At 47.4% G+C, this 57,671-nt stretch carries 42 protein-coding genes and 1 pseudogene (2 of these 43 running past the window's edge); 27 read left to right on the plus strand and 16 right to left on the minus strand.

What is annotated here, in order from left to right; all coding sequences use genetic code 11:
• Positions 1 to 205, plus strand: partial view of a potassium transporter TrkG gene (locus Q1B04_RS14480; protein ID WP_299759980.1) — the end only. It extends 1,535 nt beyond the left edge of the window; the window shows 205 of its 1,740 coding nt (coding positions 1,536-1,740); the start codon falls outside the window, past its left edge; it ends in the stop codon at positions 203 to 205.
• 104 nt (positions 206 to 309) lie between these two features.
• Here the strand turns inward: Q1B04_RS14480 and hemE are convergent, their stop codons facing one another.
• The 3 genes from hemE to Q1B04_RS14495 all read right to left on the minus strand — a co-directional run bounded on the left by hemE (position 310) and on the right by Q1B04_RS14495 (position 2,974).
• On the minus strand, positions 310 to 1,350 hold the full coding sequence (hemE, locus tag Q1B04_RS14485; RefSeq protein WP_299759982.1) for a uroporphyrinogen decarboxylase: 1,041 nt from the start codon (positions 1,348 to 1,350) through the stop codon (positions 310 to 312).
• Positions 1,351 to 1,407: 57 nt separating this feature from the next.
• A complete protein-coding gene (locus tag Q1B04_RS14490) occupies positions 1,408 to 2,028 on the minus strand; it encodes a MarC family NAAT transporter (protein WP_299759984.1) in 621 nt (206 codons plus the stop codon).
• A 142-nt stretch (positions 2,029 to 2,170) separates the two neighbouring features.
• Complete coding sequence (locus tag Q1B04_RS14495; RefSeq protein ID WP_299759986.1) at positions 2,171 to 2,974, minus strand: NYN domain-containing protein; 804 nt, start codon at positions 2,972 to 2,974, stop codon at positions 2,171 to 2,173.
• 290 nt (positions 2,975 to 3,264) lie between these two features.
• Here Q1B04_RS14495 and Q1B04_RS14500 point away from each other — a divergent pair, with 290 nt between their 5' ends.
• Positions 3,265 to 4,263, plus strand: coding sequence for a DUF1028 domain-containing protein (locus Q1B04_RS14500; RefSeq protein ID WP_299759988.1), 999 nt, complete (start codon positions 3,265 to 3,267; stop codon positions 4,261 to 4,263).
• Positions 4,264 to 5,023: 760 nt separating this feature from the next.
• The gene (locus Q1B04_RS14505) at positions 5,024 to 6,394 is read left to right on the plus strand and encodes a M20/M25/M40 family metallo-hydrolase (protein ID WP_299760101.1); all 1,371 of its coding nucleotides are present in this window, start codon (positions 5,024 to 5,026) and stop codon (positions 6,392 to 6,394) included.
• A gap of 148 nt (positions 6,395 to 6,542) precedes the next feature.
• On the opposite strand, the gene Q1B04_RS14510 is transcribed toward Q1B04_RS14505, so the two are convergent.
• From Q1B04_RS14510 to Q1B04_RS14520, 3 genes are read right to left on the minus strand one after another with little or no spacing between them, the layout of a single operon-like run.
• Positions 6,543 to 7,754 carry an S-adenosylmethionine:tRNA ribosyltransferase-isomerase gene (locus Q1B04_RS14510; RefSeq protein ID WP_299759990.1) on the minus strand — a complete coding sequence of 404 codons (1,212 nt, stop codon included), beginning with the start codon at positions 7,752 to 7,754 and terminating at the stop codon, positions 6,543 to 6,545.
• 51 nt (positions 7,755 to 7,805) lie between these two features.
• Positions 7,806 to 8,207, minus strand: coding sequence for a DUF2721 domain-containing protein (locus tag Q1B04_RS14515; RefSeq protein WP_299759992.1), 402 nt, complete (start codon positions 8,205 to 8,207; stop codon positions 7,806 to 7,808).
• A 13-nt stretch (positions 8,208 to 8,220) separates the two neighbouring features.
• Entirely contained in the window at positions 8,221 to 8,763 is a 543-nt protein-coding gene (locus Q1B04_RS14520) for a hypothetical protein (RefSeq protein ID WP_299759994.1), read from the minus strand.
• Positions 8,764 to 9,771: 1,008 nt separating this feature from the next.
• Here Q1B04_RS14520 and Q1B04_RS14525 point away from each other — a divergent pair.
• Complete coding sequence (locus tag Q1B04_RS14525; RefSeq protein ID WP_299759996.1) at positions 9,772 to 17,442, plus strand: gliding motility-associated C-terminal domain-containing protein; 7,671 nt, start codon at positions 9,772 to 9,774, stop codon at positions 17,440 to 17,442.
• Between the two features lie 27 nt (positions 17,443 to 17,469).
• Positions 17,470 to 18,417 carry a type IX secretion system membrane protein PorP/SprF gene (locus Q1B04_RS14530; RefSeq protein ID WP_299759998.1) on the plus strand — a complete coding sequence of 316 codons (948 nt, stop codon included), beginning with the start codon at positions 17,470 to 17,472 and terminating at the stop codon, positions 18,415 to 18,417.
• A 133-nt stretch (positions 18,418 to 18,550) separates the two neighbouring features.
• Here the strand turns inward: Q1B04_RS14530 and Q1B04_RS14535 are convergent, their stop codons facing one another.
• The 3 genes from Q1B04_RS14535 to Q1B04_RS14545 form a co-directional block, all read right to left on the minus strand.
• Complete coding sequence (locus Q1B04_RS14535; RefSeq protein WP_299760000.1) at positions 18,551 to 18,673, minus strand: hypothetical protein; 123 nt, start codon at positions 18,671 to 18,673, stop codon at positions 18,551 to 18,553.
• Positions 18,674 to 19,077: 404 nt separating this feature from the next.
• Positions 19,078 to 21,666: a M14 family metallopeptidase gene (locus Q1B04_RS14540; protein WP_299760001.1), complete on the minus strand. Its 2,589-nt coding sequence runs from the start codon at positions 21,664 to 21,666 to the stop codon at positions 19,078 to 19,080.
• 299 nt (positions 21,667 to 21,965) lie between these two features.
• Positions 21,966 to 22,745, minus strand: coding sequence for a PepSY domain-containing protein (locus Q1B04_RS14545; RefSeq protein WP_299760003.1), 780 nt, complete (start codon positions 22,743 to 22,745; stop codon positions 21,966 to 21,968).
• A gap of 520 nt (positions 22,746 to 23,265) precedes the next feature.
• Between Q1B04_RS14545 and Q1B04_RS14550 the strand changes: the two genes are divergently transcribed.
• The 3 genes and pseudogenes from Q1B04_RS14550 (at position 23,266) to Q1B04_RS14555 (ending at position 27,889) form a co-directional block, all read left to right on the plus strand.
• The gene (locus Q1B04_RS14550) at positions 23,266 to 25,377 is read left to right on the plus strand and encodes a T9SS type A sorting domain-containing protein (protein WP_299760005.1); all 2,112 of its coding nucleotides are present in this window, start codon (positions 23,266 to 23,268) and stop codon (positions 25,375 to 25,377) included.
• A 793-nt stretch (positions 25,378 to 26,170) separates the two neighbouring features.
• Positions 26,171 to 27,025 (plus strand): annotated as a pseudogene (locus Q1B04_RS20040) (PKD-like domain-containing protein); the annotation flags it as partial.
• A gap of 84 nt (positions 27,026 to 27,109) precedes the next feature.
• Positions 27,110 to 27,889 carry a T9SS type A sorting domain-containing protein gene (locus Q1B04_RS14555; protein WP_299760007.1) on the plus strand — a complete coding sequence of 260 codons (780 nt, stop codon included), beginning with the start codon at positions 27,110 to 27,112 and terminating at the stop codon, positions 27,887 to 27,889.
• 358 nt (positions 27,890 to 28,247) lie between these two features.
• Here Q1B04_RS14555 and Q1B04_RS14560 read toward each other — a convergent pair whose 3' ends face one another.
• Positions 28,248 to 30,137 carry a CocE/NonD family hydrolase gene (locus Q1B04_RS14560; RefSeq protein WP_299760009.1) on the minus strand — a complete coding sequence of 630 codons (1,890 nt, stop codon included), beginning with the start codon at positions 30,135 to 30,137 and terminating at the stop codon, positions 28,248 to 28,250.
• Positions 30,138 to 30,322: 185 nt separating this feature from the next.
• On the opposite strand from Q1B04_RS14560, the gene Q1B04_RS14565 reads away from it, so the two are divergent.
• From Q1B04_RS14565 to Q1B04_RS14580, 4 genes are all read left to right on the plus strand, one after another.
• Positions 30,323 to 30,577 carry a hypothetical protein gene (locus Q1B04_RS14565; protein WP_299760012.1) on the plus strand — a complete coding sequence of 85 codons (255 nt, stop codon included), beginning with the start codon at positions 30,323 to 30,325 and terminating at the stop codon, positions 30,575 to 30,577.
• Between the two features lie 26 nt (positions 30,578 to 30,603).
• Entirely contained in the window at positions 30,604 to 30,762 is a 159-nt protein-coding gene (locus Q1B04_RS14570) for a hypothetical protein (RefSeq protein ID WP_299760014.1), read from the plus strand.
• Between the two features lie 141 nt (positions 30,763 to 30,903).
• The gene (locus tag Q1B04_RS14575; protein ID WP_299760016.1) at positions 30,904 to 31,848 is read left to right on the plus strand and encodes an NAD(P)-dependent alcohol dehydrogenase; all 945 of its coding nucleotides are present in this window, start codon (positions 30,904 to 30,906) and stop codon (positions 31,846 to 31,848) included.
• A 358-nt stretch (positions 31,849 to 32,206) separates the two neighbouring features.
• Positions 32,207 to 33,397 carry a serine hydrolase gene (locus tag Q1B04_RS14580; RefSeq protein ID WP_299760018.1) on the plus strand — a complete coding sequence of 397 codons (1,191 nt, stop codon included), beginning with the start codon at positions 32,207 to 32,209 and terminating at the stop codon, positions 33,395 to 33,397.
• A gap of 89 nt (positions 33,398 to 33,486) precedes the next feature.
• Here the strand turns inward: Q1B04_RS14580 and Q1B04_RS14585 are convergent, their stop codons facing one another.
• From Q1B04_RS14585 to rpsF, 6 genes are all read right to left on the minus strand, one after another.
• Positions 33,487 to 36,789, minus strand: coding sequence for an amidohydrolase family protein (locus tag Q1B04_RS14585; RefSeq protein WP_299760020.1), 3,303 nt, complete (start codon positions 36,787 to 36,789; stop codon positions 33,487 to 33,489).
• Positions 36,790 to 36,972: 183 nt separating this feature from the next.
• Positions 36,973 to 39,039, minus strand: coding sequence for a thioredoxin domain-containing protein (locus tag Q1B04_RS14590; protein WP_299760022.1), 2,067 nt, complete (start codon positions 39,037 to 39,039; stop codon positions 36,973 to 36,975).
• Between the two features lie 179 nt (positions 39,040 to 39,218).
• Complete coding sequence (locus Q1B04_RS14595; RefSeq protein WP_299760024.1) at positions 39,219 to 40,199, minus strand: GSCFA domain-containing protein; 981 nt, start codon at positions 40,197 to 40,199, stop codon at positions 39,219 to 39,221.
• 99 nt (positions 40,200 to 40,298) lie between these two features.
• On the minus strand, positions 40,299 to 40,742 hold the full coding sequence (gene rplI, locus Q1B04_RS14600) for a 50S ribosomal protein L9 (RefSeq protein ID WP_299760026.1): 444 nt from the start codon (positions 40,740 to 40,742) through the stop codon (positions 40,299 to 40,301).
• A gap of 12 nt (positions 40,743 to 40,754) precedes the next feature.
• Complete coding sequence (gene rpsR / locus Q1B04_RS14605) at positions 40,755 to 41,006, minus strand: 30S ribosomal protein S18 (RefSeq protein ID WP_007652662.1); 252 nt, start codon at positions 41,004 to 41,006, stop codon at positions 40,755 to 40,757.
• Positions 41,006 to 41,374 carry a 30S ribosomal protein S6 gene (gene rpsF, locus Q1B04_RS14610; protein ID WP_299760031.1) on the minus strand — a complete coding sequence of 123 codons (369 nt, stop codon included), beginning with the start codon at positions 41,372 to 41,374 and terminating at the stop codon, positions 41,006 to 41,008. The genes rpsR and rpsF overlap by 1 nt, the downstream gene beginning before the upstream one ends.
• Positions 41,375 to 41,940: 566 nt before the next feature.
• Here rpsF and Q1B04_RS14615 point away from each other — a divergent pair.
• The 15 genes from Q1B04_RS14615 to Q1B04_RS14685 all read left to right on the plus strand — a co-directional run.
• A complete protein-coding gene (locus tag Q1B04_RS14615; RefSeq protein ID WP_366524707.1) occupies positions 41,941 to 43,212 on the plus strand; it encodes a cytochrome c3 family protein in 1,272 nt (423 codons plus the stop codon).
• A 44-nt stretch (positions 43,213 to 43,256) separates the two neighbouring features.
• The gene (locus tag Q1B04_RS14620; RefSeq protein WP_299760033.1) at positions 43,257 to 46,244 is read left to right on the plus strand and encodes a TAT-variant-translocated molybdopterin oxidoreductase; all 2,988 of its coding nucleotides are present in this window, start codon (positions 43,257 to 43,259) and stop codon (positions 46,242 to 46,244) included.
• A gap of 20 nt (positions 46,245 to 46,264) precedes the next feature.
• Positions 46,265 to 47,695, plus strand: a complete 1,431-nt coding sequence (nrfD, locus tag Q1B04_RS14625; protein WP_299760035.1) for an NrfD/PsrC family molybdoenzyme membrane anchor subunit — start codon at positions 46,265 to 46,267, stop codon at positions 47,693 to 47,695.
• The gene (locus tag Q1B04_RS14630; RefSeq protein WP_299760038.1) at positions 47,688 to 48,212 is read left to right on the plus strand and encodes a DUF3341 domain-containing protein; all 525 of its coding nucleotides are present in this window, start codon (positions 47,688 to 47,690) and stop codon (positions 48,210 to 48,212) included. Before nrfD ends, Q1B04_RS14630 begins: the two co-directional genes overlap by 8 nt.
• Positions 48,212 to 48,877: a cytochrome c gene (locus tag Q1B04_RS14635; RefSeq protein ID WP_299760040.1), complete on the plus strand. Its 666-nt coding sequence runs from the start codon at positions 48,212 to 48,214 to the stop codon at positions 48,875 to 48,877. The genes Q1B04_RS14630 and Q1B04_RS14635 overlap by 1 nt, the downstream gene beginning before the upstream one ends.
• 25 nt (positions 48,878 to 48,902) lie before the next feature.
• Positions 48,903 to 50,174 (plus strand): quinol:cytochrome C oxidoreductase, encoded by a 1,272-nt coding sequence (locus Q1B04_RS14640; protein ID WP_299760042.1) that lies wholly within the window; start codon positions 48,903 to 48,905, stop codon positions 50,172 to 50,174.
• 24 nt (positions 50,175 to 50,198) lie between these two features.
• Positions 50,199 to 51,269 carry a cytochrome c oxidase subunit II gene (locus tag Q1B04_RS14645; RefSeq protein ID WP_299760044.1) on the plus strand — a complete coding sequence of 357 codons (1,071 nt, stop codon included), beginning with the start codon at positions 50,199 to 50,201 and terminating at the stop codon, positions 51,267 to 51,269.
• A 20-nt stretch (positions 51,270 to 51,289) separates the two neighbouring features.
• A complete protein-coding gene (locus Q1B04_RS14650) occupies positions 51,290 to 53,116 on the plus strand; it encodes a cbb3-type cytochrome c oxidase subunit I (RefSeq protein WP_299760046.1) in 1,827 nt (608 codons plus the stop codon).
• A gap of 5 nt (positions 53,117 to 53,121) precedes the next feature.
• Positions 53,122 to 54,198 (plus strand): COX15/CtaA family protein, encoded by a 1,077-nt coding sequence (locus Q1B04_RS14655; protein WP_299760048.1) that lies wholly within the window; start codon positions 53,122 to 53,124, stop codon positions 54,196 to 54,198.
• Positions 54,199 to 54,239: 41 nt separating this feature from the next.
• Positions 54,240 to 55,094 carry a heme o synthase gene (gene cyoE / locus Q1B04_RS14660; RefSeq protein ID WP_299760050.1) on the plus strand — a complete coding sequence of 285 codons (855 nt, stop codon included), beginning with the start codon at positions 54,240 to 54,242 and terminating at the stop codon, positions 55,092 to 55,094.
• An 8-nt stretch (positions 55,095 to 55,102) separates the two neighbouring features.
• Complete coding sequence (locus Q1B04_RS14665) at positions 55,103 to 55,687, plus strand: cytochrome c oxidase subunit 3 (protein WP_299760052.1); 585 nt, start codon at positions 55,103 to 55,105, stop codon at positions 55,685 to 55,687.
• Positions 55,688 to 55,710: 23 nt separating this feature from the next.
• Positions 55,711 to 56,457, plus strand: coding sequence for a cytochrome c oxidase subunit 3 (locus tag Q1B04_RS14670; protein WP_299760054.1), 747 nt, complete (start codon positions 55,711 to 55,713; stop codon positions 56,455 to 56,457).
• A gap of 70 nt (positions 56,458 to 56,527) precedes the next feature.
• Positions 56,528 to 56,872, plus strand: a complete 345-nt coding sequence (locus Q1B04_RS14675) for a cytochrome C oxidase subunit IV family protein (protein ID WP_299760056.1) — start codon at positions 56,528 to 56,530, stop codon at positions 56,870 to 56,872.
• A gap of 13 nt (positions 56,873 to 56,885) precedes the next feature.
• A complete protein-coding gene (locus tag Q1B04_RS14680) occupies positions 56,886 to 57,521 on the plus strand; it encodes an SCO family protein (RefSeq protein ID WP_299760058.1) in 636 nt (211 codons plus the stop codon).
• A protein-coding gene (locus Q1B04_RS14685) for a DUF420 domain-containing protein (protein WP_299760060.1) crosses the window boundary here: on the plus strand, positions 57,499 to 57,671 show its beginning. 382 nt of this gene lie beyond the right edge of the window; 173 of the gene's 555 nt are visible here — the first part of the coding sequence; it begins with the start codon at positions 57,499 to 57,501; its stop codon lies beyond the right edge, outside the window. Before Q1B04_RS14680 ends, Q1B04_RS14685 begins: the two co-directional genes overlap by 23 nt.

Below are 57,671 nucleotides of genomic sequence, written 5' to 3' on the forward strand. Positions count from 1 at the left end.
CCTGGCATTTGAGCAAGTGTCAGCGTTTGCGACAGTAGGCTTGAGCACGGGTATAACGGCAGGTTTATCAGATGTAGGCAAAAGTGTGATTATACTATCCATGTACTTGGGCAGGGTAGGAACACTTACGCTGGCGCTGGCGCTAAGCACGCGCGCCACCTCCACGGCCTACAAGTATCCGGCCTCACATTTGGCGATAGGATAACGAGAAATACACTATAAATAAAAGGCAAAAGGTCCGGAGCTTATACTGCTACCGGACCTTTTGCCTTTATAGGTGTTATTGTTGAATCTAATTCCTTATACTGGCTAGTTGTTAATTACCGGGCTGAATTCTTTAACTGTCTGCACAAAGCATTTCACCTTTTCAGGATCTGTGTCTGGGTACACGCCATGGCCCAGGTTGGCGATGTGGCGCTGCGGTCCGAACTCCTTGAGCATTTTAATGGTCTCATCCTGGATGGTATCGAAAGAGCTGTACAGCAGGCATGGGTCCAAGTTGCCTTGCAGGGTTTTGTTCGGGCCAACTTGCTGGCGAGCCGTTTCGATCTCCATGTTCCAGTCCAGGCCGATGGTTTCGCAGTTTAGCTTGCTGAAATCCTCCATAGCAAAGAAAGCGCCTTTAGCGAAAACCGTTACCGGCACGTTGCGGATAGCGTTACACATCTCAGAAATGTATGGCAGGGCAAACTGGCGGTACTGTGCCGGCGAAAGTATACCTGCCCACGAATCGAAAATCTGAATTAGGTTGGCACCGGCCTCTACTTGCGCTTTAAGGTAAGCAATGGTAGTATCCGTTATCATGCGGAGCATCTGGTGCGCCAGCTTTGGGTTGGTATAAAGCAAGCCACGTGCATGCGAGAACGTTTTAGAACCGCTGCCCTCTACCATGTAAGCCAGGATCGTCCAGGGGGCACCGGCAAAACCGATCAGCGGCACGCGGCCGTTAAGTGCTCTTTTGGTGATCTTGATGGCTTCGAGTACATAGTTCAGGTGCTCGTGCGGGTCTGCCACACGAAGCTTCTTAAGGTCTTCTTCGGTGCGGATTGTTTTCGGGAAAATAGGCCCGCGCTTCTCTATCATTTCGTAGGAGCAGCCCATCGCCTCCGGCACCACCAGGATATCCGAGAAAATAATGGCAGCGTCTACATCCAGAATGTCTACGGGTTGTATGGTTACTTCGGCGGCAAGTTCGGGTGTTTCCACCAGTTCTTTAAAGCCGCTCAGGCTCTCGCGTACGGCGCGGTACTCAGGCAAAATACGGCCAGCCTGGCGCATAAGCCAAACGGGGGTGCGCTCCACGGCCTCACCCCTGGCAGCTCTCAAAAGCAGATCGTTCTTCAGTTGCATGCCACAAAGATACGGATTTTACCATGCGAATGTTAATCCACCGCGAAAGCAAAAAGGTTATTTGCCCAATAATGAAAGTATGCCCGTGCTTACAAAATTTACCCCGATAGCAAGCACAATAAAGCCCATAATGCGTGAGAGAGCCGAAAGACCCGCTTTGCCAAGGTAGCTGACCAACTGATGCGAAAACATAAGTATAACAAAGGTTACTGCCGCTACCATGGTAATGGCGGCCAGTATGTAGCTGATGTCTGAGTAGGAGAGGGTGGAGGTGTACATGCCTATACTTACAGCGATAGAGCCGGGGCCCGAAAGCATAGGCATGGCCAGCGGCGTAAAGGAAATGTCGTCTTTCTCCAGCCCCTCTTTCAGCACGCCTCTCGATACCTTTTTGCCCCGATGCGCTTTGCTGGTAAGCAAGCCAAAACCTGCCCGTATAATCATCAGGCCGCCAGCTATCCGGATATCAGTTAGGCCAATGCCAAAGAAATTGAGCACATACTGGCCTGCCAGGAAAAAGACAGAAAGTATGATGGCCATATACACGCAAGCCCGTAGCGCCTGCTGGTTTCGGTTGTTGGGGGTGTCGTCTTGGGTGAGGGTAATGAAAACCGGCATAGCGCCGAAGGGGTTTACCACCGTGAAGAGGGCGGTAAAAGTAGCCAGTACTAATTCCATAGTTTGCTGTAGTAGTGGCCACAAAAGTAGAAGGCAAATGTTAAGGCATCGTTACAGCTATGTTGTGAGTTGGTTAATACAAAAAGCAAAGCCTGAAGTATGATTTTATACCTCAGGCTTTACTTTATACTGTAGGGCGCTTTTACCTCTTCTCAGCTACCGGCTCGGCGGCTTTTTTGCGGGCTGGGCGGCGGCGGCTTTCCTTGCGCTTCACATATACTGCGGAGCGGCCTTTGTCTTCCTCCTTACGGATGGTGAAGATGTCCTTATGAGCGTTGATGAGCTGCAGCAGCTGTCCGTAGCCAAAGGTGCGCGGGTCGAAACTGGGGTCCAGTTGGCGGAGGTTAGTGCCCATCATGCCCAGGTGTGCCCATCCATCCTCGTCAGCCGACATGGTAAAGGCTTCTTTGAGGAGCGGAACCGGGTTTGGGCGCTGCTGGTTGCCGGCACTATCGCTGGTTTTCTCAGCCTGGTCTATCTTCTCGTCAATGTTATCAACCAGGTTCTCTGTAAATATGAAAACGTTGCAGGCATTAACGAAAGGCTTCGGGGTTTTTCGCTGACCGATGCCCATCACAAAAATGCCTTCTTCGCGGATGCGGGTAGCCAGGCGGGTGTAATCGCTGTCGGAAGATACGATGCAGAAGCCGTCTGCCAGCCCGGAGTGCAGCAGGTCCATGGCGTCAATAATCAATGCGCTGTCGGTGGCGTTTTTACCTACGGTGTAGCGGAACTGCTGAATGGGTTGTATGGCATGGTTGTTCAGGCAATCTTTCCAGCCGTTCATTTGCGGTGTGGTCCAGTCGCCGTAAATGCGGCGGATGGTGGGGGCGCCATACTTTCCGGCTTCGGCAAGTAGCTTCGTGATCAGGCTTGGCTGGGCGTTGTCGCCGTCAATCAGCATCGCCATCTTGTCAATTTTATTCGTTCTAGATGAATTTTTCATGTATAAGGGATTAATGGCAGGAGCAAAGCATAAGTGTATTTGGCTGCTTTTGCGCCATACATAGTTATACTGCTATTTTTAAAGGAGGTTGTAGCAACAGAAAGCCGTGTGCAGCAATGTATAAAAAACTATATTTGTTAAATGTTGATGCAGAGGTGAATATACTTGTAAGGTACGTCAATTATAGGAGATACTTCTCAATCTTTCCGGGCGCGACGGCTGTATTTCCGTAAAAGGCGAGTCTATACTTCTTTTTGCTCAACGATAAATCAACGCAATCAATAAACCATATGAACAAGTATAAAATCACACTTTTAGCGATGGGAGTATCCTTATTAGCCTCGCTTGGTTCGGCTAAGGCACAGGTATTTAAAGCGGAGGAGCCACTGGCGCATACGTACTCTATTGTAGCCCGCGATCCTAAAACCGGAGAGATGGCCGTGGGTGTGCAAAGCCACTGGTTTTCGGTAGGTACGGCTGTGCCTTGGGTAGAGGCTGGCGTGGGCGTGGTGGCTACGCAGTCGTTTGTAAACAAATCGTTCGGGCCGCGCGGACTGGAGCTGCTGCAGGAAGGGAAAACTCCGGAAGAGGCGCTGGCCATACTTTTGGCCGACGACGAAGCCCGCGAGGTGCGGCAGGTAGCCATACTTGATACAAAGGGTAACGTGGCCACGCACACCGGTAAGCAGTGTATTCGTTATGCAGGCCATATTTCGGGCAAGAATTTTTCGGTGCAGGCCAACATGATGCTCACCGACAAAGTATGGCCCGCCATGGCAAAGGCTTTTGAGCGCAGTGAGGGGCAGCCGCTGGCAGAGCGGGTGCTGTTGGCCATGCAGGCCGCAGAGCGCGAAGGCGGTGATATACGCGGCAAGCAGTCGGCGGCGCTGGTGGTAGTGAAAGGCCACAAAAGCGACCAGCCATGGGATGACAAGACCATAGACTTGCGCGTAGATGACCATACAAAACCCCTTGACGAGCTGGAGCGGCTGCTGAAAGTATACCGCGCCTATGAGCATATGAATGCCGGCGACCTGGCCATCGAAAAAGGGCAGATGCAGAAGGCCATGGAGGAGTATGGCAAGGCAGAAGCCATGTTCCCCGAAAATCTGGAGATGAAGTACTGGCACGCCATCGGGCTAGCCAACAGCGGCCAGATTGAAGAAGCTGCCAAGCTGCTGCGCGAAGTATACAAGAAAGACCCTAACTGGCGCGAACTGACCAGCCGCCTTCCTGAAGTTGGCCTGCTGGACGTAAGCAAGCAGCAGATGGAGAAACTGATGAAATAAGGACTTTTAAAGTATAAATTGGTAAGGAGCAACGGCCCAAAAGCTGTTGCTCTTTTTTTATCTGGGGACTGGTTCATTTTGTGCTGAATAGATGTATGAAGCTTTCTGCAGTGCCTGGTCTAACCACCCCTAACCCCTCAGAGCTACGCTCGCTAGTTTCGAACTCTCGTTCTCACTAGTCTAAGGCGGGGAATTCTATTGAAGCTCCGTCAGCGGGGCTATTGAAAACTGATCCCAGTCTTTCCGTGGGGGTAGGGGCCCTCGAAAAGAGCGCCTTGTATTGATGCGGTGCCCGAAGGGCAGCCTACAGCGGAGCGAAAGAGGGCCCCTACCCCCGGCAGCTTCAATACACCGCGCGATGCGGGAAGACGAGGCCTCCCGGCCTTGAGGGAGCCAAAGCCAGAGGTGAAACAAGCTGTTTGTAAAGCTGAGGCTGAGAGATAGCTAGTAATTATAGCTTGGCTCTAGTTAGAGAAAGCAGCGACTATGCAAGTATAAAATCACAAGCGGACGCTTGCGCCAGAAATATCAGCAGCGGCTAGGAAAGTATAGTTTGGTTCAAATCCAGAAAATCAGCGACTATGAAAGTATAGCAGACACAAGTATGAACTCCAAACATCAGAAGGAGCCCTGAACAAGCAACTCTTAAATAAAATCCTTAACTTAAAGCCTCTAAACAAACCTTATTTCACCTTTTACCGAAATGCTGAACAAAACAAACCTACGCTGCCTACTGGCAGCGGCTGCCACGGCACTTACTATGCCGGCTATGGCACAACAGAACTATGCACAAGACTCTGTTACCATCAAGAAGATTTACGACAATGCCCTCACTAGTTACGAGAGCTACGAAAACCTGCGCTACCTCACCAAAAATATTGGCGCACGCCTGAGCGGATCGCCGCAGGCTGCCGCCGCCGTGGAGTGGAGCCGCCAGGTAATGGAAAAGATGGACCTGGACACCGTGTACCTGCAGGAGGTGATGGTGCCGCACTGGGTGCGTGGCGACAAAGAGATAGGCCGTGTTACCAACTCCAAATTGATGGGCACCGTGGACATGAATATTATGGCCTTAGGAGCATCAGTGGGCACAGGTAAGCAAGGCCTGAGTGCAGAAGTGGTAGAGGTGAAGAGCTTTGAGGAACTGGAGAAGCTTGGCAAGAAGAAGGTGAAAGGGAAAATAGTGTTCTTCAACCGGCCTTTCGATAACACACACGTTATTACAGGTGCTGCTTACGGCGGCGCAGTAGACCAACGCGGTGGCGGCCCGGTGGCGGCAGCCAAGCTGGGTGCTGTGGGTGTACTGGTTCGCTCCATGACCAACGATATTCAGGATATTCCGCATACGGGTAACACGCGCTACGAAGACGGCGTGGAGAAAATACCAGCAGCGGCCATCAGTACAAAACATGCAGAACAGCTGAGCAGCCTGCTGAAGGATGACCCAAGCCTGAAGTTCTACATGCGCATGACTTCGGAAATGCTGCCGGATGTGCTTTCTTATAATGTGATCGGTGAGATAAAAGGTACTGAGAAGCCAGACGAGATTATTGTAGTGGGCGGCCACCTGGATTCGTGGGACGTGGGAGAAGGCGCCCATGACGATGGCACCGGCTGTATGCAATCGATAGAGGTACTGCGTTTGTTCAATGACCTGGGCATTAAGCCGAAGCGCACCGTGCGTGCCGTGTTGTTTATGAATGAAGAAAACGGCCTGCGCGGTGGGCGCAAGTATGCAGAGGTGGCAAAGGCAAAAGGCGAAAAGCACGTAGCCGCCATTGAGTCTGATGCAGGTGGTTTCACTCCGCGTGGCTTCGGTATTGACGGCAACGACGGCCAGTACAGCAAAGTACTTACCTGGAAGCCGCTGCTGGCCCCTTACGGCCTGCACGATTTAACACGCGGCGGCGGTGGCGCAGACATCGGCCCGCTAAAAGGGCAAGGTACCGTTGCTCTCATCGGTTTCCGACCAGACTCGCAGCGCTACTTCGACTATCACCATACTGTCATCGATACATTTGAGCAGGTAAACCGCCGTGAAATGCAGCTTGGAGCAGCCTCTATGGCTTCTCTGGTGTACCTGATTTCAGAATACGGATTGGACGGCAGTACCGCAAAAGTTCAGAAGTAAAAGGTATAAAAAAGGTACAGGAAGGGCCGCTTGTTTGAGCGGCCCTTTTTATTTGCTGTAGTTAATGATTTTCCGTTTTCAGGATGGCAGAGAAGGTAACTAAGCTTAGCCTTGAAAGAAGAAGGCATCGGTCTTGTTCTAACAGAATCTACGGCAGCAGCAACGAACTGTCGCCATAACTAAGGAAGCGGTAATCGTGCTCCATAGCGTGCTGGTATACTTTGCGCCAGTTCTCCCCGATAAGAGCAGAAACGAGCAGCAGCAGCGTGCTTTCCGGCTGATGGAAGTTGGTAACCAAGCCATGGCACATCCTGAAAATATAACCAGGTGCAATAATGATCTGTGTGCTGGCGTGCAGGTGATCTACACTCAGGTGTGTCATATAATCGAGGAGCGCCTGCAGGGCATCGGCTGCTGAAGGCGGGTTTATACTTTCGTAGGCTTGCCACTGGCTTACCTGCAGCTCCTGCATGGGCAGCTCTGGTTGCTCCAGTACCTTAGCCCCCAGCCAGTATATACTTTCCAGGCTGCGCATGCTGGTTGTGCCCACAGGTATGACAGGTTTGCCTTGCTGATGCTGCAGCCGCTGTAACACACTTTTAGTAATGTATAGCTGCTCGGCGTGCATCTCGTGCGCCTCCATGGTGTCAGCCTTTACCGGTTTAAAGGTGCCGGCGCCCACGTGCAGCGTCAGGTAAGCTGTAGCTATACCTTGGCTCTGGAGCGCCGCCATTACACGATCAGTAAAGTGCAGGCCTGCTGTTGGCGCTGCCACGGCACCCTGTTGGTTTGCGTAAATGGTCTGGTAGCGGGTATGATCGTCGGGGGTGAGGTCGCGATTAAGGTATGGGGGCAGCGGCAGGCGGCCACATCGCTCCAGCACCTCGGCAAAAGTTAGTTCGGCAGGTTCCCACGTGAAACATATCAAAAAGTGGCCTTCCTGCTGCAACAGACGCTCTGCCTGCAGTACGCCTCCTTCAAAATGTAGCTGAACTGGCCCGCTTTTCCAGCGTTTGTTGTTGCCCACCAGGCATTTCCAGGTGCTGCTGCCAGTCTGCTGCATCGCCAGCTGTATTTCCTGGTGCGGCGCTACGGGCTCCAGGCAGAAAATTTCCACCAGTCCGCCGGTCTCTTTCTGCATCAGCAGCCTTGCCTGCACTACTTTGGTATCGTTAAAAACCAGCAGCGTGTGCGGGGGCAGCAGTTGTGGCAGGTTTGTAAAAGTATGATCTGCCATCTGGCCCTGGCGGTAGAGCAGCAGTTTAGACTGATCGCGCTCCGGCAACGGAAATTTAGCGATGCGCGCTTCGGGTAGCTCGTACACAAAATCCTTTATCGCCAGCTTCTTCGGGTCGGTCATGGTAATCTGTAAGTATAGTAATAAGTATAGAGAGTGGGCGTAGTGGCTGGTTTAGGAGGTGCTTTTCCCTTCCAGGTCGTTTAGCTCCAGCTCCAGCGCCTTCACTGAGATTTGAATTTCGCGGATGGCCAATCCCAGTGAAATCAGCATCATCAACAGGCTAAAGGCAAAAAGATACTTGCCCGCCTCTATGTAGTCAGCAAAAAGCAGAAACATGCAGAGCACGCAGCCAAACATGCTGAGCGTGCCGAAAGCCTGCATATTACGGATAAGCACAAGCCGCTCACGCAGGTTCTGTATCTGACTGTACACCAGCTGGCTGCGCGTGGTGGCGTAGCGGTCTTTAAGGCTGCGGATAAGGCTGGCCAGGCCCAGGAAACGGTTGGTAAAGGCCAGCAGCAGCAGCGACAGCGCCGGAAAAAGCAGGGCAGGTGTTGTCAGGGTGATCTCCATGGTTATACTTGTATCAGAGGTTTTTCAGGAAGTCCTCGTCCAGCGGCTCCTCGTTGTCATCATCTTCAGAGCCTTGCGGTGCATCCCAATCCACTTCCGAGAGCAGCTCCAGCCCATCCATAATCAGGTCGTCCAGCTCCTCTTTGGTGCCGGAGTCCAGGGTGAGCTCAAATAGGTGCAGAATCTCCTCGCGCTGCGGATTCACAAAAATTTCGTGGTACAGGTTATCAAACGTAGCAATGCGTTTCTGTACAATTTTATCAATCTCGCGGGTGTTTTTTGCCTTGATGGCATCTTGCAGCACTTCCAGTACCTCTTTGCTCTTCTCGTTTTCGGCCAGGCGCAGAAAAGCCTTTACAAACGCGACGGCCACTCCCAGGCGCAAGCGCTCAAATCTGTAGCTTAGCTGCTCCTGGCTGGTGCCTTTAGAGAACTTTGCCTCCCGCAGGGCGCGCTCCAGGTCGGAATATACAGTGGCAGCACCTTCCTCAAAAACATTCGGGTTGGGGCTATCGAAAGCAGTTTCTAGTAACAGTTCAAAGCTTCTGGCGCTCATGGCTGGTCTGGTTTAGTATCTGAAAATAAGACTGCAAAGGTAACAGTTTATACTTTCTTTCACCACGTCTAGTTAAGGCAGCGCAATTAGGCGATGTATCTACTGCACCTACTCATACTAATAGCACCACATTTCAGAGATAGTAGCAGCTATACTTATTTGCTTTGTAGGATTTTAATAAGGGGATATAATTTCTTGATTGCAGGATAAAACATTCAATAAGTTCTATGTTATAATTCGAGTGTTAGAAGGTTTGTTTTACTTTTTGAAGAAGTGAGGCAGGCTTGTTTATGCTTGTATATCTCGGTGATGTATTTTATTTATTGAAAAAATTATAGTTACGAAAACACTATATTCTGCATTGCGGCAAAAAAAGTGATTGTGTTAATTGCTCAGGTGTAAATATATTTCCGCCTCCTTATTACTGCTTAATAGTGTTTTTCGTGTTGTTAAGGAGCTTAAGGCTTGTGTTTATTTTGATTTATGGTTTCCAGATTAGCAATAGTTGTGTGAACGTAATACTGCTTTAGGAATCGCTGTGTTACATGCATAAATAAATTAAATTCAATAACACTTGGATGTTTATTTGCTGAGTTTTTTAAGTATGGATTTGTACAAATAAGGTGCTTTAGCTTATGATAGAAAGTTTGATTTGAGTGTTTATTCTATCATATAAAAAGTATATAATAAAATATAGATTATACTTTTTCTGATAACCTGAAGCCCTAAACGTAATGCGGAATTGCACCTGAAAAAAAGAGATAGCTGCCTGGTGCTACTCAGAACGAATGTGTTAGGGCAGTATCCTGCAAAATTTGAAGTATAAAATTGATTTCGCTAAAACCGGTAGCTTATGAAAATAAACTTTACGCTAAAACTCACTTCTTTCTTTGCCTTTTGCCAATACATAGTGTTGCGGTTCGCGACAGCCCTTGGCGCGTTTAGGCAATCAAAATAATTGCTTCTCTGCTTTTAATCTCGCTACACTACCACTCTACATCTTACTATATGCATAGACTTTTAGCCCTTTTCTCAATTATCTGCCTAAGCTTCTTCTATAGCCTTACGGTTATGGGGCAGGATATCAGCTGGGTAGAAACCGCTGGAGGTACCAGCAACGACCACGGCCGGGCTGTGCAAGTTGACGGCGCCGGCAATTTGTATGTCTTGGGGTATTTTTCGGCTCCATCCGCTTGGTTTGGTTCTGCCAGCCTGAGTACTTCCGGCACGGGCACCTATCTTACCAAGTATAGCAACGCCGGCAATTTTCTGTGGGCGCGTAAAATTTCTGACACTAACGTGGCAGATGCTTACGGGCTTAAAACCGATGCTGCCGGAAACAGCTACGTGGTCACCACTTTTACGGGCACAACTACCTTAGGCACCGCAACCCTGACGAGCAGCGGCGCCAGCGACATCGTTATTGCCAAGTATACTACCAGTGGCGATGTTGTTTGGGCTACTAAAGCAGGCGGCAGTGCAGTAGACAAGGGAATAAGCATAACAACAGACGCGGCCGGGAATAGCTACATAACTGGTAGCTTATCAGGAACAGCCGTTTTTGGAAGTACTATCCTGAGCAGTGCTGCCAGCACAGATGGCTTTGTGGCTAAACTAAATGCGAACGGCAGCTTTGCCTGGGCGCAAAAAATGGGAGGCAACAGTGCCGATGAAGGTGTGAGCGTTGTGATTGATGCCAGCGGTACGGTGTATGTGGCCGGCAACTTTTCAAGTTCTTTCTCTCTTGCAGGTGCAAACCTAGCGTACTCCGGCAATCAGGATATCTTTTTGGTAGCTTACAGTAACGCAGGTACAGCCCAGTGGGCAAGAAGTGCGGGCGGTAGTTATGCAGACAAAGTAAGCAGCTTAACTATTGATGGAGCTGGTAATTTATACTTGGGAGGCCATTTTAACAGGTCAGCAAATTTTGGATCGGTCTCTTTAGCCAGCAGTGGCAATAGCCAGGATATTTTCCTAGCAAAATATACCAATACTGGCGCAGGCGTATGGGCAACGTCGGCAGGAGGAACAGGCTTGGACGAGCTAAGCATCCTGCATGCAGACACTGATGGAAATTTATACTTGACGGGCAGCTTTAGCGGAAGGGCTACCATCGGTGGAGCCACACTAAACTCGGTAGGGAGTCTGGACATTTATGCAGCGCACTATGCAAGCAACGGTGCAGCGCAGTGGGCTATAGGTGCCGGTAGCGCCAGAGACGACCGTGGTTTAGGCATCGTATCAGATGCGGCTCGTAATGTATACGTTACCGGCTATTTCCAGGAAAACACGACTAATTTCGGTGGTATCGTTATACCGAACAGAGGAGGCGAGGAAATTTTTATCTCAAAATTGATTCCTGCTTTAGTGACCACTAGCGTTACTGCTGGGCCTTATTGCGCGGGGCAGGCTGTAATCGTTAACTACAAGGCAACAAGAAACTTCAGGTATTACAGCGCGCAGCTGTCTGATGAAACGGGCAGCTTTGCCAGTCCAGTGCAGATTGGCACTGTTACGAGCAACAGCACGACAGGTTCGATTGCTGCTACTATCCCTGCCAACACGCCTGCAGGAAGCAAATACCGCATTCGTGTGGTGGCATCTGCCGCAAACTTAGCTGGCACCGACAACGGCACAGATCTACGTATAAACCAAGTGCCGGCAGCGCCTGCGCTCACAGCCAGCAGCCCTGGCTTGGGTGGCACGCTTTTCCTTACTGCGTCAGATATACCGGGCGCTACTTACAGCTGGACTGGCCCGAGAGGATTTACCTCAAATTTGCAAAACCCTAGCCGCTCCGGCATAACTGATGGTGATGTAGGTACTTACACGGCAACCGTCAATGTAAACGGATGCACCAATACAGCCTCTGTTACTATGGCGCTATCAACAGTTCCGACTTTTGATGTAGACCTGAGAGGACAGCCGAATGGGTACTGGGATTCTCCTTCCGTGAAAAGATCCGGGTCTGTGTGCGGTGACGATAACTGTATTGTATTTAATGTGATACTGGACCCAGGGGCAGCCGGATTGGAACTGGAGCTTTTGAGCGGTGCAATGCCGGGAGGGGCAATGTACTATAAGCTGAACTGTGGTACGCAAGCAGCGGTGGGAGAACCAATTTGCGTTGACAACTCAGGTATTATTACCATCAGCATGTGTAAGCCGGGCAATAACGCAAACGCCTTCCGAATTAAATCAATTTCCCCTTACGACCCTCAGGACGATCTTTCCGTGACAGCAGGGTGCTCTGCCACGCTGAGAGCACCGTTAGCTTTCCATGAGGAGTCTATCATATGGAAAGACCTTACCGGCGGGGGAGAGTACCTGAAATACCTGGACTACACCACCGGAAAAAGAGAAGTAACCGTTTCGCCGGACAATAACGCACCAGCCTATGTAGACTATGAGGTAACAGGCACTTCGATGCAGTCGCCGTGTTCCAGCACACCTTATGCCGATGTTATCAGGGTATACTTTTATCCGCCACCTACCATTGCCATCGGTCCTGCGCCTGCTATTATCTGCCCTGCCGGCAGCGGCGTAGCACTTAGCGGCACGGTAACCGGAGGCGACGGTGATTTCAACTATATCTGGACGGATCCGGCAGGAAAAGTAGTGTCTAACCAGTTGAGCTATACAGCCACGGCAGTAGGAACTTACAAGCTGCAGGTGGTGCCTAAGAACTCCAGCAACTGCCGCGAGTTCTCTGCTACAGTAGCGGTTGTGTCTAACCTATCAGCTAATGCCGGGCCTGACCAGCTGGTGTGTTCGCAGCGCCCTGTGCAGCTGGCTGGTGCCATAACAGCGGCTACCGGCGGCGTGTGGAGTGGGGGCGGAGGAACTTTCAGCCCAAGCAACACGGCGCTGGATGCAGTTTATACTCCAACTGCTGCCGAAATAGCGGCTGGTTCTGTCAAGTTAACCCTTACCTCAACAGGAAACGGCTCTTGTGCCGCCGTGAAGGATGATGTGCTGCTGACATTCTACCCGTTTGATGTAGAACTGGCGGGAACGCCTGTAATCTGTAGCGGAACCTTGGGCACAGTTACGGCCAAAGCACTAGGCGGCAGCGGCACGATCTCCTATAAATGGAGCTCCGGCGAAACCACAGCCACTATTTTAGACAAATCTGCTGGTACTTACACAGTAACAATTAATGACAGTAAGAGCTGTGCCATCTCAAAATCGTTTACGATATCAGAAGTGGCTGGCCCAACTGGTTTTACTGCCAGCGCCCAACCCGAAACCTGCGGCGCCAGCAACGGCAGCGTAACAGTGAGCGGCGTAACTAACGGCACGGCTCCATATAAGTATAGCATAGATGGCACGAAATATCAGTCAGCTACAACGTTTTCAGGTTTGGCAGCTGGTAACTATACTATCTATGTGCAGGACGCTAACGGCTGTACTGTTGCCAAAAATATAACGATCACGAATTTAGCTGGTCCAACTGCTGTTGCTGCCTCTACGCTGGCTACATCTTGCGCTAACAACGACGGCAGTATTACAGTCGGGGCCGTGATAGGTGGCGCAGCGCCTTATACTTACGCAATTGACGGCACGAATTTTCAGAACGCTACCAGCTTTGCAGGCTTGGCCTCTGGAGTTTATACTTTAACGGCGAAGGATAATAACGGCTGTATCATCACAACCACTGTAACAGTCAACCAAAACGTACCGACTAACTTTGCCAGCACCACGGTAGCTTCTACCTGTGGCGCGAGTAATGCAAGTATACATATTGGTGCAGGAACGGGTGGCACGGCTCCTTATACTTATAGCATAGACGGTACTAATTTTCAGGCCTCAGCCACACTTCAAAACCTGAGTGCCGGAACACATACCGTCACGGTAAAAGATGCCAAAGGCTGTACTTTTAGCAAAGCGGTAACGGTATCAAATACCGCTGGGCCATCTGCTATAAACTTATCCGGAAGCAACTCAACCTGCGGGGGCGCAAACGCCACTATCGCGGTGAAGGGTGTTACCGGCGGAACCGCTCCTTATACTTATAGCCTAGACGGTACAACTTTCCAAAGTGGTGCGAGCTTCGGCTCTCTTTTGGCTGGTGAGTATGAAGTGACGGTGAAGGATGCCAACGGTTGCGTGGTATCACAGTCCATTTCGTTGGAAGATATTGCTGGTCCGGCGATGTTTACTGCCTCGGCCACTGTCTCAAGCTGTGGGCGTGCCAACGGAAGTATAACTGTGGGCAGCGTTACCGGCGGCACTTCTCCTTATACTTACAGTTTAGATGGCGCTAATTTCCAAGCGTCTAACACCCTAGCCGGTCTTTTGGCCGGAGAGCATACCATCACCATAAAAGATGCTAACGCTTGCGTAGTTTCTCAGAAAGTGATACTGGAAAATGTGGCTGGCCCAACAGAGTTGGAACTGGCAAGCATCGCCTCTACCTGTGGCGCGGCCAACGGCAGCATTACCATCAATAATGTTGCAGGCGGAACCGCTCCTTATACTTACAGTCTGGATGGTTCAGGTTTCCAAAGCAGCCCTGCATTTACCGGGCTTTTGGCGGGAGCGTATTCCATTACGGTAAAAGACGCCAACGGCTGCAGGTTCTCTGCCGAAACCACGGTAGAAAACGTTGCCGGGCCAACTAACCTGACTGCCTCTACTACTTCTGCTGCCTGCGGTACCAGCAACGGCGCAATAAGCATAACCAACGTAAGCGGCGGAATTGCACCTTATACTTATAGTATAGACGGTACAAATTTTCAGGCTTCTGCTGCCTTTACAGCACTGGCTGCCGGCACACATACTACTAGCGTAAAAGATGCTAACGGCTGTATTTATGTAAAAGCCATAGAGGTAACAAACCAGGGTGGCCCAAGCACTATAGCGGCAACCACACAGCCGGCCAGCTGCCAGAACAACGACGGCAGCATCTCGGTAGGCAACATTACCGGCGGTACGGCCCCTTATACTTACTCCATCAACGGCACGAGCTTTCAGAGCGACAACAGCTTTGCAGCGTTGGCCTCCGGAGAGTATAATATCACGGTGAAGGATGCCAACGGTTGCGCGGCTACTAAAACCGTGCAGGTGGGCAAGCAGGGTCCGGCAGGTTTTGCCAGCACAACCCGTGGCGCTGCCTGCGGTGCAGAAAACGGCCAAATCTCGGTAGTGTCTGTGGATGGAGGTGCTGCGCCTTATGCTTATAGTATAAACGAAGGCAGCTTTCAGAGTTCAGCTGTCTTTACGTCGCTTCCTGCCGGCACTTACAGCATCACCATACAAGATGCCAATGGCTGTACTTTTGCGGATGAGGTGGAAGTGGCCAATATCGAAGGTCCGGCAGACCTGACAGCCTCAGTCGGCAAGACTACTTGCGGCAACAGCAACGGACAGATTAAAGTTGATGCCGTAATCGGAGGCACAGCGCCTTATACGTATAGCTTGGATGGCGTGAGTTTTCAGGGTGCCACCACTTTTGCTGGCCTTGCTGCCGGCGAGTACCAGGTAACGGTGAAGGATGCCAACGGCTGTACAGAGGCAAAAGCAGTAACGGTGGCCAATACCTCAGGCCCGAATGGGTTTACTGTGGCAGGCAAAGCATCTACCTGCGGTGCCGCTAACGGCGAGGCCATGGTAAGTGCGGTAACGGGTGGCACGGCTCCTTATACCTACAGCAAGGATGGCGCAAACTTCCAGCCGGAGAATACGCTAACAGGGTTATCCGAAGGTACGCATACTATCACGGTAAAAGATGCCGGCGGCTGTACCTTCACAAAGCAAGTAGTCATTGAAAGTATAACCGGGCCAACGGCCTACAACCTGGCTTCTGTTGCTGCAACCTGTGGCGCTGCCAACGGGGCAATTACGGTGAGCGATGTAACAGGCGGAACCGCTCCTTATACCTATGCGCTTAACGAAGGCGCTTTCCAAACTTCTGCTGCCTTTGCTGAAGTAACTGCCGGCGAGCACACCATTACCGTGAAAGACGCCAACGGCTGCACGCTGTCGCAGCAGGTAACGGTAACAGGCATTGCAGGCCCTGCTGCTATAGCGGCCGCTGCTACACCAACTGCCTGCTCGGCTGACAACGGCACTATTACGGTGAGGGATGTAACCGGCGGCACGGCTCCTTATACTTATAGTTTAGATGAAAAAGAGTACCAGGCAGCGGCAAGCTTCAGCGGACTGGCGGCAGGTGTTTATGACGTATCCGTGAAAGACGCCAACGGCTGCAGCACCTCAACAACAGTAACAGTAAGCCTGAAAGGCCCGAAAGAGGCAGTGCTTACAGCCGCAGCCGCTACCTGCGGAGAGGAGAACGGTTCCATCACTATCACGTCCGTAAACGGTGGTACAAAGCCATTTGCTTATGGTATAGATGGCAGTGACTTTCAGTCGGCGGCTACTTTTACTAACCTGGCGGCGGGTACCTACACTGTCACTGTTAAAGATGCAGAGGGATGCACGCTGGTGATGACGCAGCAGGTAAGCGGAAGTGGCGGCGCTATCTTTACTGCCACCGGCACCAGTGCCAGCTGCGGCAGTTCTAATGGCAAAGTTGCGGTTAGCAACGTAAGCGGCGGCCTAAGCCCTCATGCTTATAGTATAAACGGAACCACTTTCCAAAGCTCCCCTGAATTTAGAGGCCTGGCCGAAGGCGAGTACCAAGTATGGGTAAAAGACGCTGCCGGTTGCCTAAGCTCCAAAACAGTAGAAATCAGCAGCACGCCACCTGTATCCGGCGTTAAAGCCGCTGTTGCTGCGCCAAGCTGCGGCAAGGCTGCCGGCCAGCTAACGATCAGCGAGGTTACTGGCGGAACGGCTCCTTATACTTACTCCCTAGATGGCACCAATTTTACGAGCGCTACCACTCTGGAAGATGTGGTGCCTGGGACTTTTACACTCACGGTAAAGGATGCCAGCGGCTGTACTTACAGCACACAGGTGCAGATGCCAGAGAGCGTCAGCAGCGCCATCGATTACGTGCAGCACCCGAACTGCTTCGGTACTCGTACCGGCGAGGTCGCCTTGAAGGCAACAGGAGCCAACGACCAGACGCAGTACAGTATTGATGGCGGCAAAACCTTCCAGAAATCAGCTGTCTTCAAAAACCTGGCGGCAGGCACTTACCAACTCATCACCTCTTTCTCTGCCACCTGCTCAGTTAACGTGGGCACAGTAGAGCTAAAAGAGCCAAGTGAGTTGAAGGTGGAAGTAACGCCACTTACCAAAGCTGCCGGCCTAGAGAAATCTGGCAGTGCAGCGGTAACGAAAATCAGCGGGGGAGTGGGACCATTTACCTACTCACTCGACGGAGGCAGCTTCTCTTCTGATTCTGTGTTCACGAACCTGAGCAGCCGCGAATATACCCTAACTATGAAAGACAGCAGAGGCTGTATGGCTACCATCACTTTTGTAATAGAAGGCCAGGGCGACATCGACATACCGAATGGTTTTACGCCAAACGGTGACGGCATCAACGATAAATGGATGCTGAAAAATGTGGCTAAGCTGTACCCTAATTGCAGCGTGACGGTTTACAACCGCTGGGGTAGCGAGGTGTTTGCATCCAGAGGTTACACCACGCCTTGGGATGGCACATTTAAAGGCAAACGACTGCCGGATGGTACTTACTACTGTATCATTGAGCTAGGCGACGGTACGGCACCAATCAAGACATCAGTGACCATTATGCGATAATTGCCCATTTACCAAACAACACGCGTTATGAAGAATTACATTTTACTACTTTGCTTTCTACTCGTAAGTTCGGTAGCTGTGGCGCAGCAGAAGGCGCTATACAGCCAATATATGACCAATTACTTTCTCCTGAACCCGGCAGTAGCCGGGGTGGAGAAGGACTGGAACGTAAAAGCAGGCTACCGAAACCAATGGACAGGTTTTGAAGGTGCACCCAAAACTTTTTACCTGAGCGCCGAAACAGCCCTATTTAAACGCACCATCGGGAAAAGGATAGCACGGCCTTACCACGGCGCAGGCGGCTACATCTACAAAGACCAAACTGGCCCTATCTCACAGACGGGCGTGCTTTTCTCTTACGCCTACCATGTGCCCATAAACAGAAGCATCTACCTATCGTCTGGGGTGTTTGCGGGAGTGCAGCAGTATAAGTTTGACGAGGATAAGATTCACTTGGCAAATGGCTCCAACGAGCGCGACCCGGTAACGCAGCAAGGAAGTATAAACGCTTTTATGCCAGACCTGAGCGTGGGTACTTACCTGCATTCCGAAACGTTTTTTGTAGGAGCGTCGCTGTTCCAGGCGCTGGGTAATAAGATCAACAAAAACAATGAGATTGAAGACCCAGCCCGCTTGTCCAGGCATTTTTTTGTGTCGGGCGGCTATAATTTTGATGTGAACAGGAACATCACCGTTACGCCTTCTGTGTTGATAAAATATGTTTCTCCGGCTCCGGTGCAGGCAGATTTTAACGTGCGGGGCCAATACCACTTTACCAAGCGTAGAAAAACGGTTTACGATGATATGGTGTGGGCAGGTGTGTCTTACAGAACGCAGGATGCGGTGGTCGGGCTGGTAGGTGTGCAGTTTAAAGAGCAGTACCGCCTGAGTTATACGTATGATATCACGGTATCCCCGATGCGCCACCACAGCGCCGGCTCCCACGAAATTGTGCTTGGTTTTAGAATGCCGTAAGTATTATTTAAAGTATAAAAGAGAATGTCCAGCACGTTTGCGCTGGACATTCTCTTTTTACAAGACTAACTATTGAGGCTATTTCTGGCGCGAGTTTTCAACTCGTGTCTTCATATGATGTTGAGTTTGCAACTCAATTGGTTTCAAAAGCCATACTTGCTATAGCTATACTTTTCAAGCTGCTGCTGGCAACTTGAACCAAGGCTATACTTGCTAGCTGCTGTTTATCCACGGCTTTACCACCTGCTCGTTTCATTTTATACTTTGGTTCCCTCAAGGCGGGGGTAGGGGCCCTCGATAAGGGTATCGCGCTGTGTTCCCTCCTGCCTCCGCTGCGCTGCGGCTGCCCTTGGCGGGCACCGCATCAATACAAGGCGCTCAACCCAAGGACTGGGGATCATTTCGATAGCCACCTCTGACGGAGCTTGAACAGAACTCCCTCTCCTGTTTTTAGGAGAGGGTGGGGGTGAGGTAAGAATTCCCCGCCTTTGACAAGGAGGGGCAGGGGTGGTTGGACCCGGTACTGCAGAACTGGAGGGTTGGGGTAGGGTGAAATTAAAGGAGTGGTTGCACCCGCATTGCAAAATTCCACTAAAACAGAAGAAGCCGTCCATAACTTGGGCGGCTTCTTCAACTAATAATTCATACTAATACTTTCTCTTAATGCGCATCCTCCTCCGCGCGGGCAGAACCGTTGCTGATAATCTGGCCGAAGAAGATACTGTTAAGGAACAGCTTATTAGTACCGTACCAGAAAGCGCGGAAGTTCGGGTTGTCTGGCATCGCGATCACTTTGCCTGCGCCAACAGAAGATACGTCTACAGCGGCCGTATTTTTTACCTGCTGCAGGTTAGGCTTTGATATGTAACCGGCCATCAGCGGCTCCGAAGTATACATGACAGGGTTTGCGTACGGGCTTTTCGATCGCTCCATAAACAAGGTGTTGCTACGGAAAATAGGCAGCTGCGTATCTGTGTAGCCATAAGCCAGCGGGTGCGTCAGGTCCAGTTTCGTTTCGAAGATAGCGCCTCCTATTACTTGCGCCCCTTCTGTGTTGGCTATATCAGCGTAGGCTTTCTGAGCAACAGTGTCAGGTTTTGTTTCCCTGAAGGTGATGTTGCCTATGCCGTTGCTGGATAGCCACTTTGCGGCGCTGCCCATACCTATTACTGTGCCGCCCCGCTGCACCCAGCTTCGCAGCTTGTCTTTGGAAACATTGCTGTACGAGCCTTCCGCCATCACAAGCACATTATACTTGTCGATGGATGCCCGGTTAAAATCATTCGTCTTGATCAAAACCGGTCGCATACCGAAGCGGTCGTCCATCAGGTGCCATGCCTCTCCGGCATCGTAGCTATTTACGCCATCGCCAATCAGCATCATAATTTTGGGCTGCTCCAGGCTACGCACCATAGGGCTGCCCAATTTAATGCCTTGCGGGTTAAAGCCGGTGCTCATGGCGTATACTTGCAGCGCGTTTTTCTGTGCTACTTCTTGCAGCACCTGGTGCAGCTCATCAGCCTTTACCGGCTGGCCAGCCACCGGAATAAGTATGGTGCCGTAGTCGTATTGCTTGCCATCTGCGGTGCTAAACTTATCTGTAGCCACGCGCGTCACAATGCCGCGGTCCATCAGTTGGTTCAGGGCGCGTGGGGCGTAATAGCCGTGCCACTCAAACGTATAAGCGTAGTCGCTTTTGCCTCCCACTATCTTACCTTCCGGAAAGCTCAGGTCTGCTACTTTCTGCCCCAGCTGCCCGCTTTTGAAGTTTCGGGAGGAGAGAGCTGCGTGCTCCAGGTCAAATGCCAACGGGAAAGTCCAGGCAGAGATGTCGTAGAACAGGCTATCCTGGAAAGTGGTGCGCTTCTCAAACATTGCCTCAATAAGCCTGTGCTGCGGCTGCTCCATCGGAACAATGTAGGCGTTCTCCGGCGTGTAGGTCACATTATCAACCTTAAAGCTTTCTTTAGGGCGATATACCTCTATCTGGTGTTGCTTAATGATCTCGGCCAGGTGGTAAGCACGGGCTTTATCTTTTTCGGAGCCGAATACATAAGCTTTAGTCTTAGATTTTTTGGACTCGTTCACCGCATTTTTGTAGAAGTCGCGCTGGTGCGCCAGCAGTTCTTCGCGCATGGCCTGCGCCGCCTCCAGCGTAGAGAGGGTAGTGGTAAACTGGTTGCGGATAGTGAACGGGAAGGTCAGCACGCCGTTTGTGCTTTCCTGCGCATGGCCTCTGGAGCTGGCCTGCTCAAAAAGTATACCTACCGAGCCGTTTACGTCCGGGTAAGTAGAGCCTTTGCCATAGTAAAAGTCGTCGTAACTCTCTTCGGTATAGTAAAAGGAGCCGATCTTATCCAGTGCCTTGGCGTGGTAAGTGCCTATCTTCTGCGTCAGTTTAAAGTTGCTCTCCGGGGTAAGCGGGTTGTTGCGGCTCGGGATGCCGGGCTGAAAGAAGAAGGTGGCGTTGGTGCCCATTTCATGGTGATCGGTCAGTACGTTTGGCTTCCACTCGTGGAACTTCGCCAGCCTGCCTTTCGACTCCGGGTGCTGCAGCGGCAGCCAGTCGCGGTTCAGGTCAAACCAGTAGTGGTTGGTGCGGCCGCGCGGCCATACTTCGTCAAACTCGGCGCTGTTAGCGTCGGTAACAAGATTCTTGCTGCGGTGCGTGTTTACCCAGCTCGCAAAGCGGTTCAGGCCGTCCGGGTTAATAGATGGGTCTATCAGAATCACCGTTTCATCCAGCAGCTTTTCTATTTCCGGGCCTTGCGCTGCCGCCAGGTGGTACACAGCCAGCAGCGAGGCGTTGCTGCCGCTCGGCTCGTTGCCGTGCACGCTATAGCCCATCCAAACCACAGCCGGCATATCCTTCAGGTTAAGCTTGCCAGACTCGGCAGGGTTGGTCAGCTGCACGTGCTGCTGCTTTATCTGCTCTATGTTCTGGTGGTTTTTAGGCGATGTAACCGTAAGCAGGTAGAGCGGGCGGTTTTCGTGGGTGCGGCCATACTCTATTATGCTGATGCGGTCGGAGAGACTGGCCATCTGGCGCATGTACATGGCCAGTTGGTCGTGGCTCACGTGCCACTCGCCTACGTTATAGCCCAGTATGTCTGCTGGCGTTGGTATGCTGCTGTTATAAGATACCTCAGCAGGCAGGTAATAGGAGAGTGGGGTTTCGGTCTGCTGGGCCTCTGCCAGTGGGCCAAAGCCCAGCAAAGCCGCCACAGCAAGTACACGTAGGTTTCTCATGCGTAAAGGTGAAGAATAGGTTAGATTTAGATTTATGTTGTACCTGCAATTTCCTGTTTTAAGCAGGCTTTTGCAAATATTAGGGAGCTGAGTTATAGATGATTTTGTAGAGATAGCTTAAAAACTGCTCAAACCATTCCCTTCACCATCGCTCCGGAAAACACATTAGGCAGTGCTTCTACCAGCAAGACGAGCAACAGCAGGTTCTGTGTTTTGGCTAAAGGCGGAACATGTGTATGGCTCGGCCAAAACAAAGTATAAATCAGCGTTGGCTGCCGGACTATGTTATACTATAGGACTTAAACCAGCGCCTTCGGCTTGGGTGAGCCCGCTTGCCTGGCTTTTCTTCTCCCTCCCCGGAAGCTTATAAAGTATAAACCGAAGCCTGAAAGTATGGTAACGAGCCCCACCACAGAGAACAGGCGCAGCAGCAGGTTGCCAAAATTGTCGCGGCCCTGGTAATCCATGGTGTGCAGCATCCACAGGAAATCGAACACGCGCCACTTGTTGTTTCGGAAGCTGGTTACCTCGCCCCGGTCGGCGGCCACATATACGGTGGTGTTGGTTGGGTGCTGCATGGTGACGGCATAAGCCGGCAATGCGCCCTGACGGTATTCGTGGTGGTTGCCGGTAGCGCCAGCTGTTAAATACTCTACCTGCGTTACCTCTGCGGGCTCATTAAAGCTGTTTTGCGCCATCTGCACCGCTTCCTGCTCTGTAATGGCCTCGCGGAGCTGGCCTGTGGCGGCTACAGCCAGTTGCGTAACAGGTATGGCATGGCCCGCTTCATTTACAAAGTATACAACCTGGTAGTGCGGCTCGCCCAGCACATCCACCAAACGCACTGATTTAACTGAATCTGCCTGCGGAAGCTTTGCCAGCACTGTAGCAGGCGATACCAACTCCATGGCTGCATTAAAGTTTGCAGGTGCTTTTCGCTGAAAGTCGCCATGTATTTCATCAATATCTGACCAACTAAAGTATAAACCGCCCGCCGTCCAGAGTACAAACTGTATTCCTGTGATTAAGCCCAGGTAGCGGTGCGCCTTGCGAATGAAAAGATGCGTACGACGATTCATGTTGTTTTAATGCAATTTTTAGTGGCCATAAGTATGCCTGAGGCTGATTAAGCTGCTAATATAGCCAGATAGCTGTAAAAGAGCATCTTAACACATGTTAAAATTAGTGCAATTTTAGAATGTTATATATAATTTATATAATAAATAATTAAGATCTGGTGCAACAATTTATACTTGGCAAAGTATATTTTATTTGAATAGTAAAGTTTATTATTAAAATAGATCATTAATACATATGTATTTTACAATATATAACAGACGCAGCACTCCTTAAAGCCAGCAGATGTGAAGTAGCCTTTAAAATTCATTTTTTCCCGCGCTTCTTTCACTCTTTTAAAGCAGGTTAATTGTGTTTAGCCTGTCTGCAATATGGTTTTAGCTTTTAAAAACGGCTAATAGACCTATTGCAAAGTCTTGTTTTGCCCTACTGTAAAGTTACAAGCTTTCGTTCCTCCTGACCTTTATGAAAACCCAAGGCCAAAACGGCGCAGCCTTAAACCCAAACCTTATCCCAAAGTTTATGAAACAACGTTTTACTCATTTGATTGCCAAAGCTGTAAACACCCGATTTGGCAAGGCCTACTTTACCAGTTGCTTGCTTCTCCTGTTCCTGATGATGGGGCATGTGGTTTGGGGGCAAAGTATAACTTCTATAAGCCCAACCTGTGCCACAGTAAACCAAAGTATTAATTTAACCATTCAGGGAAGCTTTAATAATAGAGCTAATAGTAACTATATTCAATTTTCCCGCGATAGTGAATTTAATACATTTATTGAAGTTGGGCCTTTTAGTTCTCCTAGTCAGGCATCTGTGACAGGTGTACCTGTTCCTACTAATTATCTTTCTACTCCGGGCACGATCTATATTAGGGCTCGCGTACGGAATGGTAACAGTGCTAACTTTACTATAGGAAGTGCAGTGACATTGCCTGTTTACCTATTGCCTACACAACCTAGCCCGATCAGCGGTCCAGCAACCGTCTGCTCCGGCTCGTCAGTAACGTATAGTGTAACACAGGTAACAGGAGTAAATTATCAGTGGACAGTTCCAGAGGGAGCCACAGTAGTTGGCAGTTCAAATACAAACAGCATCACGTATAACTTTGGAGCAAACGCGGAACCAGGCCAACGTACTATATCCGTAGCAGCGGTAAATGCTTGTGGTACAGCGGGTACTCCGAGAGAAAGAACTATTATAGTTAATGCTACGCCAGCAGCACCTACTATGATTTCAAACGAAAGATGCGGCCCTGGGTTTATCCCTTTAAGCGTTGCTAATCCTCAACCCGGCTATACTTATTTCTGGTATGATGCAGATGGCGATCTTGTGTATACAGATACAGATCCCAGTGAATCCTCTGTGTACACACCATTCTTAGAAGATGATGCTGTTTTTTATGTATCAGCTGTAAATACCTCGGGTGGTGGATGTATAAGTGGTCAAACACCAGTAACAGCTATCATTATTCCGTTAGCTACTTCTACAATAGAAGCTGAACCTGAAGGTGCTCAATGTGCGTTTGGGGATAATACTCCAGTGGTGTTCGTTCTAACAGGAGAATTAGAAAATGCTGATACACCAGCATGGGAAATTGTAGCAGGAGAAAATATAGCAACTTTAACTGTTGATGGAGGAAATCCTCAAGTCGCTACGTTAGAAGTAAATAGCAGTGGTACAGTAACTGTACGATTTTCTGGGCAAAGCTTGAATGAAAGTTGTGGCGAAACTGCTCAGACACTTGACATAGTTGTTAATCCTCTTATTACAACCACAGCTGAATTTGAGACAGATGTGCCTATAACAATTGGGGAGGCCGTTACATTTACAGCTTTATCAAATATTATTGATAATGATGATGCTGTTTTGTACCAGTGGTATATACGGCAAGGTACAGGCCCCTATTCACCCCAAGGAGGTTTAGTGGATGAAAACACTTTCACGATTGAAGAGGTACCAGAAGATTTATCTGGAGTGCGTGTTGATATTGTTACAGAGGAGGGAGTATGTTACACAGAATTGAACAGCAGTGGAGGCTTTACTTATTACACGCTTGAATCTGGTGCGCTAACACCGCTCCCGGTAGAAATCATCTACTTTAACGCGGCCAAGCAGGGGCACAACGTGCTGCTGGAGTGGGCCACCGCCTCCGAAGAGAACAATATGGGCTTTGAAGTGCAGGTGTCGCAAGACGGGTTTAATTTCCGGAAGCTAAGCTTCGTGCCAACCAAAAACGGTAACACTTCGCAGAAGCAACTATACCAATACACCGACAAAGAGAACGGCAAGCACGGTACCCGCTACTACCGCCTGAAGCAGCTTGATGAAGATGGCAGGTTTGAGTATTTTAATACTAAAGCGGTAACCTTCAGCGAAGTAGCCAGCCAGGTAAAAGCGTTTCCGAACCCTTTCTCCGACGAAATAACCTTAGACATTGCAGTGGATAAAGGTGGTGTAGCGGCGATAACGATGTACAATACTGCCGGAAGAAAGGTAGCTGAGCAAGTTATAAACATAGATAAAGGATTTAATACCAATAAACTCAAGCCAGATGCTACTCTCCCTCCGGGCATGTACTTCGTGAAGGTTTATGTAGATGGGAAGCTGTACAACTTGAAGCTATTGAAGAAATAAAGTAAATAATAGGGTTTAAAGCTGAAAGAGCCGGGTATATTACCCGGCTCTTTTTATTTTTTTAAATATTTTTTGATACAATTTAACATTGGGTATTTATGAGAATTAAATAAGCTATATATAGCTTTTAATATACAAACGCTCAGCTAAATAGCTATTGATCTTAAGTATTAATAGATTTTGTTTTTCCCAGTTTCAGTGCAATTTTAGATTGGTTGCATGTAAAAAACAATTTTACCTGTATATGCAGTATCATTTTTTTGCTTTATACTTGCAATGATATATAGAATGTTTCTGTTAATAATAGGTAAATTTTCAGGGTGGCAGAGGCTGGAAGAAGTGCAAATTAATACCGCCAGCACTAACAGCTAATTTTACACTTTATAAGACTGGTATAATTCATTTTTAAAATAGCACGCTAAAAGCGTGGGTGGATTTTTATTGCCTAAAAAGTACAGAAACATTAAGCCTGATAACATACAAACCTATACAACCATAACCCTATAAACCCTTATTTATGAAACGAAACTTTACTCAATTTGCCTGCTTGTTCTGGGCGATGTTATTAGTCGCTGTGTTTAATGGCGGTTCTGCTGTTGCGCAACAAGTAACAGGTTTTACTTTAGATAAACCCTGTATTGAAACAGGTGATGCTGTTACAATAACTATAAATGGATCAGGGTTTACCAATGGAAATGGTAATAATGCTGCAAGAGTAGAAGTTAACAATAACGGAGTTACTGTAGTAAGTGTCGTACCTAATAGAATTGTTGCAACCACAACGGCAGAAGTGATGAATACAGCAGGTCAAAAGACTATAAGACTGTGGCAGAAAGATGGAGGGAACAAGGGGTATTATAATGTAGGTACGTTTACAGTTTATCCACCTACTTCTGCTCCATCAGTAGTTAACGGCCAAAACTGCGGCGAAGGTACTGTAACACTTACTGCCTCTGGCGCTCCTAGTGACGGTAGTTATAGATGGTATACGATGCCAACAGGAGGCACTGCTATCACCGGAGCAACGGGAGCTAACTATACTACGTCCTCTTTGACAAAAAGCACAACGTATTATGTCGCAGCTGTTCCTGCGACTGGCTGTGAAAGCTCAAGAGTGCCTGTAGAAGCAATCATTAACAATATTCCTGCTGCTCCATCAGTAGTTAACGGAGAGAAATGCGGGGCAGGCTCCGTGACACTTACTGCCTCTGGCGCCCCTGCTGGTGGAAGTTACAGATGGTATTCAACTAGCAGTTCAATAAATCCTATAGCTAACCAAACAACAAGCACCTTTAATACACCTTCCCTTAATAACAGTCGAAACTACTTTGTTAGCATTGTCAGCGCTGCAGGCTGTGAAAGCCCTAGAACTGCAGTGAGAGCTACAATCAAACAAGTTCCTACTTTAAGCAGCTCATTAACTCCGGCTGCCATATGCAGCGGTTCCGCATTTAATTACACTCCTACAAGTGCCACAACTGGTACTACTTTTACCTGGACAAGAGCAGCTATTGGGGGAAATGCAGCTAATAGTGGCTCAGGCTCTATTTCTGAGACTTTAGTCAACACAGGTTCAAACCCTAATACTGTAACCTATGTTTATACTTTAACTGCCAATGGCTGCAGCAATACTCAGAATGTTACAGTGACAGTTAATAATCCAATCAGAGTAACTGGAGATATTTCTTCTAACCCTGCTGAGCCTAAGATTAATGAAGAAGTAACTTATAGCGTGTCATCAAATATCATTGATAATGCAGATCAGGCATCTATTGAGTGGTTCATGGTGAAGGGAACTGAGAGAACCGCAATTGATAGAACTGGTAAAACTTCGGTTACTATTACTCCTACCTCAAAAGAAGAATTCGAAATTGAATGTATAGTGCAAGCTAAGTCAGGCACTTGCTACGAGGAGCCTAACAAGACATTTACTACTCAAAGAATCATTCCACTGCCAGTTGAGATCATCTACTTTAACGCAGCCAAGCAAGGCAAAAACGTGCAGTTGGAGTGGGCCACGGCCTCTGAGGAGCACAACGCAGGCTTTGAGGTGCAGGTGTCGCAAAATGGGTTTGACTTTAGCCAGCTAGGTTTTGTAGCCACTAAAAACGGCAATACCTCGCAGAAGCAGGTGTACCAGTTTGTTGATGCTGAAAACGGCAAGTACGGCACACGCTACTACCGCCTGAAGCAGGTTGATACAGATGGCGCTTTTGAGTACTTCACAACCAAAGCGGTAAGCTTCGGTGAGGTGAGCAGCTACAGCCTGAAAGCTTTTCCGAATCCGTTTGAAAGTGAAGTGAGCCTGGAGCTGAATGCAGACCAAGCTGGCAAACTGAACGTGCAGGTGCTGGATGCCATGGGTAAATCAGTACAGGCGCAGCAGATTGAGGTTAGCAAAGGTCACTCTCTGGAGAAAATAATATTAGGGCAGTCTCTGCCACAAGGTATCTATTTCGTACGCACCGAAATGAATGGCATCGCCAACAATTTCAAGCTGTTGAAGAAATAGAGTAATAGGGTTTAAAGAAAAAAGAGCCGGGCAACTTGCCCGGCTTTTTACATTTATAAGAGTAGTTAACTTATAAGGACGATTAGCGGCCAAATGCAGTTTGCTTTAGGCAAAGCTACCATTTAGACCTACGAGAGAAGCCCGTGGTGTTACTTATACCTTACTGCAGATATCCTTTTGCCGTTGTTGTGTGTTCTCACCAATAACTTGCTGGTAAAAAGACACAGCAAGGGCGTTAAAACTGTCTGCGCATATTTAGCCAGATAGCGACTTGTCCTTGCAAGTGAATTCCATAAAACAGATGAGCCCGCTGCTCTTTGGGGGCAACGGGCTCATACTTTATACTTGCAACTATACTTTACAGCACCTTCACCTTCAGGCTGGTAGGTTGCTGCGGCGTGTGGTATACTTTGTGCGTGGCTTTGATGAAATCCTCCTCGTTTGCCTCAAAGATATTGTCCACATACTTCTGCGGGTTGCGGTCTACCATCGGAAACCAGGTGCTCTGGATTTGCACCATCACGCGGTGGCCTTTCTTAAAAGTATACAGCACGTCCTGCAGCTCCACGTTTACGGGCGTTACCTGGTTGGGCGTAAACGGCTCGGGCTTTTCAAAGCTGTTCCGGAAGCGACCCCTGAATACCTCGCTGCGCACCATAGCCTGGTAGCCACCCATTTTTCTGTTAGGCTGATGCGGGTTTGCCTGTGCAGAATCCGGGTATACGTCAATCAGCTTTACTACCCAGTCGGCATCGGAGCCGGTGGTAGCAACTTTCAACTGGGCCAAAATCTCTCCGGCTAAAGTCAAGTCCTCTGTCAGCACATCCGTCTGGAAGGTCAGCACATCGGGGCGGCGGCTGGCAAAGCGCTGGTCATCAGTCATGTACTCGCGCGTCATGCCGGTGGCTACTGCCTCAGTAAACGGCACTGGCTTGGCAGGGTCAGAGATGTACTCGCTGGCTTCTGCTTCTCCTGCTTTCGGAGCTTCAAAGCTCAGTTTCCCGTTGGCATGAAAGTATAGCGTACGCTCCTGCACCTGCTTTGGCGGCCATACTTCAAACTCGCGCCAGGTGTTGTTGCCACCCTCAAACATGACAGCCTCCGGCAGCTTTACCGGCTGTTTGGCATCGCTTTTCAGGTAGTGGTTAAAGAATCTGGCTTCTACTTCCTGCTGGTACCACGGCGAGTTTTTCTGGCCAAAGTATACATTGCCGATGTTAGAGCCGTCCGTGCGAGCCCAGCCGCCGTGCACCCAAGGCCCCATCACGATCATGTTTGTCAGCTTGGGGTTGTTCTTCTCGATGGTCTGGTAAATCTTAAGCGGGCCATACAGGTCTTCGGCATCATACCAGCCGCCTACTGTCATCACGGCCGGGCCTTTGATGTTTTTAAGGTGCGGCAACAGGTTGCGAGCCTGCCAGAATGCGTCGTAGTTAGGGTGATCTATAATGTCGTTCCAGAAGGCTACGTTGCCTTTTAGATACTTTTCGTTAGCGTTTTTGAGCGGGCCCATGCGCATAAAAAAGTCATAGCCATCGGGTGTGCCGTGGTCGAAACGCGGGTTGCGCTCTGTGGTAGGCTCGGGGCGCGGCAGGCCAAAGCTGGCCAGAAAGTTAAAAGCGTGCGGCAGAAAAAAGGCGCCGTTGTGGTGGAAATCATCCCAGAACCAGTCGGCAATAGGAGCCTGCGGCGACACCGCTTTTAAGGCAGGGTGGTTGCTCATGAGTCCGGCTGCAGCATAAAAACCGGGGTAGGAGATGCCCCACTGGCCCACACGGCCGTTGTCGTTGTCGAGCTTTTTCACCAGCCAGTCTACTGTATCGTAGGTATCGGTGCTTTCGTCCACGTCCTTTTTGCCTCTTTTGTTGGCCAGGTGCGGCGTCATGTTCACAAATTCACCCTCCGACATATAAGTGCCGCGCACATCCTGGTACACAAAAATATACCCTTCGCGCAGCAGGGTAGGGCTGGGGCCGAGGCTGGTTTTGTAGCCTTCGCCGTAGGGGCCAACCGAGTAAGGCGTGCGGTTCATCAGGATAGGGTATTTTTTACCTTTCTCCTTTGGCGAGTAGACGATGGTAAACAGCTTTTTGCCGTCGCGCATGGGTATGTTATACTCCGCTTTATCGTAATGCTGCCGGATGTACAAAGAGTCTTCGTTTACCTGTTGTGCCATACTTTGAGCGGCGTACAGGCAAAGCGCCAGCAGCAGCGCAAGTGGCCGGAGCAGGTTATTTGTTTTGGTCATAGGTTATGTATGCGTTAGTGAACTTAGGTTTGAAACCATAAGATAAGCATTCTACGCTATATATAGTATAGCCATACAAGCAAGAGGGGCAGAAGTATAAACTGGGAATTATATAGTATAATCCTAATAGTTTTGCATAGGATTTATTATATTGAGCTTGTTAAACGTCTAAAAATAAATCGCCTATGAAAACACAAAAATTCTTGATTAACCTGATCGTGATAAGTGCCGTGTTAATTACGGTAGCTGCTGTTTACCTCACCGGAGAAAGATTTGGCCGTTTTCTGTACGGTTTAAAAGGGCAAACAGACATGACCTTTGCCGATGTAGGATACAATATTGGCTACACCCTGGGGTACTTTTCTGTGCCTATTGTTGGTTTGTTGCTGCTGTACGCTGCTTACCGTTTCCTGGTGAAACACAATAAGAGCCAAGCTTAAAAATAATCAAGTATAAACCTGCCATCATGAAAAAACTTACTCTGCGAGATCTTAAATTCTTTTTGTTGGGGATAGTTTTTGTGATTGGTGTAGCTAACGATTGGGAGGCGCACAAAGCTGCGTTTACAGAAGGCATAGAAGCGGCAAAAGCAGATAAACCTTACAGTTATAACGAAGAAGAGTAATATATAGTGAACATTGGAGGAAGCGGTAGCCTGAACAGGCGCCGCTTTTTTTATGAGCGCCTCCAAGCTTCAGCAGCTATAAATCTAACAGCATACTGCATAAACCGTACGCATTAAAACTTAAATTAAAGATACACTTCTATGAATGCGATATTTTACGAGAGTTACGGCGATGCCAGTGTGCTACAGTATGGCGAGCAGCCAAAACCAACGCTAAAAGATAACCAACTGCTGGTGCGGGTGCATGCCTCCAGCGTAAACCCCGTGGATTGGAAAATACGCTCAGGACATTTGCTGCCGGTGTCAGGTTTAAATTTTCCGAAGATACCAGGCCGGGACATAGCCGGAGAGGTAGTAGAAGTAGGCAGCAACGTACTGACTTATGCTGTTGGCAACCGCGTGTTCGGCATGACGGAGGGAATTGGAGGTGCAAATGCCGAGTTTGCTGTTATCTCTGAGGATACTGCCGTAACCATACCTTTCAATCTGAGCTATGCACAGGCCGCTGCCGTTCCGCTTGCCGCCCTCACAGCGCTGCAGGCTCTCCGCGATAAAGGTGAGTTGCAGCAGGGAGAGAAGGTGCTGGTAAACGGTGCCTCTAGTGGCGTAGGCTCCTTTGCTGTGCAAATTGCCAAAGCGTTAGGAGCAGGAGAGGTAACAGGCGTTTGCAGCGCAAGCCACATTGATCTTGTCAAGAGCCTCGGCGCAGACTATGTAATTGATTATGGAAAAGAGGATTTTACCAAAGCCGAAAATTGTTACGACCTGATTTTTGACGCAGTAGCCAAAAGCAGCTACCTCAGCAGCAAAGACAGCCTGCATCACCATGGCCGCTACGTTACCACAGTGCCCAACCCTAAAGACATCGCCCTGGGTTTTGCCATCTCTGCTTTTTCCGATAAAAAGGTAATAGCCATGTTTACCGACGATAAAGGGGAGGACCTGAAGCTAATCAGCTCCTGGATTGAGGCAGGAAAGGTAAAACCGGTTATAGACAGAGAATATGCCTTAAGCGAAGCCGTTGAAGCGCACCTTTACAGCGAGCAGGGACACGCAGCAGGTAAAATAATTTTAGTGGTAGATTAGATAGAGCTCAACTTTCAACCTTATTAACAATGCAAAGTTGTAGAGCTAATCCATCTAGAAACCGCCGTTGTTGGTATTATCACCAACAATACTCACTGCAGCAGCCTTCGCAAGCCGCTATAGCAATGGGTAAAGTATAAAAGGTGTCGGTAAGCTAACACGGCTCGTATCTTTTATACTTTCAGGTTCAAAGTGCACCCCGAAGCGTTTACTCTGTTTATGCTTTATCGTCTAACTGCCGGATTACTTTGCTGTATTTCCTGGAGATACCGCAGCAGCGAAGCGAGCTTTGGCTGGTTTTAGGATAAGCTTATAGTAACCAGTTATTTTTTATAGATTGTAGCGTAATTTCATATATATGCTAAAACATACTTACATAGCGCTGGTTCTGGCGTTGGGCTTAGCAGCCTGCCAGCCGCAACCGCAGCAAACCACTTCTGCCGAAGTGCAACAGCAGCAGCAAACCACTACTGCTTATTACTATCCGGGTGCCGGTGATAACTGGGAGCGCCGCAACTCTGAAGAACTCGGGCTGGACGCTGCAAAGCTGCAGGAGGCTGTAGAATGGGCTAAACTGCAGGAAACAACTCAGATCCAGAAAGACTTCTCTACCCAAAAAGACATTTTCGGCGAACCTTTAGGCTCCTTGCCAGCTACCCGAGCTAATACCAACGGCATCATTTTAAAAGACGGCTTTATTGTAGCAGAGTGGGGCGATACCAAAGCAGCAGATCCAACTTACAGCGCTGCCAAAAGCTTTCTGTCCACCATACTGGGGTTAACGCTAGACAAAGGCATGATCCAAAGTATAAACGATCCGGTGGCAAAGTATGTGCAGGACGGCGGGTATGATTCTGAGCATAACAGCAAAATAACATGGGAGCACCATGCGCGTCAGACATCGGAATGGCAAGGTGAGATGTGGGGCAAAAAAGACGACTTTATCGGTAAAGAAGCCTATGGCCGAGGGGAGCGAAAGCCGCGCGAACTGCAGGAGCCGGGTACTTTCTATGAGTATAACGACACCCGCATTAACCGGTTTGCTCTCTCACTGCTTCGCCTCTGGGAAAAGCCGCTGCCAAAGGTGCTGGAAGATGAGATTATGGATCCGATAGACGCTTCTGAAACCTGGCAATGGGTGCCTTACAGAAACTCGGTTGTAGAAATAAACGGCCAGCAAATGCCATCGGTTAGCGGTGGTACACGCTGGGGCGGCGGCCTCTGGATAAGCGCCCGCGACGAAGCCCGCTTCGGTTACCTTTTCCTGCGCAACGGCCGCTGGAAAGATAAGCAGCTGATTTCAAAAGAATGGGTGCAGGAAGCTACTACCCAGCGCGGTAAAGTTGGCCCAGACTACGGCTACCTTTGGTGGCTGAACACAGGAGGAGAGGCTTGGCCGGATGCTCCTAAAACAAGTTACGCGGCGCTTGGTGCCGGCCAGAACACCGTTTGGGTAGACCCGGAACATGATATTGTAATAGTATGGCGCTGGCACGATGGCAAACAAAATGAACTGTTTAAGCGTGTGCTGGCGGCGGTGAAGGAGTAATATAATTCTTAGCAAGCACTGTACTGCTAAAGCAAAAAAAAAAAGTGGCTGCCCCATCCGGAGCAGCCACTTTTTTTTATACTTTAACCTTAATGGCGGCAAGTGCAGTGTTCACCGGCAATACCTTCAAAGCGGGTGTCGGTGCCTTCGTGCCAGTCAAAGGCGGTGGCGTACTTGTCGTTTTCCCACCAGAATGTGCCTGGTTGCTTGTTGTAGTTGCCGATTTCAGCCATGGTAGCGGCATCGTACAGGCGGCCGTTAATCATAGTATACTTCACGTGCTCAGAGTTTTGGATGTTCTCCAGCGGGTTCTGGTCCAACACAATCAGGTCGGCCAGTTTACCGGTTTCCAGAGAGCCAATTTCGTGGCCCATGCCAATGTATTCCGCACCGTTTAACGTGGCTGCGCGCAAAGCTTCGTGGTTGGTCATGCCGCCTTGCTGCAGCATCCACAGTTCCCAGTGCGCACCTAGCCCCTGCAACTGCCCGTGGGCACCCAGGTTTACCTTAACGCCATTATCCGCCAGGGCTTTGGCAGCTTTAGAAGTGGCAATGTGGCCCTGCTCATACTCTTCGTCTGGCACAAGCGTTACGCGGCGCGAGCGTCCATCAATAATAGAGCGAGGCGTAAACTTGAGCAGGCGGTCTTTCTCCCAAACATTGGTTTTTTGGTACCAGTAGTACTCACCGGTTACACCACCGTATCCTACAATTAGAGTTGGGGTATAGCCTACCTCAGAGGCTTTCCATACTTCCAGTACATCTTTATAAAGCGGGGCAACAGGTATGTTGTGCTCTACACCGGAGTGCCCGTCCAGTACCATGGTCATGTTGTGGAAGAAGGTTGAGCCACCCTCCGGATACACGCTCATGTCCAGTTCGCGGGCAGCCTGTATTACCTGCTGGCGCTGCTCACGACGTGGCTGGTTATAACTTTTCACCGAGAAGCCGCCTACGGCTTTGATGCGGCGCAGGTGTGAGCGGGCATCGTCCAGGCTGTTAATCTCGGCTTTAAAGTTACCATCAGCTCCGTAAAGTATGGTGCCCGTAGAGTAGATGCGCGGACCTGCCATGGCCCCCGACTTTACGGCTTCCGACTGGCTAAATACCATTTCGGTGGTGGAAGATGGGTCGTGGGTGGTAGTAACGCCATAGGCCAGGTTTGCAAAGTACGACCACTGCTTCTGCGGGCTCATACCTAAACGGAACGTACCTAGGTGCGCATGCACATCCACAATGCCAGGCATGATGGTTTTGCCGGCTGCGTCAATCACTTTTGCATCTTTCGGTACGTTTACGCCTTTGCCAACTGCCACAATGCGGTTGCCGTCTACAACAATAGTACCTCCTTCAATCACTTCATCGCCTTTCATGGTAATGATGCGGGCGTTGGTGAAGGCTACTTTACCTTCCGGAATATCGGTTTTCAGCTCCAGACCTATTTTTGTGCCTGTCGTGTCGATGGCTGGCAATTCTTCAGGAGCACCGGCCACAAACGTAAAGCGGTTTTTCAGGTCGTTAGAGAAATACTCGTCACCCAACACCCAGTTGATTTTCTTGCTGTCGGCTGACCAGTGGATACTGGTGCCGGCATCGCGGGTGAAGCGGGCAACTGGAACAGCCTTGGTATCCTTGTTCAGGTCCAGACCAGATCCGTTGGCCGTGAACGGTGCTATGTAACCGTTGAACAACTCCATAAATCCAATCCATTTGTTATCCGGGCTAGGGAAGAACTGGTCGGTATACTTAGAAGTATAATGCGTCTGCTCGTTTTTGCCGTTCAGGTCCACACTTTTAAAGGCGTATTTTTCGCCCTCGCGTCCGGTGAAGAAGATGCGATCTGAAGTAGCGTTGAACTGCGGCGAAGAACCGCGCTCCTGCACCAGAGTCGCTTTGCCTCCGTTGGCTGGCATATAAAAAATGCCTTTCTCCTTGCCGTGCGCATAACCCATGTGGCTGTTGCCGCCTTCTTTGCTAAACACAATGTGCTTGCCGTCTGGCGAATAGCTTGGGTTAGCGTAAAAGCCTTTCTCAGTTGTCAGCTTGGTTGGCTTTGCGTTTTTCTTGCGGATGTCGAGCTTGTACAATGCGCTGAAATTATCGTCGTTCCAGGTGGCGTATACGATTGATTTTCCATCCGGTGAAAAAGACGGGTAGAACTCAAAATCCTGGCTGTTGGTGATTCGCTGAGGTTTTCCGTTCGGCAGTTCTTTTTTATAGATATAGCCTGCTGCGTTAAAAACCAGCGTTTTACCATCCGGAGAAGTAACGGCATGACGTATAGCCTTGGCTGTAAACTGCTTCGGCGAAACGCCTCCGTTCTTGCTGTGGTCGTGGCGCACAGCACCTGTCAGGTAGTGCGTAGCCGAGGCCTCAAACGGAATGTTAGAAACCTGCTTAGAGGCTACATCCACCTTATTGATTTTACCATCCGCCCAAAACACAATGTTTTTGTTGTCCGGAGTCCAGGAGAAGTATGGATAGGCACCGAAAATGGCCCAGGCTTCCTGCTGGTCATGGTTTAGCTTATCGTAGATCGGCCATTCTTCACCAGTTTTCAGGTCATGTACAAAAAGTACAGATTTGGTACGCACGCGGCGCACAAAGGCCATGTACTTGCCATCTCTGGATAGAACAGGGCGTACAGCACCGCCGTTGCCTGTTACAATGTTATCAATCTCGCCGGTGCTGCGGTCTACTCTACGGATGACATAGATTTGGCCGTTCGGGTCTTTGTTATACTCAAAAGAAGAGCCTCCGCTCATGTCCTCCGAGAAGTATACATACTTGCCGTCCGGCGATGCAAATGGCTCGCCTGCATCCTGCTGGTCGTTTTTGCGCTTTGTTAGCTGCACGCCCGTTCCGCCTGTTCTGTGGTACATCCACATTTCGCCGGCACCCAAGGAGCGGGTGTTGGTAAAGTGCTTTCGCGCAATCAGATACTCGCCGTCCGGCGTCCAGACAGCATTGTTCAGCAGTCGGAAGCTTTCGTTCGTGATCTGCTTGGCATCTGAGCCATCGCGCTCCATTACCCAGATGTTATCGCCGCCACCTGCATCTGAAGTGAACGAGATATACTTGCCGTCAGGGCTGAAACGTGGCTGCACCTCGTACGGGCGGCCGGTTCTGAGGAGCTTGGCTTTACCTCCGGAAATCGGCATAATGTAGATATCACCCAGCATGTCGAATACAATGTCCTTGCCGTCCGGACTTACATCCACACTCATCCAGGTGCCCTCATTAGTTGTAAACGAGATTTCTTTTTGTGGACCATGCTCGGCATCAACCTGCCATTTAGCATCTTCCTTCTTTTTGTCCTGAGCATGAGCCGCGCCGAAAGGGAGAGCAAGCGCCGCAGCCAGTACTACACTCAGGTAGGTACGTTTCGTCATCAATAGATTAGCTGTTAGTTAGTGCCCCTAAATTACACATTTACAGGAACAGACGAAAACACCTTAGCCGAAGTAACAACAGAAATAGACAAGCAGCAACAGATTTGCGCTTAATCACAACTGTTGAGCGGTAGATAGATTTGGCGATGTATTACAATCTTAGGTATGCTACTCTGCGGCAACCTATAGCGACGGGAATTTCGGTTGCTGCTCAGCTTCCTTCAGTTGCTTTAGTGCCTCTGCAGCCGTGTGTACCGGAAACTGACAGGTTCTGTTATAGCAGACGTACACAGTAGTTTTTCCGTTGATGGCCACCCTGTGCTCTAACAGCGGGATATTGTTACTTTCAGGAGTAGTGGTGCCTGCCATAATGGTATTAGGAAGGTAGAACGAGGTGAGTTCAGCGCGCATTTCAGGTGCTTCAGGGCCAACAATCGCTATCTCGGCGGTAGGTGTAAGCTTGTGAAAGTATAAACTAGCCCAATTGCTCAGGTGTGAAGGCTCTTTTAGCAGCAAATCTTTTACCCTTGTCAGCATTTCGGTTGAGAGAGCCGCGTAATGCTCTTCATCAAAGTATAAATGTAGCATGTGCAGGTTTGTCGCCATCACGGAGTTGGAGGAGGGAATCACATTATCAAACAACTCTTTCTTGCGGGCGATTAGTTGTGCTGTGTTTTTATCTGTGTAGAAAAACAGCTTTTCTGTCTCATCAAAGAAGTTTTCTAAAGTATAATCGGTCAGATGTTTAGCCTCCAGCAGCCACTTCTTATCAAATGTCACCTCGTACACACGCATAAAAGCACGAATCAGCAGCGCGTAGTCATCCAAAAAACCATCAATGGTGGCTTTCCCGTTTTTATAGTTGTGGTAGAGTTTATCTTCTTTTTTGAGGTGCTCAAGTATAAAATGGGCATTTTTAAGTGCCAGCTCCATAAAATGCTTGTTCCCGAAAACATAGTATGCATCTGCCAGCCCTTTAAGCATCAGCGCGTTCCAGGAAGTGAGCACCTTGTCATCCAAACCGGGGCGGATGCGGTTGGCGCGGACATCCATCAGCTTCTGTTTCCAGGTTTGCACCATCTCCTCCAGCACATCCATCTCCAGCTCATTTTCTCTGGCAAACTTCTCGTCTGTAATGCGGCGGTATAGGATATTACGGCCGTGCTCAAAGTTTCCGGAGGCTGAGGCGTGGTAGTATTTCGAGAAAATAGGCTCCTCATCACCTAAAATTTCGTGCAGCTCATCCTTCGTGAAAGTATAAAACTTACCTTCCTCGCCCTCACTATCAGCATCCAAAGAAGAGTAGAAGCCTCCTTCTGGGCTCATCAACTCACGTTCCACAAAGTTTATCGTTTCGTAAACCACATCGTGGTACAGCGGTTCGCGGGTTGCCTGGTAAGCTTCTGCATACAAGCTTATTAGTTGCCCGTTGTCATACAGCATCTTTTCAAAATGCGGCACAAGCCAATCTGCATCTACTGAATAGCGCGCAAAGCCACCACCAATCTGATCATAAATGCCGCCATATGCCATTTCGCGCAGCGTGAGGTGCAGGTGGTTAAGTATGGTCTGGTCGCTGGTGTGATGATGGTAACGGAGCAGAAAGAGGTAGTTGCTGGGCATCGGGAATTTAGGCGCATCGCCTAAGCCGCCCTTTTTTCTGTCGAACTGCTTGCTCAGATTATGACCGATCAGTTTAAAGTCCTCCTCCCGGATGTGGTGATTCTGTTGCTGCAGCCCGTGCTTCTCCAACTCGTTCCGGTTAAGATGCTGCACAAACTGTTCAGCGGATTCGTTCAGCTCACTGCGGTTTTTCTCGTAAGCCTGCGCAATACTGTGGAGTAGCGCCTTCCACTGCTGAGGAGGAAAGTAAGTGCCTCCATAAAAAGGCTTTGCCTCTGAGTTTAGAAACACATTGAGCGGCCATCCGCCTTGCAGTCCCATCGCATGCAGCGCATCCATGTACACAGCGTCCACGTCAGGGCGTTCTTCCCGGTCCACTTTTATGCACACAAAATGCTTATTCATGACTTCGGCTATACTTTTCTGCTCAAAGGACTGATGCTCCATTACATGGCACCAGTGGCAGGCTGCGTAGCCAATGCTAACTAAAATCGACTTTTCTTCCTGACGGGCTTTCTGAAGCGCTTCTTCGCCCCAAGGGTACCAGTCTACAGGGTTGTAAGCGTGCTGCAGCAGGTAGGGGCTGCTCTCATGTATAAGTCGGTTGGTTTTTGTGTCTCCTGCCATAGCTCTAGTCGGTTAGCGGAAAGGCACAGGAGGTGGCTATACTTGCCAATTCTGATAGTTGGGAATGTTGCCTTACTTACAGTGGCTCAACTGATTTTAAGCTGCGCCGCAAGTATAAAACCTGTGCCTTTTGCTTTATTTCTACGCACAAGACAGGTAAAAGTGTTTAGCCGGTAAAGCTAATGGGTAAGTTGTTTCTGGAGAACCTCGGTTTCGCTTTTAACATTGATTTTGTACTGCTGCTCCAGGGCCTTTACCTGTGCTAAAGTACTGTGAAGGAATTTTTGGTGCGCGTCTGAGTGAGGGTGGAACGGCCTGTGCGCCACGGCACGCTGTATTTTCTCCCATTTCAGCATAAACTGACGGAACTCTAAAGTATAAAAAGCATCCACAAATTTCTGCCAGATGTAATCTTCTGCCAGTGGGGTAGGGTGCAGCATGTCCTCCTTGTAAAAGCGGTAATCGCGCAGGTCATCCATCATGATTTCGTAAGCCGGGAAGTATAAAACCTCCTGGTGCGCCTCTTTCAGCCGGTGGCACAGCAGCCGCAGACTCGCCTTACTCACGCTGTTCATTTCTATAGACTCCTTAATGTGCCTGACCGGACTCACTGTTAGCAGCACTTTTATACTTGGGTTTACCTGCTTTATCTGGCCTAGCATTTCATCAAAAGCATGTTGCATTTCCTCCATGGAGAGCAGCTCACGCTTAAAGTTGCTGGAAGGTAACTTATGGCAGTTTGCCACTACCTTTCCTGTGCTATGCAACCGGTAGGCGATAGCTGTACCCAAGGTTATGATCAGGAGCGATGCTGTTTGCAGCTGCTGTGCGCTTTGCTGTAGCCGCTCCTGTATTGTTTGCAGCAGCTCTGCCTTATTTGTATTAGAGAGGGAGGAGTGCAGATCGTAAGCATACCAGATGCCGTTTTGCTGCACGAGGTGCTCTTCAAAAGTATAAGTTTGGCCAGCAGCGGCTTTCAGCAGTAGGGCAACAGAATTTGGGTTAAATATGGTGCCAAAGGGATTTACCACTACATCAGCCTTGTGCTGCTGCAACTTACTACCAATAACATCTGCAAAACAGGAGCCAACGGTAAGCACTTTGTGCTGCAAGGAAAGATCAAGGCCAGCGTGTGGCACCTGTACTTGGGTCCGGAACATATAGTGGTGGCTTTTAAACTGATTATACGTGTAATATGGCAAAAAAAAGCGTCCTGCCGGTGGGGCAGGACGCTTTTGAAATGTTATCTTCAGTAAAGCTTATTCAGCAACTACCTTAAAGTTAACCTGGTGCTTCACTTCTTTGTGCAGGTTCAGCGTAGCGGTGTAGTCGCCGGCTGTTTTCACGTCCTGGTCAAAAGAAATACGCTTGCGGTCTACATCAAATCCTTTGGCCTTCAGGGCTTCAGAAAGTTGGTTAGTAGTTACAGAACCGAAAATTTTACCAGTTTCACCTACTTTAGCAGGAAGCTCAAGTGTGATGCCGCCGATGCTGTTAGCCAGCTCCTGCGCGTCATTCTGGATTTTCTCAGCTTTGTGAGCAGCCTGACGAATGTTCTCAGCCACTACTTTTCTGCTTGATTTATCAGCGATAACTGCCAGACCCTGTGGGATAAGGTAGTTACGGCCGTAACCTGGCTTTACTTCAACAATGTCGTTTTTGTAGCCGAGGCCTTTAACGTCGTCTCTAAGTATTACTTCCATCGTTCGACCTCCTTATTTTAAAGAATCCGTTACATAAGGTAAAATGGCAAGGTGTCTTGCTCTGGCAACCGCCTGAGACACTTTGCGCTGAAACTTAAGGCTAGTGCCTGTAAGTCTTCTTGGAAGGATTTTACCCTGCTCGTTCACGAACTTAAGCAGGAAGTTACCATCCTTATAGTCGATATACTTAATACCGCTCTTCTTGAAACGGCAGTATTTCTGACGGTTTTCTTGTTTGTGTACTCTTTCGTTAACTAAGCTCATTATCCTTTTACCTCCTCTTTTTTAGCTTGTGATTTGAACTCGCCATTTCTTCTGCGCTCGTTGTAAGCCACAGCGTGCTTATCAAGGGCAGTTGTTAAGAAACGAACTACTTTTTCATCACGGCGATAAGCCAGTTCAAGAGCGTCTATAGCGTTTGTAGGCGCTTTGAATTCAACCAGGTGATAAAAACCTGTAGACTTCTTCTGGATAGGATAAGCCAGTTTACGAAGACCCCAGTTTTCTTCGTGAATAATGTCGGCGCCATTTTCCTTTAGCACCTCTCTGAACTTCTCGACCGTTTCCTGCATCTGAGTCTCGTTCAGCAACGGAGTCAGGATGAAGACAGTTTCGTAATTTCTCAATTCCATCGGTTCGATTTATGGTTATAATTTTAGCCTGCAAAGGTAAGGGACTAATCTCAAATTAACAATAGCTAAGTATATAATTAAGTAAAGCGTGAGCAAAAGCGAGTAAGCATATGTAGCAAAATTACACCTTATATATATAGGAGTATAAATGATGCATCAAGTAAAGGCACCTTATCGAATATCATTTTAACTTTTACAGAATAATTCTGTTCAATTTATACTTAAGTAAACACAAGTATAAATAACCCAAATAAGGTTATAGATGATTGTGATAAAGTTGTATGGTATATGATTTTTTTTATAAACAAGTATGAGCCGGGAAGGTTGACCTATTTAGAAAGGTTATAAATAAAGATGCCCTAAATGCTTGAAAAATGGCTTTTTTGCTACTAAAGTATGGCTTGGGAGTGGGCGCCCCTGCTGATGCCAAATAATAAACTATTCTGTTTGAATAATGGAATTCGCATAGTAGATTTGTGCCCGTAAAGTAATTTCACCATATCATATACTAAACACAAGTGATCTTGGCTATGATTAGCTGTATACTTAAAACTCAATCCAAAATTTTGTACACCTTCCTGTTGGCCCTGGTGGTTTCGTTTGGTGCATTTGCACAAGAAGCCAGCGAGCAGGCAGAGATAGCTCAGAAAGGCGTTACGCCCGGAGCTACAGAAGGTGCGGAAGTGTCTACCGGAGATCCAGCAGTAATTTCAGCAGGGGAGGCTCTTTTTAAAAACAACTGTGCCGTTTGTCACTCTGCCGGAGGCGACGTTATCGTAGGCCCTGGCCTGCAAGGCGTAACAGACAAACGCAGCGAATCTTGGCTAATCAGCTGGATCAAGAACTCTCAGGCGCTAATCCAGTCAGGAGATGCTGACGCAGTAGCTGTTTATAACGAGTACAACAAGCAGGCAATGCCTTCTTTTGCGTTCTCTGATGATGAGGTGAAATCTATACTTGCTTACATCGAGTCTGGGCAAGGCGTAGTTTCCGCTCCGTCAGAAGGAGTGCCTGGCGCTACTGCCGGTGAGAACGTTGGCACAGATGCTATTGGTGCCGTTGGCGGTTACCTGGATATCGTGTTGGTAGTGTTGATTATCGTGCTGATCGTGCTGGTGGTAACACTCTTGCTGATCGCGTCTTTAATGAAGAACTACCTGAACCAAAACCGCAAGCTTAACGAGTATGATGCCGAGATCGTTAACCAGCGTTTTGACTTCTCTAAAATATATAAGTCGAAAGCTGTTCGTACGCTTGTTGTGCTGATTTTTGTCGTGGTTCTCCTGGACCTGACAATTGATAAGGTGATGGGTGTTGGTATTCAGCAAGGCTATGCGCCGAAGCAGCCAATTGCTTTCTCGCACAAACTGCACGCCGGTGAGCATCAGATCAACTGTAACTACTGCCACACAACTGTATACGAAAGCAAAAGCGCAAGCATCCCTTCTGCCAACATCTGTATGAACTGCCACAGCCAGATTAAAACGGAGTCTGCTGAGATTCAGAAGATTTACAGAGCGATTGAGCGCAATGAGCCTATTCAGTGGGTGCGTATACATAACCTGCCTGACCTGGCATACTTTAACCACTCTCAGCACACGCAGGTGGGTGGCGTAGAGTGCCAGACATGTCATGGTCCTATTGAAGAAATGGATGTGGTTTACCAGTATTCACCACTTACAATGGGTTGGTGTATCGACTGTCACCGTGAAACGCCTTTGAACACAGAGGGTAACGGTTACTACGATAATTTAGTGGAACTGCATGAGGCTTCATCTAAAGGTGCCTTCACGGTGTCATCTAACGGTGGTACGGAGTGTTCTAAGTGTCACTACTAATCAATCTCTATTTCAACTAAGCATTCGAGTTTTCTAGATATAATATGCAAGACAGAATAAAATACTGGAAAGGAATTGAGGAGCTGGAAAATGCTCCGGAATTCGAGAAGCATGCTCATAATGAGTTTCCAGAATTCCTGCCGGTGAACGAACTGGAGGGAGGAGAGTCTTCAAATGGCAAAACACGCCGCCGCGATTTCCTGAAGCTGTTAGGATTTAGTATGGCAGCCGTATCACTGGCCTCTTGCGAAGCCCCGGTACGTAAAGCTATTCCATACTTAAACAAACCAGTAGATGTGGAGCCGGGTGTTGCGAACTGGTATGCCTCTACTTTTTACCTGAATGGAGATTACAACAGTATACTTGTAAAGACCCGTGAAGGAAGACCGATTAAGATTGAGCCAAACCCAAGCTCAGGGTTAACGCCACTAGGCACTAGTCCGAAAGCACAAGGCTCTTTAATGGGCTTATATGACAATAACCGCCTGCGCTTCCCGCTTATTGCCGGTAAAGAGGCTAAATGGGAGGATGTAGATAAGCAGATTAAGTCTCGCCTAGCCAACGTGAGTGGCAAAGTGGCTTTTGTATCTTCTACTATCATCAGCCCTTCTACTAAGAGATTAATTGATGAGTTCGGATCCCGCTTCGGCAATTTCGAACATGTAACGTATGACGCAAATTCTGCCTCAGCTCTATTACAGGCTAATGGCGGCGTTATACCTGGCTACGACTTCAGCAAGGCTAACATCATAGTTGGTATCAATGCTGACTTCCTTGGAACGTGGGTAGCCCCTGTTCCTTTCGCAAAGCAGTACATCCAAACCAGAAAGGTAGATGCGGATAACCCGTCTATGTCACGTCACTATCAGTTCGAGACAATGCTGTCGCTGACTGGTTCTAATGCTGACGTACGTGTTCCGATCAAACCATCTGAAGAAGCTGCTTTTGTTACGGCGCTACACAATGCAGTAACAGGGCAAGGTGCTTCTTCAGGGTCTGCAGCTGATGCCAAAGTAATGGCAGCTGTTGTTAAAGACCTGCAGGCAAACAGAGGCAAAGCGCTTGTAGTATGCGGTTCAAACGATCCGGGTATTCAGGCGATGGTGAAAGCTATCAATACTGCTCTAGGTGCTGAAGGAACTACAATTGACACTGCTGCTCCTTACTTTGTTAAACAAGGTAACGATGCTGCTATGATTCGCCTGATTGAAGAGATGAATGCTGGTTCTGTAGGAGCTGTGTTCTTCTTCAACGCGAACCCAGCTTATAACCACCCGCTTGCCGCAAGAGTGGTATCAGGATTGAAAAAAGTAGGCTTGAAAGTATCTTTTGCTGATAGAGTAGAGGAGACGGCCAAGTTTGCAGATTTTGTAACTCCGGATCATCATTACCTGGAGTCTTGGAACGATTTTGAGCCGAAGCGTGGCTATATCAGCCTTTCTCAGCCAGTAATCAGCCCTATCTTCACAACACGTCAGATGCAGGACAGCCTGTTAGTGTGGAGTGATCAGCAAACAAACTTCTACGAGTACATGCGCAACAACTGGAGATCAGTTGCGAGCGGAGACTTTAATAAGTTCTGGGAGAAAGCTGTGCATGATGGTGTGCTTGAGAACGGCACAAGCATGCTTCAGGTAAGCACCTCTACGGCTACAGCTTCTACTTCAGTAAGAAAAATACAACCGGCTGGTGTTGAGGCTGTGCTTTATGAGAAAGTAAGCATCGGTACTGGCGAAATGATCAACAACCCTTGGCTGCAGGAACTTCCGGATCCGGTTTCCAAAGCAACTTGGGGCAACTATGTGGCCGTTCCTCGTCTAATGGCTGAGGAAATGCAGGTTGTACAAGGAGATGTACTGAAAGTTACTTTTGCTAACAACGAAAGCATAGAACTGCCTGCGTTAATACAACCAGGTCAGGCAAACGGTACTGTAGCTATTGCCATGGGTTATGGCCGTGATTTGGAAGCTATGCCAGTTGCAAACGGTTTAGGTGCAAATGCTTATCCTATAGCAACGGTTGCTGATAACGCAGTATTGTATACCAGCGGAGTTAAGCTTGAGAAAACAAATGCTACGTCTCCGATTGCACAAACACAAACGCACCATACTATTATGGATCGTATTGTTGTGCAGGAAAACACCTTAGCTAAGTATAAAGAAAATCCTAAAGAGGTAACTAAGTATATTCGTCTTGCCACGCATGAAGGCCCGGCGAAACCAGCTACCATCTCACTATGGGATGATTATGAGTACAAAAACCACCATTGGGGAATGGTTATCGACCTTAACTCATGCATTGGCTGTGGTTCTTGTACTATGAGCTGTAATGTAGAAAACAACATTCCGGTAGTAGGTAAAGCAGAAGTGCTGAACAGACGCGAAATGCACTGGATGCGTATCGACAGGTACTACAGCGCAAAAGAGCATGAAGAGAAAGATTATGCTGAAATGGAGCATCCCGCGGATAATCCTTCAGTTATCTTCCAGCCAATGCTTTGCCAGCACTGTAACCACGCTCCTTGCGAAACTGTTTGCCCGGTAGCTGCTACTATGCACAGCTCAGAAGGTATCAACCAAATGGTTTATAACCGTTGCGTTGGTACACGTTACTGCGCTAACAACTGCCCATACAAAGTACGTCGCTTTAACTGGTTCGCTTACGCCAACAACGACAAGTTCGGTTTCAACGAAACTATGAACAACGATTTGGGCAAGATGGTGCTGAACCCAGATGTAACTGTTCGTACTAGAGGTGTAATGGAGAAATGTTCTTTCTGCGTGCAGCGTGTACAGCTAGGTAAGCTGGAAGCGAAGCGCGAAAACAGAAGACCACAAGATGGAGATATCGTGACCGCCTGTGCACAATCTTGCCCAACAGAAGCTATTGTGTTTGGTGACATGAAAAACCCGGAAAGCCGAATTTCAAAGATTCTGGCTAGACAGCAGGGTGAGCGCGCATTCCACGTTCTGGAGGAGTTAAATACCCAGCCAAACGTAACGTACCTGACTAAAATAAGAAACTTAGCTTAACATTAAATACTGAGAGCTTTATGCAGCATGTATCTCCGATAAGAGAGCCTCTGGTAACAGGGGGGAAAACATACCACGACATCACCGAAGATGTCTGCAGACAAGTGGAGGCAAAGCCCAACGTGCGTTGGGCTGCTGCCCTTGCCGTTGCACTGGTAGGCTTAGCTATATTTATCTACTCTGTTTACCGCACTCTATGGTACGGTATAGGAGAGTGGGGACTTAATAAAACTGTAGGTTGGGCATGGGATATCACCAACTTCGTATGGTGGGTAGGTATCGGTCACGCCGGAACACTAATCTCAGCCATTCTTCTCCTTTTCCGTCAGAAATGGAGAACTTCAATTAACCGTGCGGCTGAGGCGATGACAATTTTTGCCGTAATCTGCGCCGCGATGTTCCCGGTACTACACATGGGCCGCCCATGGTTGGCTTACTGGGTGCTTCCATTGCCAAACACATTCGGTTCATTATGGGTTAACTTTAACTCACCACTACTTTGGGACGTATTCGCGATCTCAACTTATTTCTCAGTATCACTAGTTTTCTGGTACATCGGTCTTATTCCGGATTTCGCAACTATCCGAGACCGTGCGACAGGTCCTATTGCTAGAAGAGCATACGCTGTTCTTTCATTTGGCTGGACTGGTTCTGCTAAAGCTTGGTCGCGTTACGAAACAGTTTCCCTGATTCTTGCTGGCCTTGCTACTCCGTTAGTACTATCTGTGCACACAATCGTATCAATGGACTTTGCAACATCTGTGATTCCAGGCTGGCACACAACGATTTTCCCTCCATACTTTGTGGCTGGTGCGATCTTCTCCGGCTTTGCGATGGTACTTACCTTGATGATTATCACTAGAAAGGTGTTCTTCCTAGAGCATTATATTACCCTTGAGCACGTGGAGTCGATGAACAAGGTAATTATCCTGACGGGGTCAATCGTAGGTGTTGCATACACAACTGAGTTCTTCATTGCTTGGTACTCAGGTGTAGAGTATGAGCAGTACGCCTTTATTAACCGCGCTTTCGGACCTTACTGGTGGGCTTACTGGTCAATGATGACATGTAACGTTATTACTCCTCAGCTTTTCTGGTTCAGAAAAATTAGAAGAAGCTTAACAGCCACATTCATCATCTCAATCTTCGTAAACATTGGTATGTGGTTCGAGCGTTTCGTGATCATCGTAACCTCCCTGCATAGAGATTACCTGCCATCATCGTGGGCAATGTTCTCCCCAACCATGATTGACATTGGGGTTTATGTAGGAACAATTGGCTTGTTCTTTACACTTTTCCTGCTGTTTACCAAGTTTTTCCCAGTAGTGAACATGGCAGAGGTGAAATCTATTCTGAAGTCTTCTTCAGAAGTGAACGCCCACCATGGTAAAGCTGCAACAATGCATGCTACGGACAAGGATTTGAACTCTAATACACATCGCAATGAATAAGAAGTTTGTTCTAGGTATTTATGATGATGAAGATGTGCTGTTAACAGCCATCGAAAATATCCGCGCGGCCGGAACTAATATTTATGAAGTGTTTTCTCCTTACCCAGTACACGGCATTGACGATGTATTAGGCATAAAACGATCAAGATTACCGATTGTAGCATTTTTTGGAGGATTAACCGGAATGTCTTTCGCACTATGGATGCAAATATGGATGATGGGCTTTGACTGGCCGATGATAATTGGTGGTAAACCACACATCTCCCTGCCGTCTTTCATACCAGTTACATTTGAGCTTACGGTTCTTTTCAGTGCCTTCAGCATGGTGATCACATTCTTTATTGTATCTAAACTAAGGCCATCGTTAAAAGTTAATGTATTTGACAAACGCTCTACAGACGATAAATTTGTAATGGCGATAGAAGTGAAGGATGGAGTTACTAATATGGATGCTCTGAATGATCTGCTTCGCTCTAACGGTGCAATTGAAGTTAATGAGAAGGAGGTAGTAAAATAATGAAAAGATTAATAAGAACAGGCTTTAAAGCCTCAGCTATACTTTTCTCTGCTGCAGTTCTCATTTCCTGCAGCAATGAGCAAGACCCAGGGCTGGAATATGCTCCGGATATGTATCATTCAGTTCCACTTGATCCATATTCTCAGATCAAGGAGAACAAGTTTAACCCTGCCGGCATGAATATGCGTGAGCCTGCAAAAGGCTCAGTAGCCCGTGGAAAGCAAGGTTATAACGTCTACCTGACTGAAGATAATGCTGAAACGGCTGGAGTAGAGTTGAAAAACCCACTCACAAAGAATGCAGAAACTCTTGAAGAAGGTAAAATCCTTTATACCCGTTTCTGCTCTCCATGCCATGGCGCAGAAGGAGATGGGCAAGGCCTTGTTGGACAAAAGTTCAAAGGGGTGCCTTCTTATACTGCAGGCCGCGTAGCTGAACTTACAGGAGGCCATATCTATCACGTAATCACTTATGGTAGAGGCCGAATGATGCCTCACGGCTCACAAGTAGACCCTACAGAGCGCTGGAAAATAGTTATGTATGTTCAGCAGCTCCAAAAAGGTGAAACAGGTGCTCCTGTTTCTGATGATGCTTCGGAAGAGGCCGCTAGCGAAGCTGCGGAAACTGGTACCGAAAATCCTGTAACCGGAACTCCTAATAACTAAGTCTAAGGCATAATAATAAAGGATAATGACAGAAGAAAGACTCATCATTTCCAGAAAAACGAACAATAAGTTTTTCTTAATGATAGCTGTAGGTGTAGTTCTACTTATAGCAGGCATCATTTTTATGGCTGCAGGCGGGGGAGCAGAGCATCATGCAGAAGGCCATGGTGAGGCCGCTGCCGCAGGTCATGAAGCTGTTTCATGGACAAAACGTTTGTTCGTGAATCTATGGCTTAATAACGTGTATTTTACAGGTATAGCCCTGGTTGGAACATTCTTCGTAGCAGTACAATATGTCGCTTACGCCGGATGGTCTGTATTGATAAAAAGAATACCCCTGGCATTAAGCTACTTCCTGCCAATCGGAGGTATTGTTATGCTGGTAGTTTTCTTGTTCGGAGGCCATGATGTTTTCCACTGGACACATGAATATCTTTATGATGTAAATGATCCACGCTATGACCCAATCATTGCTGGTAAATCAGGGTATTTGAACTTCTGGTTCTTCCTGATCAGAATGGTTATCTACTTCGCTCTGTGGATTTATTTCTCCATGTGGTTGAGAAGAGAATCAAACAACGAAGACCTGAATGGCGGAACTAACTATTACCACAAGAGTATCCGCATCTCAGCAATGTTCCTGGTAATTTTCGGTATTACTTCTTCAACTGCAGCTTGGGACTGGGTATTGTCAATTGATACACACTGGTTCTCAACAATGTTTGGTTGGTATGTGTTCGCCAGCTGGTGGGTATCAGGCCTTGCCGCTATTACATTAACAGTAATTATACTTAAGCAGAACGGTTACCTGAAAATGGTTAACTCAAACCACCTGCATGACCTTGGAAAGTTTGTATTTGCATTCTCAATTTTCTGGACATACATCTGGTTCTCTCAATTCCTGCTTTACTGGTATGCAAACATTCCGGAGGAGTCGATCTATTTCATTGAAAGACTTAGCGGAAACGAAGGTCACTATACTTGGATCTTCTTTATGAATCTGATTGTAAACTTTGTATTCCCATTCCTTGTTCTGATGACGAGAGATGCAAAGCGTCAGATGATCATGCTAAAAATAGTTACTATTGCTATTCTTGTGGGGCACTGGTTTGATTTCTACCTGATGATGATGCCTGGAACATTACGTACCGGCGCAGGGTTAGGATTCATGGAATTGGGTACTGCACTTATCTTCTTAGGCGTGTTCTTGCTGGCTTTCACCAAAGGACTTTCAAAAGTTTCTCTGGTGCCTGTTAATCACCCGTTCCTGGAGGAGAGTGTTCACCATCATGTTTAGAGACTATACTAAAAGCGTTATAAAATGATTACGATCGCCATTGGTTTATCCATTGTTCTATTACTGGTTATTCTTTTCCTGCTTTTCAGGATTGGAACGCTGTCATCAATCTTTAGAGGTTCTTCAGAGCGTGCGGCCGGTACAACAAAAATAAGTAACCGTGTTAACGGTACACTTCTTCTGCTCTTCCTGATTTTAGGAGGAGCGGCGTTTGCATGGTCTTTTGCAGATGCTTGGGATGAAATGAATCTTCCTTTGGGCTCTGTGCATGGAGAATGGACAGATAACCTGTTCTGGACTACTATGATCATCATCGGAATAGTGTTCATTATCACGCAAGTGCTATTATTCTTATATTCATATAAGTATCAGCACCAAGATGATAAGCGCGCTTATTACTACCCTCATAACAACAAACTGGAAATTATCTGGACGATGATTCCTGCAGTTGTAATGGCAGTATTAGTTTTCGGCGGCTGGAAAACCTGGACAAATATAACTAGTGCAGCTCCTGAAGATGCTGTTGTAGTTGAAGTAATGGGGAAGCAGTTTAACTGGATGGTTAGATACCCAGGTGCTGATGGCAAGCTTGGTGTCGCAAAACATACATTGATCGATGCCACAAACGAAATGGGTGTTGATTTCAGTGATCCAAATGCTATGGACGACTTTATGCCACGTGAGATCCACGTTCCAAAGGGAAAGCCGGTCCTGTTGAAGATCAGATCTAGAGACGTAATCCATAGTGTTTTCATGCCGCACTTCCGCCTTAAAATGGATGCTGTACCAGGCATGCCAACCAAGTTCTGGTTTGTACCGACTAAAACAACTAACGAGATGGCTAACGAGACAGGAAACCCTGATTTCAAGTATGAGCTAGCTTGTACTGAAATCTGCGGACGCGGTCACTTTGCGATGCGTTTTATAGTTGTAGTTGATGAGCCAGAGGATTACGAAGCTTGGTTAGCTGATCAGACTCCTTTTGTAGAGCAGAATCCACAGGTGTTAGCTAAGTTATCAACTAAAGCATCTAAAGAACTTGTAGCTGAAGCACACTCGGAGGAGAAGGCTGAAGTAGTAAAAACTGAGTTGTAGCATTTTAATTAATACTGACTATGTCTAGTACAGATATTTCGATTAATAAGGATGTGCATCATGCTCATGAAGAGCATGACCATCATCATGATCAAAACTTTTTTGAAAAGTATGTATTTAGCCTAGACCATAAGGTAATTGCTAAGCAATTCCTCTTCATGGGTATTTTCTGGGCTTTTGTAGGTGGATTCCTATCTATACTTTTCCGACTCCAGTTAGGCTGGCCAGAAGCTACTTTTACATTTTTAGAGCCTATATTAGGCGGCTGGATTGAAAACGGTAAGCTGAATCCAGAATTTTATCTTGCGTTAGTGACAATGCACGGTACCATCATGGTGTTCTTCGTGTTGACAGCAGGATTAAGTGGTACATTCAGTAACTTTCTGATTCCGCTTCAGCTTGGTGCCCGTGATATGGCATCAGGGTTCATGAACATGCTCTCTTTCTGGATTTTCTTCTTGTCGAGTGTGGTTATGTTTATCTCTCTGTTCTTAGAAACTGGCCCTGCGGCTGGTGGATGGACAGTGTACCCGCCTTTAAGTGCTCTACCAGAAGCTATTCAAGGTTCTGGAGATGGTATGAGCATGTGGCTTGTAGCAATGGCTCTTTTCATTGTATCTCAGCTTTTAGGTGGTGTAAATTATATCACGACAATAATCAACCTCCGTACAAGAGGTATGTCCATGACTAAAATGCCTCTTACAATTTGGGCATTTTTCCTGACAGCTATTTTAGGACTTCTTGCTTTCCCGGTACTGTTCTCTGCAGCTCTTTTGCTGATTTTTGACCGTAGCTTCGGAACTAGTTTCTTCCTATCAGATATTTTCATTGCCGGACAAGCATTGTCAAACACAGGTGGTAGCCCGATTCTTTTCCAGCACTTGTTCTGGTTCCTGGGTCACCCAGAGGTATACATTGTAATTATGCCTGCCATGGGTCTAGTGTCTGAAGTAATTGCTACTAACTCGCGTAAGCCAATCTTTGGCTATAGAGCAATGATTGGTTCCCTAATAGGTATCTCTGTTCTATCGTTTGTAGTTTGGGCACACCACATGTTCGTAACAGGTATGAATCCTTTCCTAGGATCTGTATTTATGTTCCTGACATTGATTATTGCTGTGCCTTCTGCAGTTAAAGTGTTTAACTGGATAGCAACTTTGTGGAGAGGTAACATTCGATTCACTACGGCTATGATGTATGCTATTGGTTTCGTGTCTCTTTTCATCTCAGGTGGTTTAACGGGTATTATCTTAGGTAACTCTGCTCTTGATATCCAGCTACATGATACGTACTTTGTTGTTGCCCACTTCCACTTAGTAATGGGTGCTGCAGCGTTCTTTGGTATGTTCTGCGGTGTTTACCACTGGTTCCCTAAGATGTTTGGGCGCATGCTGGATGAAAAGCTAGGATTTGTACACTTCTGGTTGACATTCATTTCAGTTTACCTTGTGTTTATGCCAATGCACTACATTGGTATCGCAGGTTTCCCAAGAAGATACTATAACTGGACTGGTTTTGAGACCTTCAACATCTTTACTGATATGAACACTTTCATCAGTATTGCTGCTATACTAGGCTTTACAGCACAGTTTATATTCCTGTTTAACTTTATCTACAGCATATTTAAAGGTAGAAGAGCTACAGAGAACCCTTGGCATTCAAATACGCTGGAGTGGACTACACCGGTACTTCCTGGACACGGTAACTGGCCAGGCCCACTACCAACTGTATACAGATGGCCATATGACTATAGCAAGCCAGGTGCTGCTGAAGATTACATTCCACAAACAGTCCCTTATTCGCAGACGCAGTCTTCAAACCTGCCAAACGAGAGAGACTTTGAATAAGTAAAATGTTAGTCAAATCTTTTCAGTATAAAAGATTTAGAAATATTGGATTACTGACAGTCTTTGCTGTCTACTTTCTAATATTAGTCGGAGGAGTCGTTAGAAGCACTGGGTCAGGCATGGGATGCCCTGACTGGCCTAAATGCTTCGGCAGTTGGGTTCCTCCGACTGATGTTAGTCAACTTCCGGACGATTACCTGGAAACTTATAAGCAGAAGCGGATTGAGAAGAATCAGAAACTTGCTGGTTTTTTAGAAGATCTAGGGTTTGACAAGGTTTCAGAAACTATCTTTTCTCATCCAAGCCAATATATAGAAACGGAATTTAACGTTACTAAAACTTGGATAGAGTACATCAATCGCCTAGTAGGTGCCTTGATCGGTATATTCATATTTTTAACAGTTGTATATGCTATACCATACCTAAAAGGCGATAAAAGTATTTTCTATCTTGCTTTTGCAAGTTTTCTATTAGTTGGTTTTCAGGGGTGGTTAGGTTCAATTGTAGTTTCTACGAACTTACTGCCAGTAACAATTACAATACACATGGCTTTGGCTCTTGTTATTGTCGCCATGTTACAATACGCAGTCGCCCGGGCTAATAAAGAGATTGAGAAAGCTGACTATAAGTCTTCTCCTAAAATTTACTTATCCCTTTGGGTACTTGGAATATTAACCTTTATTCAAATACTCATCGGAACACAGGTTCGTGAAGAGGTAGACCTAATTTCAACTATGTTGGGAGGTGTTGATAGAGAGCTTTGGGTTGATAGATTGGGGTTAAGTTTTTACATACATCGTTCTTACTCTATATTTTTACTTGCCTTGCACATTTATGTAGCGCTACTGTTGTATAAACTGCAAAACCGAAAGCTGAATAGATTAACAAGTATTATGTTAATTTTAGTAGGTGCAGAAATAGTAATCGGAGTTATGATGGCATATTTTGCTATCCCTCCAATGCTTCAACCACTACACCTTACTTTTGCCGCATTATTGTTTGGTGTACAGTTTCAGCTTCTGATTATTTACAACTATGCCTCTAGCAAGGCTAAAACATCGCGAGTAGTAATTCATAATTGATGTACACTGGTAATTCTGAGATACTACTGCAGTTTTCTACTATGGCTAACAAAGCAACAGCATATTTTCAACTTTTAAAGTTCCGATTAAGTTTAACTGTTGCTTTCTCTAGTGCCATTGGCTTTATATTAGGTTTCCCGAACGCGAGGTGGTATGATATCGCTTTGGTTATGATGGGAGGCATGTTAGTTACGGGTGCTGCCAATATAATTAATCAGATTCTGGAAAAGGATTTGGATAAGCATATGAAACGTACAGCCAAGCGCCCATTACCTACAGGTAGAATTACTGTAGCAGAAGCTGTGGTATTTTGTATTGCACTGGCTGTAGCAGGTACCGTGCTGCTGAGCATTTACTTTAACCCGCTAACTGCTGCCCTGTCTTTGCTGTCCCTAGTACTTTATGGTTTCATCTATACTCCGCTAAAACGTATAAACCCAATATGCGTGTTTGTAGGGGCAATTCCAGGAGCTATGCCTCCACTAATTGGTTGGGTTGCGGCTACAGGTGCTATTGAGATTGAAGCTGTCATATTATTTGGAATTCAATTTTTCTGGCAATTTCCTCATTTTTGGGCAATAGCATGGGTGCTAGATGATGACTATAAAAAGGCTGGTTTTAAGATGCTGCCAATGGCTGGTGGTAAAAACCTTAAAACTGCTATCCAGATAATGAGTTATACATTAGTATTGATACCCATGAGCCTTTTACCTCTGCAATTTGGTATGACAGGTATAACATCAGCTATGATTGCCGTAATTTGTGGAGTCTTGTTCTTGGCTCAAACCTTTTACCTGATGCGTACATGCTCTAAAAAAGCAGCGATGAGTATCATGTTTGGTTCATTTTTATATTTGCCGATAGTGCAGATAGCCTTTGTTTTAGATAAAATTTAGGAATAGCCATGGCTAATTTTCCAATAGAAGATCAAAACAGCCGTACTGGGGTTCACCCATTAAAATTTTCGCTGTGGTTGATTATTATAAGTATTATTATGATGTTTGCAGCTTTTACAAGCGCTTACATTGTAAGAAGAGAAGAAGGGAACTGGTTAGAATTTAATTTACCTAACATTCTGCTGATAAATACCTTCATCATTGTATTAAGCTCTGTTTCTATGCAATTGGCTCATAATGCAGCAAAGCATAACAACATGGGTAAGTTAAAGCTAATGCTTCTTATAACTTTAGGTCTGGGCACTGCTTTTCTGGTAGGGCAGTGGTATGGTTGGGCTGATTTAGTGCAGAATAATATCTATTTCGGAGGCACTGGCAGTAACCCTTCCGGCTCATTTCTGTATGTTCTGACAGGAGTCCATGGATTTCACCTTGTAACAGGGTTAATCTTTGTGCTGATTGTTTTCATGAGTAGTCTAAAGTTTAAGATACATTCTAAAAATATGCTGCGTATACAATTGTGCACGGTTTACTGGCATTTTTTAGGCGGACTTTGGCTATATTTGTACATATTCTTAAGAATAAATCACTAAACACGTTTTTCATTATATAAACTATGTCTACTTCAACTACGCTGGAAGCACCTAATACAGGTACATGGGACGGTGGTAACGAGCCAATGAAAGCGAGCTACGGTAAACTCATGATGTGGTTTTTCCTGCTCTCTGATGCGTTTACTTTTGGTGCCTTTCTAATCGTTTATGGCCTAGCCCGCCACTCACATCTGCCTTACACAGGCGAGCCTGAGGCATTTACATTCTCAACTGAGTGGTGGCCAATACCAGAAAAGGTATTTAATGCCTTCCCTGGGTTTCACGGGGTAGATCTTCCGCTTGCGTTTGTGGCTTTGATGACGATGATTCTCATTCTTAGCTCTGTTACGATGGTGTTAGCTGTAGAAGCTGGTCACCGCATGGATAAGAACGACGTGCAGAAGTGGTTGCTTTGGACAATCTTATTTGGCGCCACGTTCCTTGGATGCCAGGCTTGGGAGTGGAGTCACTTTATATCAGGTACTGAAGAAGGAATGTTACTGGCAGATGGTACACGTATTTTCGGCGCCAATTTAACTGTAAATCAGTATGGCCCTCCATTGTTTGCTGACCTTTTCTTCTTCATCACCGGTTTCCACGGGACACACGTTTTCACAGGATGGATACTTTTGCTTATCATCTTTATCAACACTGTGAACGGAGTTTACCAGAAGCGAGGTCATTATGAAATGGTTGAGAAGGTTGGTCTGTACTGGCACTTTGTAGACCTTGTGTGGGTATTCGTTTTCACATTCTTCTATCTGATCTAATATACAGCAATAGAGTAGTAGCACTGCATGTAAAGCTTGAAGTGCGCCACTTAAAAAATATAATTTGATTATGGCACATCATCATACAGAAAACGATTTTCATAAAGCAGGCGATATTCCAAAGCCGCAGACAAAAGCGATCTGGAAAACATTTGGTATTCTGGTAGGACTAACAGCTGTGGAGTTTCTTTTTGCATTCACTATGGATGCCGGAACTGCTCGTAACGCGATTTTTATTATCCTGACGCTGTTCAAGGCTTTCTATATAGTAGCTGAATTCATGCACCTAAAGCATGAAGCCAAGTCACTTATCTGGTCTATCATTATTCCACTTGCATTAGTTATATGGCTAATGGTAGCCTTGTTGGCAGAGGGTAGCTACTATTACGAGTCTATCACGAATTACTTTAATTAAGTATATTTTCTTGATGAAACCATTAAAGGCACTAATACTAGGTATCCTATTATTAGTGCCTATTCTTATTTTTATCTTTATCAGTATCTTCGGTACGCATCATTTTTCGCTAAAAACTTATTACCCTAAATTAGATGATGCGGGTGGCGTAGTTTATAATGCAGCGGGTGATACGGTTTTTCAGCAAATGCCATACTTTGAGCTGAAGTCTTCTGTAGGCGAAAGTATAACACAGACTGATTTAGATAGCAACCTATATGTTGCCAGTTACTTTTCCCTACCTTGCGCAGATTCCTGCCAAAAAGTTTTTTCTCAATTGGTACGGGTGCAGGAGGTGTTTGCGAACAATCCTGAGTTGAAAATTGTTTCTATAGCAGTCAACGCTACCCCGGATACGCTACAAGTGCTTGATGGCTTATCTCAAAAGTTTAGTGTGAAAGACAAGAGCTGGTATCTTTTATCAGGAGATGAAGCTGCTATACAAAATGCAACTAAAATACCCAGCGACTCAATTACTTCGCAACGATTATTGTTAGTCGATAAACAAAAACATATTCGTGGAGTCTATGATGGGACAAACACGGAGGATGTTGATAGACTTATACTTGAAATAAACGTCTTACTGGATGAATACAGTAAAAGAAAGTAACCTTACCAGCGATAAAGACCGTAAGTTTTTAACACTTATCGCTATTCTGTCTGTTGCTATACCAGTGGTAGTGGCTGTTCTGTTTTTTATGCCAAAGTCGGGTACTTCTAGTATTGATGTATCCTATTTGCCAGCTTTCCATGCCATACT

Origin of the sequence: uncultured Pontibacter sp. (genome assembly GCF_947495565.1) — a bacterium.
Classification (GTDB): domain Bacteria; phylum Bacteroidota; class Bacteroidia; order Cytophagales; family Hymenobacteraceae; genus Pontibacter.

Excerpts from the sequence above, each read along its gene's own strand:
- hemE (WP_299759982.1), bottom strand. The coding sequence starts at position 1,350 with ATGCAACTGAAGAACGATCTGCTTTTGAGAGCTGCCAGGGGTGAGGCC.
- Q1B04_RS14490 (WP_299759984.1), bottom strand. The coding sequence starts at position 2,028 with ATGGAATTAGTACTGGCTACTTTTACCGCCCTCTTCACGGTGGTAAAC.
- Q1B04_RS14495 (WP_299759986.1), bottom strand. The coding sequence starts at position 2,974 with ATGAAAAATTCATCTAGAACGAATAAAATTGACAAGATGGCGATGCTG.
- Q1B04_RS14500 (WP_299759988.1), top strand. The coding sequence starts at position 3,265 with ATGAACAAGTATAAAATCACACTTTTAGCGATGGGAGTATCCTTATTA.
- Q1B04_RS14505 (WP_299760101.1), top strand. The coding sequence starts at position 5,024 with ATGCCGGCTATGGCACAACAGAACTATGCACAAGACTCTGTTACCATC.
- Q1B04_RS14510 (WP_299759990.1), bottom strand. The coding sequence starts at position 7,754 with ATGACCGACCCGAAGAAGCTGGCGATAAAGGATTTTGTGTACGAGCTA.
- Q1B04_RS14515 (WP_299759992.1), bottom strand. The coding sequence starts at position 8,207 with ATGGAGATCACCCTGACAACACCTGCCCTGCTTTTTCCGGCGCTGTCG.
- Q1B04_RS14520 (WP_299759994.1), bottom strand. The coding sequence starts at position 8,763 with ATGAGCGCCAGAAGCTTTGAACTGTTACTAGAAACTGCTTTCGATAGC.
- Q1B04_RS14525 (WP_299759996.1), top strand. The coding sequence starts at position 9,772 with ATGCATAGACTTTTAGCCCTTTTCTCAATTATCTGCCTAAGCTTCTTC.
- Q1B04_RS14530 (WP_299759998.1), top strand. The coding sequence starts at position 17,470 with ATGAAGAATTACATTTTACTACTTTGCTTTCTACTCGTAAGTTCGGTA.
- Q1B04_RS14535 (WP_299760000.1), bottom strand. The coding sequence starts at position 18,673 with ATGAAACGAGCAGGTGGTAAAGCCGTGGATAAACAGCAGCTAGCAAGT.
- Q1B04_RS14540 (WP_299760001.1), bottom strand. The coding sequence starts at position 21,666 with ATGAGAAACCTACGTGTACTTGCTGTGGCGGCTTTGCTGGGCTTTGGC.
- Q1B04_RS14545 (WP_299760003.1), bottom strand. The coding sequence starts at position 22,745 with ATGAATCGTCGTACGCATCTTTTCATTCGCAAGGCGCACCGCTACCTG.
- Q1B04_RS14550 (WP_299760005.1), top strand. The coding sequence starts at position 23,266 with ATGAAACAACGTTTTACTCATTTGATTGCCAAAGCTGTAAACACCCGA.
- Q1B04_RS14560 (WP_299760009.1), bottom strand. The coding sequence starts at position 30,137 with ATGACCAAAACAAATAACCTGCTCCGGCCACTTGCGCTGCTGCTGGCG.
- Q1B04_RS14565 (WP_299760012.1), top strand. The coding sequence starts at position 30,323 with ATGAAAACACAAAAATTCTTGATTAACCTGATCGTGATAAGTGCCGTG.
- Q1B04_RS14570 (WP_299760014.1), top strand. The coding sequence starts at position 30,604 with ATGAAAAAACTTACTCTGCGAGATCTTAAATTCTTTTTGTTGGGGATA.
- Q1B04_RS14575 (WP_299760016.1), top strand. The coding sequence starts at position 30,904 with ATGAATGCGATATTTTACGAGAGTTACGGCGATGCCAGTGTGCTACAG.
- Q1B04_RS14580 (WP_299760018.1), top strand. The coding sequence starts at position 32,207 with ATGCTAAAACATACTTACATAGCGCTGGTTCTGGCGTTGGGCTTAGCA.
- Q1B04_RS14585 (WP_299760020.1), bottom strand. The coding sequence starts at position 36,789 with ATGACGAAACGTACCTACCTGAGTGTAGTACTGGCTGCGGCGCTTGCT.
- Q1B04_RS14590 (WP_299760022.1), bottom strand. The coding sequence starts at position 39,039 with ATGGCAGGAGACACAAAAACCAACCGACTTATACATGAGAGCAGCCCC.
- Q1B04_RS14595 (WP_299760024.1), bottom strand. The coding sequence starts at position 40,199 with ATGTTCCGGACCCAAGTACAGGTGCCACACGCTGGCCTTGATCTTTCC.
- rplI (WP_299760026.1), bottom strand. The coding sequence starts at position 40,742 with ATGGAAGTAATACTTAGAGACGACGTTAAAGGCCTCGGCTACAAAAAC.
- rpsR (WP_007652662.1), bottom strand. The coding sequence starts at position 41,006 with ATGAGCTTAGTTAACGAAAGAGTACACAAACAAGAAAACCGTCAGAAA.
- rpsF (WP_299760031.1), bottom strand. The coding sequence starts at position 41,374 with ATGGAATTGAGAAATTACGAAACTGTCTTCATCCTGACTCCGTTGCTG.
- Q1B04_RS14620 (WP_299760033.1), top strand. The coding sequence starts at position 43,257 with ATGCAAGACAGAATAAAATACTGGAAAGGAATTGAGGAGCTGGAAAAT.
- nrfD (WP_299760035.1), top strand. The coding sequence starts at position 46,265 with ATGCAGCATGTATCTCCGATAAGAGAGCCTCTGGTAACAGGGGGGAAA.
- Q1B04_RS14630 (WP_299760038.1), top strand. The coding sequence starts at position 47,688 with ATGAATAAGAAGTTTGTTCTAGGTATTTATGATGATGAAGATGTGCTG.
- Q1B04_RS14635 (WP_299760040.1), top strand. The coding sequence starts at position 48,212 with ATGAAAAGATTAATAAGAACAGGCTTTAAAGCCTCAGCTATACTTTTC.
- Q1B04_RS14640 (WP_299760042.1), top strand. The coding sequence starts at position 48,903 with ATGACAGAAGAAAGACTCATCATTTCCAGAAAAACGAACAATAAGTTT.
- Q1B04_RS14645 (WP_299760044.1), top strand. The coding sequence starts at position 50,199 with ATGATTACGATCGCCATTGGTTTATCCATTGTTCTATTACTGGTTATT.
- Q1B04_RS14650 (WP_299760046.1), top strand. The coding sequence starts at position 51,290 with ATGTCTAGTACAGATATTTCGATTAATAAGGATGTGCATCATGCTCAT.
- Q1B04_RS14655 (WP_299760048.1), top strand. The coding sequence starts at position 53,122 with ATGTTAGTCAAATCTTTTCAGTATAAAAGATTTAGAAATATTGGATTA.
- cyoE (WP_299760050.1), top strand. The coding sequence starts at position 54,240 with ATGGCTAACAAAGCAACAGCATATTTTCAACTTTTAAAGTTCCGATTA.
- Q1B04_RS14665 (WP_299760052.1), top strand. The coding sequence starts at position 55,103 with ATGGCTAATTTTCCAATAGAAGATCAAAACAGCCGTACTGGGGTTCAC.
- Q1B04_RS14670 (WP_299760054.1), top strand. The coding sequence starts at position 55,711 with ATGTCTACTTCAACTACGCTGGAAGCACCTAATACAGGTACATGGGAC.
- Q1B04_RS14675 (WP_299760056.1), top strand. The coding sequence starts at position 56,528 with ATGGCACATCATCATACAGAAAACGATTTTCATAAAGCAGGCGATATT.
- Q1B04_RS14680 (WP_299760058.1), top strand. The coding sequence starts at position 56,886 with ATGAAACCATTAAAGGCACTAATACTAGGTATCCTATTATTAGTGCCT.